Source organism: Pseudomonas sp. NPDC088322 (assembly GCF_044740745.1).
GTDB classification, from domain to species: domain Bacteria; phylum Pseudomonadota; class Gammaproteobacteria; order Pseudomonadales; family Pseudomonadaceae; genus Aquipseudomonas; species Aquipseudomonas shirazensis.
In genome coordinates this window covers 226,714-283,776 of the sequence record NZ_JBIURK010000003.1, presented here as the reverse complement: position 1 = coordinate 283,776, position 57,063 = coordinate 226,714, and the positions used below count along the sequence as shown (strand labels likewise).

The window sequence follows — 57,063 nt, the reverse complement described above, 5'->3', positions numbered from 1 at the left end:
CCTCGACCCTGGGCTTGTCCACCGCAGGCTCGTCGAGCGACAACAGTTCGTGGGCCTTGCCCAGCGAGGCGCGGTATTCGCGCAATGCGTTGTCCAGCACCTCCACCCTCTCCGCGGGTTCCAGGGCGGTGCCTTCGAGGCTGTCATGGCTGAGCATGGCCTGATGAAAGTCACTGCTGCGAAGACCCGCCTGCAGGCGCAGCACTGCTTCAAAACTCTCGGGCTCCAGACGCGTCCTGTCGATCACCAACTGGGCGAGATCGCTGAAGATCTGTCCACGCACCATGAGGGTCGAATAGGTGCGATACGCAACCGCCTTGCTCATCTTTTCCTGCTGGTTCTCGAACTGGATTCGGTGGTCGGCGTAGATCATGCGGATGTTGGCGTCGAGCCTTTCGCTGACGGTGAGCATACGCTGGTGGGTGGTGAGGGCCTCGGCGACAGTGCGGCGAAACGTGGTGGCTAATTCGATCTCTGCTGGCTCGACAGGAAGGCGTGCGAGCTCCCGTGATTGCTGACTGAGAGAGTCGTAATCGGTCAGCTCCAGTAACCGATGATAAAGGTACTGATCGTTGTTTATGGATTGCTCATACCATTGATTGAGGGCCCGACGGGCGCGAGCCTCAGGGTCCATGCGCTGGTACTGCGGTTCGCCGAGTTCAGTGAAAAGCGCAATATTGGACTCGATCAGCACGGACTGTTTCTCGAAAATGGAGGCCATTATTCCGAGGATGGGGCGGTGTTGCTTGCGCTGCCCATGCAGGTTTTCCAGACGGATACGCAGATCATCCGGGAGCGCTGCGCGCGCATCAGGCGGCAGTTTTTCCATGTCGCTTCGAAAAGCTGCGGCTTCTTGATCATAGGCGCTGAGCAACTGCGCATTGCGTTCTGCGAGCGGTGCCAGCTTGGTCAGCTCGCTGTCGTTGTTGCGGCGACGCTGCTGCAGCGCGTTGAAATGGTCCACTTTCTCTGCGACCGCCTGGCGCCTGCTTTTCGGCATCCCGCCGGCCAGCCTCAGGTCGAGCCGCCACTCGCCGTTCCAGCGGGTGATCCAGGGGCCCTGGGCACGTTCTCGATCAGGCAGGTAGTAACCGTCCGGCGCGCCGCCCCACTGTCCCGACCACTCACTCTGGTTCTGCTCGGGGCCGACGATGCGGACACCGGCAAAGGTCTCCTGGACTTCGTAGGGCTCGTGGTCGAGCACCACATAGTGACGTTCATTCACCTTGAACAGGCCGCGCAGGCGGCCGTGCGGCTGGGCGCTGTGCCCGGCGAGGGAGATCCTTGCGCGCAGGCCGGCCAGCGTCTCACGTTGCGCCGCGGTCAAATGGCCAAGGCCTTGCCGACCCTGCCAACCACTCACCCGCAAAGGTGCCGGACGGCCTTGTTCGACGGGTTCCTGCCAGGGCGCCGGAGAGGGTTCCTCACGGTTGAGCGTGGCGCCGGGTTCGTGCGGTCTGGGCCCTTCGAGACGTGGCTTGAGGGGTGTGGACAGTGTGTCCGGTTGCGCCCCGCTGGCATGACCGTGAACCAGCAGCATGGCCAGGTTGGTCAGCACGTCAGTGACAGCCAGGGCCTTCTCTTCAGGCGTACCCCGCTCCAGCGCGGCGAGGTCATCCTTGAGTGCCGCCAGGCTGATGATCAGCCAGGCCACTGACGCGGCTGGACCGCGTAGCACCGATGCGACCGTGTTGAAGGCCAGCCAGGCCAGTTGACTGATCAGTGCCCAGCGTTGTTGAGCGTTGGAGACGCTTTGCCTGGACGCCAGCACCAGCAGGGCCTTGCCGCGGGCCTGGAACATGTGCTGGTCAAGATCGCCCTGCCAGGCGCTGAAGCGCACCCTTGCCGGCTGGCGCAATCGACTCAGCAGTGCATCCAGCATGTCTGCAGGGGCCAGCAGGTGCGCCAGTTCAGACAGATTGCGGTGCAGGTGCGGTCGCTGGAAACCACCGTCTTCATAGATCGCGCGAGCGTCGTCGTCCATCCAGTCCAGCATGTCTTGCTGCAGGGGCTGATCGGCGAGAACGCTGTCCATCAGTTGCTCGAGGTCGTCGAATTCGCGTACGACCTGCTCGTTGCAAAGCGCCCGGTAAAGCACCCAGGGCCCGTTCGCCTGGAGCCGGATCAGGAACATGCCCTGGACCTCATTGGCCGCAGCCGCTTGCGGCGCACAGAGAAACGCCAGCGGGGCCATGGCGTGGACGCTGGAGCGATCCCCGGGCCGGTCACAGAAATCGGCCAACGCCTGCCAGCTGCGGTCCCGCAACTGGCCAGCGATCTTCGCCTGGAGGGCTCCGAGCAGCAGATGGCTGCGCCATTCGCGGGCGTGCAGCCGCACCCGGTGGGCCGTGTTGCGGGCATCCTGCAGCGCGGCATTGACGTACCCCGGGTAGCGCCCGCCGATGTCGACTGTCCGTATCAACCTGTCGACATACTCAGGAGTCAGCCATTGAGGCGGTTGCGAGCCGTCGGCCAGAAGAATGCCGGTCACCGCTTCATGCTCGCCGACCTGCAGGCGGGTAATGGCCAGCGCGGTGAGCGACTCGGTTCTGAGGTATTGAAGATCGAAGGTCAGCGAAGAGGTCTGCACCCTTTGGGCAATGCTCGCCAGCACCTGGTCTGGCTGTAACAGCCTCCCCTGGGGATGATCCGCGTGCATCTGTTCACGCAGGCAGCGTGAGGCGTATTGGTTGAGGTCTTCGATATCACCCCACGAGGTCTCGCCTTTGGCCAAGGCTTGGCTGGCGGCTAACTGGAGCATGGCCGTCTGGTACTGGAAACGATCGCCCGCGCTGGCCTGGGCCAGCCAGCCCGGTACTTCGATGTTGGGTTGGGCCGCTGGCGGCCACGGCTGATCGAGAAAGCCGGCCGCAGGGTCACTGAGCAGGCTCAGCGCCGCTTCAAGTTCACGCGGGGTAGCGATATCGGCCAGTCGCAGGCGGCCAATCTCATCGAGGATGCCATTGAGCAGCTGGCGGGCCTGATGTGCGAACGTATCCTCCTCCAGCGGCGCCTTCGCCCACACCATCGATTCGAAGTGATACCGCTGTGCCAATTCGTCGCGCAGGGCGCAGGCGAGGGCGGACAGGTCGTGGTAACCGTGCACGGTGCCGGTGGGCTTGCACCAGAGCAGCAAGTCACGATCGGCGTGGCGTGCACAGAGCAACGTGCTGCTGAGTGAGAGGCAGTGCTCGACCCCCGCGCTGTTCAGCCTGACCTGCAGGGCATGGCACACCAGGCCATCGCTGCGGCCCTCGAGCAAGCCGTACAGCACGCTCTTCTCGGCGTCGCCGAGGCCCTGGCGCTGGATGTTGGCCAGCAGGTTTGCTTTCAATAACTGTTGCATCCAGCGCAGAGCGGAGATTTCCGAATCGCCTTCGCGGGCGTTCCAGAAGCCGATCTGGGCTTGCTGGAAACTGTCGATCACGCAGGCCAGCAGGGCGTCGAAATCCTGGTTGAGGTCGGCCATGCGCAGATCGATCTCTGGCTGGCCTGGCCCGGCTTGCTGCGGGTGAAACACCTGTCCCGTTGCCAGGCTGAGCTGATCGGTCGGCGCCAACGCCATGCGCTTTCCGCTGAGCAGATGGGCGATCAGCGTGTCGACCAGCGGGCTTTGCCCAGGCCCTGCGCCGGGGGCTTGGGCGTGGATAATGCCGAAGCCTTCGAGCGATTCGAGCTGAGGGTAGCTGGTACGAATCCACGGATAGCGCCTGGCAAGCGTCTCCAGGCCTTCGTGGGCAATGACCTGGCGCAGGCTGGGGCGGTTGGCGAAGCGCGCCGCGACGAGGCGTTGGATCGAAGCGACGGGCGTTGGGGCGGCAAGCGGCATGGTACAGGTCTCCAGTGCGAAAGGAGCTTGTACGCTAGGTCAGCGGCCGTGGTGGCCTGCGGTAAATACATCAAACGTGGGCCTGGTCGTTGCGGTTGCGTCGCTTAGGGTGAGAATTCTAATTTTTCTGCATACCGTTGTGCTCAAGCCCGAAGTCCGTGGGCAGTTCCTCCATCCCCTATGAGCGAGAGGTGCAGAGCATGGCCAAGATCAATCTGAAGAAAAAAGACGACGCCCAAGGCACGCTGGACGAAGTGCGTAACTATGCGCGCAGAGTCTGGCTGGCAGGCCTGGGCGCCTATGCCCGAGTCGGCCAGGAGAGCACCGACTACTTCAAGGAGCTGGTCAAGGCTGGCGAAGGCGTCGAGAAGCGTGGCAAGAAAGTCATCGACAAAAAGCTCGATGCCGCCAACGAGCAGATCGATGAAGCCGGTGAAGAAGTCAGCCGCGTACGTGGCAAGGTTGAAGTTCAACTCGACAAAATTGAAAAAGCTTTTGATGCGCGTGTCGCGCGTGGCTTGAATCGCCTCGGCATTCCGTCTAAACATGACGTTGAGGCGTTGTCCATCAAGTTGGAACAACTCCACGAGTTGCTCGAGCGTGTCGCGCGCAAACCATAAGGAGAGCAGGATGGCTGGCAAGAAGAATATCGATAAAGAAGGCGGCTCCTGGATCGGCGGAATCGAGAAGTACTCCCGCAAGATCTGGTTGGCTGGCCTGGGTATCTACTCCAAGGTCGATCAGGACGGCCCCAAGCTGTTTGATTCGTTGGTCAAGGACGGCGAAAAAGCCGAGAAGCAGGCGAAGAAGACCGTTGATTCGGCGGCTGATGAAGCCAAGTCGGCAACCTCTTCGCGCGTTGCCGACGTCAAGGAGCGCGCGCTGGGCAAGTGGGGCGAGTTGGAAGAAGCCTTCGACAAGCGCCTCAACAGTGCTATCTCGCGCCTCGGTGTACCGAGCCGCAACGAGATCAAGGCGCTGCACCAGCAGGTCGACACGCTGACCAAGCAGATCGAGAAGCTGACTGGCGCGTCGGTGACGCCGGTGTCCAAGGCGGCCGCGAGCAAATCTGCTGCAAAACCGTTGGCCAAAGCAGCCGCCAAAACCGCCGGCGCCAAGCCTGCAGGCAAAACGGCAGCCGCCAAACCAGCGGCTAAAACCGCAGCGGCCAAGCCTGTAGCCAAGCCGGCGGCCAAGTCTGTAGCTGCCAAGCCTGCGGCGAAACCGGCAGCGGCCAAGGCAGCGGCAGCGAAGAAGCCTGCGCCGAAGAAAGCGCCGGCCAAACCGGCAGCCAGCGCCGCTCCGGCCGCTCCGGCCGCTACCGCAGCACCCGCATCTGCCGCGGCTCCGGGCAGCAGCACGCCGTCGGCACCAACGGGTACCGATACCCTGATCTGATAACGCGTCGTCTTCTTCGCGGGCGAGCCCGCTCCCACAGGTACAGCGCCGATCAGCAGCTCAGCGCAGGCTCCGTGGGAGCGGGCTTGCCCGCGAAGGCCCCAACGCCGGAACCTCAGGTCTACCCCTCCAGATACCGCACCGCCAACTGCTCCGCCGCGGCCCGCGCCTGTGCTTGCAGATGCGGCGCCACCAGCATCATCACCTGGTACACCACCACCCCGACGTCGGCCGCGCGGCCGATCACGCGCTGATAGTCCAGCGAGAACATCAGGGTCATGGTGATCTGCTCGACCAACTGCCCCAACGCCTGAGTATCGCTGGTGACCTGTCCGTGCGCCTTGAGGCTGGCCAGCAGCGCCGCCAGGGTGCGCTTGATCGCGTTGATCAGGCTGCGCATGCCGCGGGCCAGCTTGGGCAGGCGCCCGGTCAGGTTCGACAGGTCCTGAAACAGGAAACGGTACTGGGCCATGCGCTCGACGATCAGGTGCAGGAACAGCCAGTAGTCCTCGGCGTCCAGGCGCACGTCCAGCGGCGGATCGAGCAGCGGCATCAGGGCCTCTTCGAAGCGCTCGAACAGGCCGTTGACCAACGGCTCCTTGCCGTGGAAGTGGTAGTACAGGTTGCCCGGGCTTATGCCCAGCTCGTTGGCGATTTCCAGCGTCGACACATTCGGTTCGCCCTGCTGGTTGAACAACTGCAGGGCACATTCAAGGATACGGTCACGGGTCTTCATCGAGTCAGCGCACCAATACGTAAGTGCCAGGTGCCGGCGCCAGGGGTGGATAGGTGGTGTTGCCCAGGCTGCTGCGCGGAGCTTTCAGCGGCCCCGAGCGCTGGCCGATCCACTCCAGCCACAGTGGCCACCAACTGCCTTCGCTGCGCTTGGCATCATGGAACCAGGCGCGCGGGTCGCTGCTCAGGCGTGGGTTGTCGAGGTAGTAGGCCTTGGGGTTGCCGGGCGGGTTGATGATGCTCTGGATATGGCCGCTGTTGGCCAGCACGAAGCGTTGCTTGCCGCCGACCAGCAGCGCCGAGCGGTACACCGCATCCCAGGGCGTGATGTGATCGTTGCTGCCGGCGACATGAAAGCTGTCCAGCTCGACCTGCTTGAGATTGATCGGCGTGCCGCACACCTCCAGGCCATCGGCGTGGGCCAATGGGTTGAGCTTGAAAAAGTCCAGCAGGTCGCCATGCAGGGCTGCCGGCAGCCGCGTGCTGTCGGCGTTCCAGTAGAGGATGTCGAAGGCCGGCGGGGTCTTGCCGAGCAGGTAGTTGTTGACCCAGTAATTCCAGACCAGATCGTTGGGCCGCATCCAGGCAAAGATCCGCGCCACTTCAGCGCCGTCGAGCACGCCGCGCTGGTAGGAGCGGCGCTTGGCGGCTTCGACTGTCTGCTCGTCGGCAAACAGGCTGGCCGGGCTGTCGAACTGGCTGTCGAGCAGGCTCACCAGATAGGTCGCGCTGCGCACCTTGCGCAGTTGCTTCCTGGCCTGCAGATGGCCTTGCAAGGCCGCCATGGTCAGGCCGCCGGCGCAGGCGCCGAGCAGGTTCGGGTCGCGGTTGCCGGTAATGCTGCGGCAAGCATCGAGCGCTTCCTCCAGCGCCTGCACGTAGCTCGACAGGCCCCATTCGCGGTGACGCGGTTCCGGGTTACGCCAGCTGACCATGAACACCTGCAGGCCGTTCTTGAGCATGTACTGGACGAAGCTGTTGCCGGGGCTGAGGTCGAAAATGTAGTACTTGTTGATCTGCGGCGGCACGATCAGCAGCGGCCGCGCATGCTGTTGCTCGCTCATCGGCTGGTACTGGATCAGCTCCAGCAGCTCGTTGCGAAACACCACCGCGCCGGGCGTGTTGGCCACGTTGCCACCCACGGCGAAGGCGCTCTGGTCGACCTGGCGCGGCATGCCGTCGTTGTGGCGCAGGTCGTCAAGCAGGTGGCCAAGGCCGCGCAGCAGGCTCTGCCCGCCGGTGTTGAGCAGCTCTTTGACGGCCAGCGGGTTGAGCAGCGAGTTGCTCGGCGCCAGCGCGTCGTTGATCTGGTTGAGCAGAAACTGCGCGCGGGCGCGATCATCTGCCGACAGTGAACTGTGCTCGATCCACAGCCGCGATTGTTTCTGCCAGGCCAGATACGCCTGCAGGCCGCGTCGGTACAGCGGGTTGTCCTGCCAGGTCGGGTCAGCAAAGCGGGTGTCACGCGGGTGCGGCTGTAGCGGCGAATCGCCGAGCATCACCCGGCCCAGTTGGCTGCCCAGGGCGAGCAGGTGGCGGGCGGTGTGCAGCGGATCGCGCAGGCCCTGACGGCCAACCTGGCGCAGTGTCGAAATCAGGTCGCGACCGCGCAGGCCGGTGATGGCATTCTGCACATTCATCACCGTGACCGGGGCGGGTGAGTTGCCTTTGGCCGGCTTTTCTTGCATGACAACACTCCCTCGTTGTGATGGCGTCGGTTGCACCAGCGCGGTCGCGGCGTCACTGCCCGAACAGCGCCAGATGCACAGGTGTAGCTAGGTGCCGCTGGCGGGGCGCGGGTGCATCCGTGCGCGCTGCCGTTCCTGCTCGAGAAACTTCATGATGATCGGCGCCACCGCTTCGGCCCGGGTAATCAGGAACAAGTGACCGTCGTCGATGATGTGCAACTGGGCGTTGGGGATGCGCCAGGCCAGCAGGCGCATGTTGATCAGCGGAATCAACGGGTCATCATCACCGGCCAGCACCAGGGTCGGCTGGCTGATCTTGTGCAGCCAGTGAATGCTGGTCCAGCCAAGGCCGGCGAACAGTTGCCAGTAATAACCGAGCTTGCCGCCCGAGCGCACTTTTGCGGCATGCCGGGCAGCCAGTTCCGGGTCGCGGCGAAACGCGCCGCCGTAGATCAGCGGGGCGATACGTATCACATGGGATGGCTGCACATAACGCCGCGGGCTGGCCATCATCCACAGCACCTTGGGCTTGCCCGGCACCATCACCGCGCCGGCCGCCGTGGCCGCCAGCACCAGCTTCTTGCAGCGCTCGGGGTAATCATGGGCGAATTGCTGGGCGAGGGCGCCGCCCCAGGACACGCCGATGACGTTGACCTGGCCGTAGTCGAGGTAGTCGAGCATGCGCGCGGTCAGCTTGGCCAGGCCAGGAAAGCGATATGGCTGGCGCGGCGTCGATGAGCCGCCCACACCGGGCACGTCGAAGGCAATTACCTCGAGGTCCGGGTCAAGCGCCTCGATGAATGGAAACACCAGCTCAAGGTTGGCGCCGATGCCGTTGAAGATCAGCAACGGCGTCAGGTGCGGCTTGCCTGGGCGAACCGCCGTGCGGATGGACTGGTCGTCCAGCTCGACGGTGCGAAAAACATAGGGTTGCGGCATGCGCGAAACTCTGTGAGGAACGAAGCGCCACGGCGCTAGGCCGTGGCGGTCATGCTCAACGTTCGTGAACGTAGGTGCCCGGTGCAGCTTCGCCGGCGACATAGGCCCGATTGCCCAGCCGCGCTGGGGCTTTTTTCAGCTCGCCCGCACGCTCGCCGAGCCAGGCTTGCCAGTGCAGCCACCAGGAGTCGGCGTGCTTGATGGCGTTTTCCTGCCAGGCCAGCGGGCTGTCCGGGCGATCTTCACCGGTCATGAAGCGCGCCTTGGGATTGCCTGGCGGGTTGAGGATGCTCTGGATGTGGCCGCTGCTGGACAACACGAACTCGATCTTGCCACCGAACAGATGCGCCGAGCGGTAGCAGGCCTGCCACGGCGTGATGTGGTCGGCGGTGCCGGCCAGGCTGTAGATATCGCACTTGACCTGCTTGAGGTCGATGGCCGTGCCGCACACTTCCAACGCTTGGGGGCGGGTCAGCGGGTTGTTCTTGAACATCTCGATCAGGTCGCCGTGGAAGGCCGCCGGCAAGCGCGTGGTGTCATTGTTCCAGAACAGGATGTCGAACACCGGCGGCTCGTTGCCAAGCAGGTAGTTGTTGACCCAGTAGTTCCAGATCAGGTCATTGGGGCGCATCCAGGCAAACACCTTGGCCATGTCGCTGCCTTCGAGTACGCCGGCCTGGTAGGAGTGGCGCTTGGCTGACTCGAGGGTCTGCTCGTCGACAAACAGCGCGACCTGGTTGTCCATGGTGGTGTCGAGCACGCTGACCAGCAGGGTCAGAGCGTTGACCTTGTTCTCGCCGAGCGCGGCGTAGTGGCCGACCAGTGCGGTGCAGGTGATGCCGCCGGAACAGGCCCCAAGCATGTTCAAGTCCTTGCTGCCGGTGATCGCCAGCACCGCGTCGACCGCTTCCTTGAGCGCATCGATGTAGGTCGACAGGCCCCATTCGCGCTGGGCCTTGGTCGGGTTGCGCCAGCTGATGATGAAGGTCTGCTGGTGCGAGCGCAGGCAAAAGCGCGCCAGGCTCTTGTCCGGGCTCAGGTCGAAGACGTAGAACTTGTTGATCTGCGGCGGCACCACCAGCAACGGCCGGGCGTGCACTTGTTCGGTGATCGGCCGGTACTGGATCAGCTCGAGCACGTCGTTGCGAAACACCACTGCGCCTTCGCTGGTGCCGAGGTTCTTGCCCACTTCGAACGCGTCCTTGTTGACCTGGCTGGGCATGCCGCCATTGCTGACCATGTCCTTGGCCAGGTTGGACATGCCATCGAGCAGGCTCTTGCCGCCGGTTTCGAAGAAGCGTTTGACCGCTTGCGGGTTGGACAGGGTATTGGTCGGCGACATGGCCTCGGTCATCAGGCCGATGACGAACTGGCCGCGGCTGATGTCCTGTGGCGACAGGTCGCTGGTGCTGATCCAGTCGTTGAGCTCCTGGCGCCAGGCCAGGTAGGTCTGCAGGTAGCGTCGGTACAGCGGGTTTTGTTGCCAGGCTGGATCATTGAAGCGGCGGTCGTCGCCGGCCGGTTGCAGGCTGGACTTGCCCAGCAGCACGTTTTTCAGTTCCAGGCCAAAGTGGGCGACGTGCTTGGCGCTGTGCAGCGGCTGGCGGATGGCCTGGCGCAACACCGTACGCGCCGTGCTGAGCAGATCCTTGCGGCGAATGCCGATGATCGGGTTCAGGCCCAGGGTGTTTTCCGAGGCCTGGCGCTGCAAGTCATCGTTGTTCTTGTTACTCATCTACGACGCTCCGTTGTCCTGAGACGAGTACCGGCTGGCTGAGGCAGATACACAGCACATGCCGGTACAGATCGCTCGGGTGACCAGTGATAAGGAACAGCGCTGCGGCGAGCGGATGCGTAGTGGTGATGAGCTGCGGGGGATTCTGCGTGTGAAGACAGCCTGCTTTCGCTCGCGACCTCTACAACAACCGGCTCGGCCCTGCTTGGCTGAATGCAATGCAGGGAGCTTGCCAGCTCCATTGGTTACCCGACTTTCATGTATTGCGCAAGACAGCCCAAACCCTGGCTGGCATCAAGCCATTCAAGCAGAGCAAATTAGAAAATGCGCTCTAAACATGACAATCCTTGCGCTAGAGCATCAGCTTGACCACAGATTCGGCAGGATCGCGGGATTTGCCGGCCTTGCGCAGCTCGTCGAGATAGTCGGCCCACAGCTCGGCCTGACGCAGGCTGAGTTGTTCGAGGTATTCCCAGGTGAACAATCCGCTGTCATGGCCGTCGTCGAAGATCAATTTCAGTGCATATTGGCCGGCCGGTTCCACGCCGATGAGGCCGACGTTGATCTTGCCGAATTGCAGGATGGGTTTGCCGTGGCCCTGGACCTCGGCGGAAGGCGAGTGCACCCGCAGGAATTCGGCCGGCAGCTGGTAGACCTCGCCGGGGGCGTAGGTCAGGGCGAGGGTTTTCGAGGCTTTGTGCAGGTTGATCGCGGTTGGGAGGCGGGGCATGGGTCGGGATCTCTTTCGGAGCTGAGGGCCATGGGGGCCGCTCCGCGACCCTTTCGCGACACAAGGCCGCTCCTACAGGGGACCGCGATGTCTGTAGGAGCGGCCTTGTGTCGCGAAAGGGCTGCGTAGCAGCCCCCAGCAGTCTTACAGAATATACCGAGACAGATCTTCGTTCTGCGCCAGCTCACCCAGATGGCCGTTGACGTACTCGGCGTCGATCCGGATCGGCGCGTCGTCATGCGCGCTGGCCAGGTCGCCAGCACTGAACGAAACCTCTTCGAGCAGACGTTCAAGCAGGGTGTGCAAACGACGCGCACCGATATTTTCGGTCTTCTCGTTGACCTGATAGGCAATCTCGGCCAGACGCTTGATGCCGTCGGCCGCGAACTCGATGGTGAGGCCTTCGGTCTTGAGCAGCTCGCGGTACTGTTCGGTCAGCGACGCGTGCGGCTCCTGCAGGATGCGCTCGAAGTCTTCCGGGGTGAGCGCCTTGAGTTCGACGCGGATCGGCAGACGGCCTTGCAGCTCGGGTACCAGGTCGCTCGGCTTGCTCAGGTGGAATGCACCGGAGGCGATGAACAGGATGTGGTCGGTCTTGACCATGCCCAGCTTGGTGTTGACCGTGCAGCCTTCGATCAGCGGCAGCAGGTCGCGCTGTACGCCTTCACGGGAGACATCGGCGCCGCCGACATTGCCGCGCTTGGCCACCTTGTCGATCTCGTCGATGAACACGATGCCGTGCTGCTCGACCGCTTCGAGGGCCTTGGCCTTGAGCTCTTCTTCGTTGACCAGGCGGCCCGCTTCTTCTTCGCGGACCATCTTCAGCGCTTCCTTGACCTTGAGTTTGCGCGACTTGCGCTTGCCCTTGCCCATGTTGGCGAACAGGCTCTGCAGCTGGTTGGTCATCTCTTCCATGCCGGGCGGAGCGGCGATGTCGACGCCCATGCTCTCGGCTACTTCGATCTCGATTTCCTTGTCGTCCAGCTGGCCTTCGCGCAGGCGCTTGCGGAACAGCTGACGGGTGTTGGTATCGCTGCTCGACGGCGCGGCTTCTTCGGCAAAGCTGCTGGCGCTGCGGGCCTGTGGCAGCAGTGCATCGAGTATCCGGTCTTCGGCGGCATCTTCGGCGCGGTGGCGCACACGGATGATTTCCTGCTCACGGAACAGCTTCAACGCAGCGTCGGCGAGGTCGCGAATGATCGACTCGACGTCGCGGCCAACGTAGCCGACTTCGGTGAACTTGGTCGCTTCGACCTTGATGAACGGCGCGTTGGCCAGCTTGGCCAGGCGACGGGCGATCTCGGTCTTGCCGACGCCGGTCGGACCGATCATCAGGATGTTTTTCGGGGTGACTTCAGCGCGCAGCTCAGCCGGCAGCTGCATGCGCCGCCAGCGGTTGCGCAGGGCAATGGCTACGGCGCGTTTGGCGTCGTCCTGGCCGATGATATGGCGGTTGAGTTCGTGGACGATTTCGCGGGGGGTCATGGACATGATCTATTCGGTCCTCGGGCACAGTAATCAGTGTGGAAAAGTCCCGCGCTGAGCGGGACGCCAGAACAACTGATCACTCGGCCAGGTCCTGCTCCTCGATGGTCAGGTTGTGGTTGGTGAACACGCAGATGTCACCGGCGATGTGCAGCGCGGTTTCGGCGATTTCGCGAGCCGACAGCTCAGTCTTGTCCAGTAGTGCGCGGGCAGCGGCCTGGGCGAAGGCGCCGCCGGAACCCATGGCGATCAGGCCGTCTTCTGGCTCGACCACGTCACCGTTGCCGGTGATGATCAGCGAGGCGTCTTTGTTGGCCACGGCGAGCATGGCTTCGAGGCGGCTCAGGGAGCGGTCGGTGCGCCATTCCTTGGCCAGTTCGACGGCGGCGCGAACCAGGTGACCCTGGTGTTTTTCCAGCTGGCCTTCGAAGCGCTCGAACAGGGTGAAGGCATCGGCAGTGGCCCCGGCGAAGCCTGCAATGACCTGACCGTGGTACAGGCGGCGGACTTTTTTCGCGTTGCCTTTCATCACGGTGTTGCCGAGGGATACCTGGCCGTCGCCCGCCATGACGACTTTGCCGTGGCGGCGGACTGAAACGATGGTAGTCAAGGGAGAGTCTCCACGCAGCGGGGCGAAAATGCCTGATGCAGACTCATATGGGGGGAGGGGGGAAAGATTTCAACCTTGGCGGATGGATGGTTGGCTTCAGGGCCACGCGATGCCCGATGGGGTACGCGGTCGGCGTAGGAGCGGCCTTGTGTCGCGAAAGGGTCGCGGAGCGGCCCCATATTTTCAGCTTCGCCGCCGACATCGCCGGGCCCGCTGTGCGGGCCTTTCGCGACACAAGGCCGCTCCTACAGATCGCGGTGTTCGCGGTCGGTGCAGGAACGGCCGCGCCAAGCCTCAGGCTTCGTGGCAGATGTGGCCGTCCACCAGCGTATAACGCACCGCACTCGGCAGGCAGTGGCCGATGAACGGGCAGTTGTCGCCGCGCGACAGCCAATGCTCACCGGCCACGGTCGAGGCCTTTGGATCAAACAACACCAGATCCGCCGCGCCGCCAACCTTCAGCTCACCTGCCGGCAAGCGCAGTGCCTGGGCAGGCCCGCTGGTCAGTCGCGCAAGCAAGGTCGGCAGATCCAGCAGGCCATCCTCGACCAGCGTCATCGCCAACGGCAGCAACAGCTCGACACTGCTGATACCAGGCTCGGTAGCGCCAAACGGCGCCAGTTTGGCATCGCGCTCGTGCGGCTGGTGATGGCTGGAAATCGCCTGGATCACCCCCGACTTGACCGCTTCACGCAGGCCATCGCGATCCGCCGCGGTGCGCAGCGGTGGCTGCACGTGGTACAGGCTGGAGAAGTCGCGCAGCGCTTCGTCGGTGAGGATCAGCTGGTACAACGCTACGTCGGCCGTGACCGGCAGGCCCAGTGCCTGCGCCTGGGCAATCAGGCGGGCGCCGCGGGCGCTGGTGATCTGGGTGAAGTGCGCACGCACGCCACTTTGCTCGACCAGCAGCAGGTTGCGCGCCAGGGCGACGGTTTCGGCGCTTTCCGGGATGCCGGGCAAGCCGAGGAAGCTGGCCATCGCACCTTCGTGGGCCAGCCCGCCGAGGGCCAGGTCATGGTCCTGTGAGTGGAACACCACGGTCAGGTCGAAGGTGGCGGCGTACTCCAGCGCGCGCGCCAGGGTGCGGTTGTTGGGGATCTGCTTCAAACCGTTGCCAAATGCTACGCAGCCGGTATCACGCAGGGCCACCAGCTCGGCCAGTTGCTCGCCTTCAAGGCCCTTGGTCAGGGCGCCGATCGGGTAGACCTTGCTGTTGCCGGCTTCACGGGCACGGTCGAGCACCAGCTCGGCCACTGCCGAGGTGTCCAGCACCGGCTTGGTCTGCGGTGGGCAGCACAGGCTGGTGACGCCACCGGCGACGGCCGCGCGGGTTTCGCTGGCGATGTTGCCCTTGCGGCTGTAGCCCGGCTCGCGCAGGGCGACGTCGAGGTCGACCAGGCCCGGTGCGGCGACCAGGCCGTTGGCGTCGATACTGCGGCTGGCGCTGAAACCGGCCGGGGCGGCGCCGATGGCGACGATCTTGCCCGCTTCCAGGTGCAGGTCGCTGATGCTGTCCAGGCCGCTAATCGGATCGATGACCCGGGCGCCAAGAATACTGATGCTCACAGGGCGTGCTCCTGGTCCAGTTGTCGTTGCGTGTTCTGCCCGCTCATGGCCATCGACAGCACCGCCATGCGCACGGCGATGCCGTAGGTGACCTGGTTGAGGATTACCGAATGTTTACCGTCGGCGACTGCCGATTCGATCTCGACGCCGCGGTTGATCGGCCCCGGATGCATGACGATGGCATCCGGTTTGGCCCCGGCCAGGCGCGCCGTGGTCAGGCCGAACAGGCGGTAGAACTCGCCTTCGCTGGGCAGCAGGCCGCCGGCCATGCGCTCACGCTGCAGGCGCAGCATGATCACCACGTCGACGTCCTTGAGGCCTTCGGCGAGGTCGGTGTAGACCTTCACGCCGTACTGCTCGATGCCCACCGGGATCAGGGTTTTCGGGCCGATCACGCGGATGTCCGGGCAGCCCAGGGTCTTCAGCGCGAGCATGTCGGAGCGGGCCACCCGCGAGTGCAGGATATCGCCGACGATGGCTACCGAGAGGTTCTCGAAGCTGCCTTTGTGGCGGCGAATGGCGAGCATGTCGAGCATGCCCTGGGTCGGGTGCGCGTGGCGGCCGTCGCCACCGTTGATCACGGCAACGTCCGGGCACACGTGCTCGGCGATGAAGTGCGCCGCGCCCGAGTCGGAGTGGCGCACGACGAACATGTCGGCGGCCATGGCCTCAAGGTTGCGCAGGGTGTCGAACAGGGTCTCGCCCTTGCTGGTCGAGGAGGTCGACACGTTCAGGCTGATGACGTCGGCCGACAGCCGCTGGGCCGCCAGCTCGAAGGTGGTGCGGGTGCGGGTGGAGTTTTCGAAGAACACGTTGCACACGGTCTTGCCGCGCAGCAACGGGACTTTCTTCACTGCCCGGTCGCCGACTTCAAGAAACGAGTCGGCAGTGTCGAGAATCTCGGTGAGCAGTTCGCGGGGCAAACCATCAAGCGAGAGGAAGTGGCGCAGCTGGCCCTGATCATTGAGCTGCAGCGGGCGCTTGGCGTCGAGTGGCGTCATCGCGGGGGACTCTTAAAGGGCGGAAGCGGTAGCAAGGTCCTGGCGCTCGAGGGCGAGCGGGGCCGGGCCGGTCAATTTTACCCGCTCATGGGCTGCCAGTGACAGCGTGGCGCCGAGCACGTTGGGCCGGATCGGCAGTTCGCCGGCATCCAGGTCGAGCAGGCACACCAGGGTGACGCTGGCCGGGCGGCCATAATCGAACAGTTCGTTGAGGGCAGCGCGGATGGTGCGCCCGCTCATCAGCACGTCATCGACCAGCACCAGGTGCTGGCCTTCGACCTCGAACGGCAGCTCGGAGGGGCGCACTTGCGGGTGCAGGCCGTTCTGGCTGAAGTCGTCGCGATAGAACGACACATCCAGGGTGCCCAGCGGGCTGCTGTCGGCAAGCTCCTGCTGCAGCGCCTGAGCGACCCACACACCACCGGTGCGGATGCCGATGAAGCGCGGCTCGGCAATGTTGCGGCGGGCCAGGTGGGCGCGAAGGTCGATGGCCATCTGCCGGATCAACTCGGCGGGGTTGGGTAGGCTCATTGCGTGCTCCTCGGGGCGCCGGCAGACCCGGCGGCAAAGCGAAAGGTGGAATCAGTGACCGGTATTGGCCTCCAGCCAGCCCTGCAGGAGCAGCGCGGCGGCGATGGCGTCGACCGGGTTGTCGCGATAGGTGCCGCGCTGACCGCCACGGGCCATGCGCTCGCCCTTGGCTTCGAAGGTGGTCAGGCGCTCGTCGTGGGTGTGCACCGGCAGGTTATAGCGGCCGTGCAGGCGGTTGGCGAACTTCTGCGCGCGGGCGCTCATCTCGCTGGGGGTGCCGTCCATGTTCAGCGGCAGGCCAACGACGATGGCGTCGGGCTTCCATTCCTTGATCAGTTTTTCCACCTGGGCCCAATCCGGAATACCGTCCTGGGCACGTAGGGTGCACAGCTCGCGGGCCTGGCCGGTGATGACCTGGCCAACCGCCACGCCGATCTGTTTGGTGCCGTAGTCAAAGCCCAGCAGCAGGCGCACCTCGGCCATCAGGCGTGACCTGCCTGGCTGGTCAGCAGGCTGAGGTTGATGCCCAGCGACGCTGCTGCCGCACTCAGGCGCTGGTCGCTGGCCAGGCTGAAGATGATTTCAGGGTCGAATGGGCAGTTGAGCCAGGCGTTGTCGGCAAGTTCGGCCTCCAGCTGGCCGGCTTCCCAACCCGCGTAACCGAGGGTGATCAGGCTCTGCGCCGGGCCTTCGCCGTTGGCCAGGGCAAACAGCACATCCTGCGAGGTCGACAGCGACAGGCCTTCGAGCTCGATGGTGGCCTCATAGCTGCGCTCGCTGCTGTGCAGAACAAAGCCGCGGTCGGTCTGTACCGGCCCGCCGATGTAGATCGGTACTTGCAGGGTACTCAACGGCGGTTCTTCATCCGGGCGCAACTGCTCGAGGATGTCTGCCAGGTTGAGTTCCTGCGGCCGGTTGACCACCAGGCCCATGGCGCCATTGGCGTTGTGCTCAACGATATAGGTCAGGGTCTGGGCAAAGTTCGGATCGGCCATGTGCGGCATGGCGATCAGGAACTGATGCTTGAGGTAACTCGGAGTGAGGTTTTTCATGGGGGTAGTGTGGCGCCAGGCGACGCCAGCTTCAAGCTGCAAGCTGTGAGAAAAAACCACTGACGCGGTTTAGTTGCTCGACAGCCGGTCGCCGCGGGCAAAGCGCCAGGTACGAATGATCTCCAAACGGTCGAATTCGGCCAGATCACCGGTAAACGGCGCGAACGGCGCGGCAAGGCGAACGATGCGCTGCGCGGCCTGATCCAGCAGCGGTTGGCCGGACGACTCCAGCACCAGCACCTCGAACAACGAGCCATCGCGGTTGATCGAAACCATCATGCGCAGGTTGCCGTAGATCTGCTGGCGACGAGCTTCGTCGGGGTAGTTGAGGTTACCGACCCGCTCGACCTTCTTGCGCCATTCCTCTTTGTACCAGGCACCTTTGTCGCGCATGGTCGAAGCCGCGTTCAAACGATGGATCTTGGGCCGCTTGGCGTACAGCTGCTGCTCGTTGGACAGCTCGGCTTCAAGGCTGGCGATCTGGCTCGACAGCTGCGAGCTGTCAAATTCCGGGGTCGCCGCAGGAGGCTTGGGCTGGGCCTTGGTTTCCTTGGGCTTGGGTTCGACCTTCTGCGCCTTGGCTGCCGTGGTGGCGACTGCGGCCTTCTGCGGAGCAGGTGGCGTTTCGCGCTTGGCGGCCGGCGGAGGCGTGACCTTGTTGATCTTGCTGTCCTGAAACGGCGCCAGTTCAGTGGTCTTGGGCACCGCTTTCTTGTCCAGGGTACCGCTGCCTTGCTGGTTGTCCTGGGCCTGGAAGTCGGCCTTCTCAGGCGCTTTCTCGCTCTTGAAGGTTGCCAGGGTGATATCCATGGTGTGGCGGATTTCACTCGGCTTGACCACCGTGAAGCCGACCCCGAGGATCAGCGCCAGGTGCACCAGAGCAGCCAGAAACAAGGTAAAGCCAAGCCGGTCCACCGGGCGAACGCGGGGTGGCAGCAGGTCGGCAGGGATGTCAGCGGGCAGCGTCATCGGGTATCCAGCAGTCGCCAGGCGGGGCAGCAGGTCAAAGGACCGGCATCATACCGCACTGAGCGATTGCGCTTCGCGTCGGTGGTCAGCGCGCCTTCAGCTTGCGATCAATGGCGTCCATCAACTGCACGCCGATCTGGGTGCCGTAGGCGTTGTCGATTTCGCGGATGCAGGTCGGGCTGGTCACGTTGATTTCGGTCAGATGCTCGCCGATCACGTCCAGGCCGACGAACAGCAGGCCCTTTTCGCGCAGGGTTGGCCCGACCTGGGCGGCGATCCAGCGGTCGCGCTCGCTCAGTTCGCGCGCTTCACCACGGCCGCCAGCAGCCAGGTTGCCACGGGTTTCGCCGCTGGCCGGGATGCGTGCCAGGCAGGACGGCACCGGCTCGCCGTCGATCATCAGGATACGCTTGTCGCCGTCCTTGATTGCCGGCAGGTAGGCCTGCGCCATGATCTGCTGGGAGCCAAGCGCGGTCAGGGTTTCGAGGATCACCGACAGGTTCGGGTCACCGACCCGGTGGCGGAAGATCGAGGTGCCGCCCATGCCGTCCAGCGGCTTGAGGATCACATCGCCATGCTCGGCGGCAAACGCACGGATGATGTCCGGGCGGCGGCTGACCAGGGTCGGCGGGGTGCACTGCGGGAACAGCGTGGCGAACAGCTTTTCGTTGCAGTCGCGCAGGCTCTGCGGGCGATTGACCACCAGTACCCCGGCAGCTTCGGCCTGCTCCAGCAGGTAGGTGCTGTAGACGAACTCCATGTCGAACGGCGGATCCTTGCGCATCAGGATCACGTTGAGGTCGCTCAGCGGTGCGTCGATTTCAGCGTCCAGCTCGAACCACTTCTCGGGATTGGCGAATACCTGCAGCGGGCGCATCTTCGCCCGCGCCACGCCTGCGCTCTGGTACAGGTCCTGCTGCTCCATGTAGAACAGCGTCCAGCCGCGGGCCTGGGCTGCCAGTAGCATGGCCAGCGAACTGTCCTTTTTGTAGGAGATGGACGCGATAGGGTCCATGACAATCCCGAGGCGAACGCTCATGGGTGAATTCCTCTTGGCGGCAATTGGCCGCGATGGCAATAGATAAAGTGGCTCAGGGTGGCGCCGCGCGCGCCGTCGGTCAAGGGGGCGGCGATGGCAAAGGCTGTCAGGATGCGTGCAGCTTCAAGCTGCACGCTATAAGCTGCTGGTAAATGCGCACAGTCGCTGGCGCAGCGCTTTTTCCGGGCGCGTGAACCTTGTACTGTGCGGCGCAACGTCATTGTCGGTAGGCGATTATGGAACAACCCCTGAAGGTGATGGTGATCGACGATTCACGCACGATCCGCCGCACTGCGCAGCTGCTGCTGGGTGAGGTCGGCTGTGAAGTGATCACCGCCAGCGACGGCTTTGACGCGCTGGCCAAGATTGTCGACCATAGACCGCGGATCATCTTCGTCGACGTGCTGATGCCGCGCCTGGACGGTTACCAGACCTGCGCCGTGATCAAGCACAACAGCGCCTTCAAGGACACCCCGGTGATCCTGCTGTCGTCGCGTGATGGCCTGTTCGACAAGGCCCGCGGCCGCGTCGTTGGCTCTGATCAATTTTTGACCAAACCATTCAGCAAAGAAGAATTGCTTGAGGCGATCCGGGCCCATGTGCCGGAGTTTGCCGCCCAGGCGCAACCTGCATCCTGACCGCGCCTGGCATGGCGGCGGCACTTTCCTTCAATGGGGAACAGCATGGCCCGAGTTCTGATTGTCGATGATTCGCCGACAGAGTTGCACAAACTCACCGCGATCCTGGAAAAGCATGGCCATGAGGTGCTCAAGGCCGACAACGGCGCCAACGGCGTGGCGCTGGCCCGCCAGGAAAAGCCCGATGTGGTCCTGATGGACATCGTCATGCCCATCCTCAACGGCTTTCAGGCAACTCGCCAGCTGAGCAAGGACGCCGCTACCAGCGGCATCCCGGTAATCGTCATCACCGCCAAGGACCAGGAAACCGATCGGGTCTGGGCGGCGCGCCAGGGCGCGCGTGATTTTCTCATCAAACCGGTCGATGAAGACTCGCTGCTGGCCAAGCTGAAAGCGGTGCTCGACATTTGACCACCCGCCGCGCCTCGCTGACTGCGTTCGAGCTGCTGCTTGACATCGATCGCCGCTGCCGTCTGCTGGAGGCCGATCAGCCGTCGCAGGACAGCCGGCTGCAACAGTGGAGCGGGATTGGCTTTCGCGTTGCCGAACAGTGGTTCGTGGCGCCCATGGTCGAAGTCGCCGAAGTCTTGCGCGAGCCGCGCAGCAGCCGCGTCCCCGGCGTGCAGCCGTGGGTCTGCGGGGTGGCCAACCTGCGTGGGCGGCTGTTGCCGGTGATGGACCTGAGCAGTTTTTTTGGCCTTGGGCCACTGCCGCCAGGCAAGCAACGGCGGGTGCTGGTGCTGGATCACGAGGCACTGTTTGCCGGCTTGCTGGTCGATGAGGTGCTGGGGTTGCAGCACTTCAGCCTGAGCAGCCTTGACCTGTCGCCACCGCAGCCGTTGCTGGCGGCGGCGACGCCGTTTGTGCAGGGCCATTTTGCCCGCGAGCACAACTGGGCCATCTTCAGCCCGCTGGCCCTGGCCCAGGCGCCGGGTTTTCTTGATGTAGCGTTGTAGAGGATCGATCGTGAACAAGCCTGTCAGCCCCGTCACTCCACCGGCCGTGACCCCGCGCGTGCGCAGCAGTGCGCAGATCACCGTGCTGTTCGTGGTGCTGATCCTGTCGATCATCCTGCTGTTCGCCAACTTCGCCTACCTCAACACCCAGTCCAATTACGACAAGCAGTACATCGGCCACGCCGGTGAGTTGCGCGTGCTGTCCCAACGTATCGCCAAGAACGCTACCGAGGCTGCTGCCGGCAAGGCCCTGGCGTTTCGCCTGCTGTCGGATGCGCGCAACGACTTCGAGCGGCGCTGGGGCTACCTGCGTGAAGGTGACAAGGCCACCGCGCTGCCGGCAGCGCCAGCCAAGGTCCGCGATGAAATGGAAGCGGTGCGCCAGGACTGGGAGACGCTGCGCAAGAACACCGACGTGATCCTCGCCAGCGAACAGACCGTGTTGTCGCTGCACCAGGTCGCGGCCACCCTGGCCGAGACCGTGCCGCAGTTGCAGGTCGAATACGAGAAGGTGGTCGAGATCCTCCTGCAAAGCGGTGCCCCCGCCGCGCAAGTGGCGGTAGCCCAGCGCCAGTTGTTGCTGGCTGAGCGGATTCTGGGTTCGGTCAACACCGTGCTGGCCGGCGATGACTCGGCAGCGCAGGCGGCCGATGCCTTTGGCCGCGATGCCAGCCGCTTTGGTCAGGTGCTTGAAGGCATGCTCGGCGGCAACCCGGCGATCCAGGTCACCCGGGTCGAGGACGCCGATGCCCGCGCGCGACTGGCGGAGATTGCCGAGCTGTTCCAGTTTGTCTCCGGCAGTGTCGATGAAATCCTCGAAACCTCCCCCGAACTGTTCCGCGTGCGCGAAGCAGCGAGCAATATCTTCAGCCTGTCGCAAACCCTGCTCGATGAAGCCTCGCACCTGGCCAACAGCTTCGAGAACCTGGCCAACGGGCGCACCCTCGATACCGTTGGCGGCTACGTGCTCGGCTTGCTGGCGCTGGCCTCGATCATCCTCATCGGCTCGGTGATGGTCCGCGCGACCAATCGCCAGCTGCGTGAAACCGGGGAAAAGAACGAGCGCAACCAGCAGGCAATCATGCGCCTGCTCGACGAAATCGAGGAGCTGGCCGACGGCGACCTGACAGTGACGGTGTCGGTCACCGAAGACTTCACCGGGGCCATCGCCGACTCGATCAACTACTCGGTGGACCAGCTGCGTGACCTGGTCACCACCATCAACCACAGCGCCCTGCAGGTTGCCGCCGCCGTGCAGGACACGCAGAACACCGCACGCCAGCTGGCCAAGGCCTCTGAGCAGCAGGCCGAGCAGATCAGCGAGGCCTCGGTGGCGGTGGGCGACATGGTCGAGTCGATCGACCGGGTGTCGGCCCACGCCTATGAGTCGGCCAAGGTCGCCGAGCGTTCGGTGGCCATCGCCAACAAAGGCAACGAGGTGGTGCACAACACCATCCACGGCATGGACAACATTCGCGAGCAGATCCAGGACACCGCCAAACGGATCAAGCGCCTGGGTGAGTCGTCTCAGGAGATCGGCGACATCGTCAGCCTGATCGACGACATTGCCGAACAGACCAACATTCTCGCCCTCAACGCAGCGATTCAGGCCTCGCTGGCCGGTGAAGCCGGCCGCGGTTTTGCCGTGGTTGCCGACGAAGTCCAGCGTCTGGCCGAACGCTCGTCGTCGGCCACCCGGCAGATCGAGGCGTTGGTGCGGACCATCCAGACCGACACCAACGAGGCGGTCATCTCCATGGAGCAGACCACCGCCGAAGTAGTCCGCGGAGCGCGTCTGGCGCAGGATGCCGGGGTGGCTCTGGCGGAAATCGAAGGCGTCTCGCAGACCCTCGCCGAGCTGATTCACAGTATTTCCGATGCCGCCCAACTGCAGACCTCTTCAGCCGGGCAGATTTCCCACACCATGGCTGTGATCCAGCAGATTACCGCCCAGACCTCGAGCGGCTCCGGCGCCACCGCCGACAGCATTCGCCACCTGGCGCGGATGGCCAGCGAGATGCGCCGCTCGGTCTCCGGTTTCACCCTGCCGGCCCCGGCCGAACCCCGCTGAGGAGTAACCCATGGCCTCGGCAGCAGTAAGCCCCGAACGTCACGACACGGTCGCCCTGGCCTGGACCAAGGCGCCCATTCTCGATTGCCTGGCCCAGGCCCGGCAGGCGCTTGAGCGGTTTGCCGGCGACCCTACGGAGCTGGCCACGCTGGCGCTGTATGTGGATAACCTGCACCTGGTCCACGGTTGCCTGCGCATGCTTGAACTGCGCGGGGCGACGCGCCTGGCCGAAGAACTCGAGCTGCTCGGGCGGGCCATGGCCGACGGCCAGATCAGCCCGCGCGGCGACTGCCTCGGCGCGATGTTCCGTGGCCTTGAACAGCTACCGCCTTACCTTGAGCGCCTGCGCGGCGCCCGCCACGACCTGCCGCTGGTGATGCTGCCGTTGCTCAATCGCCTGCGTGAGTGCCGTGGTGTCGAGCCATTGGCCCAGGGCAGCCTGATGGGTGAAGCGGCGCAGCGCCTGGCCGGTGCTGCCGACCTGGCTGACCTGGACCTGTCGCTGGGCAACTGGCGCGAGCAACTACAGGCTGGCCAGGGCCGCGACGCCCTGCGTTCGGTGGTGGCGGCGCTGTGCGATGACCTGATGCGGATCAAGGACTGCCTCGATCAGTTTGTCCGAGGCGAGCAATCGCGCGAGCAACTGGACGCCCTGGTCGCGCCCTTGCGTCAGGTCGCAGACACCCTGGCAGTGTTGAATTTCCAGCAACCGCGACGGGTCATCATCGATCAGGTGCTGGCGTTGCAGGCTCTGGCACAGGATCAGCAGAGCGTCGACGATGCGCTGTTGATGGACGTTGCCGGGGCCCTGCTGTACGTCGAGGCAACCCTCAATGGTATGGTCGGCCCGCTGGAAGAAAGCGGCCAGGGCAGCATGCCCGGCTCGGACATGGCGCACATCCGCCACGTGGTCCTCAGCGAAGCGGTGTCGGTGCTGCAACAGGCCAAGGACCTGATTGGCGACTGCCTCGAATCGGGCTGGCCACGTCAGCGCCTGCAAGCCTTGCCGGGGTTGTTGCAGCAAGTGCGCGGTGCACTGGCGATGCTCATGCTGCCTGCTGCCGCCGAGCTGTTTGCCGGTGCCGCAGGCTATGTGCAGGGCTGGCTGGCGCATCTGGATGAAGAGCCACAGCTGGATGAACTGACCCACCTGGCCGATGCGTTGTGTGCCGGCGAATGCTATTTGCAGTGGCGCGTGGCTGATCCGCTGGCCGACGCCCAGCCGTTCATCGACATGGCCAGGTCCAGCCTGACGGCGCTTGGCGTGAACTGTGGGCATGGCGCACTGGCCGATGAAGGCGAGGAAATCGACGCCGAGTTGCGCGAGGTATTCCTTGAAGAAGCCAACGAGCTGCTGCCCGAGATCGAACGCCACTGGCTGCGCTGGCGTGCCGACAACAGCCTGCGTGAGGCGCTGATCGAAGTGCGCCGGGCTTTGCACACGCTCAAGGGCAGCGGCCGCATGGTCCGCGCCGAAGCTCTGGCGGAGCTGGCCTGGGGCGCCGAGCGGCTGATCAACCGGGTGCTCGAAGGCCGGGTCGGCCTGGCCGGGCAAGGCCTGGTCGCCTTGCAGCAGGCTTTCGTGCGCCTGCCGGACCTGCTCGCCGACTTCGCCGTGGGCCATTTGCCGCCGCTGGCCGAGGTCGAGCATCTGGTCAGCCAGTTGCACGCGCTGGCCGTCAACGAAGCCCCTGTCGCGGCGGGGCTGGATGGGCTTGATCCGCAGTTGCTGGAGATCTTCCGTAACGAGGCGCAAGGCCATCTGGCCAGCCTCGAGGCGTTTCTGCTCGCTGCCGACAGCCATGGCACGCCGGTCAGCGACAGCTTGCAGCGCGCGCTGCACACGCTCAAGGGCAGCGCCGCCATGGCCGGGGTGATGCCGATCGCCGAGCTGGCCACGGCCTTCGATCGGCTCGCGCGGGAATACCGCAGCCATGAGTTGCGCCTGCAACAGACCGAACTCGACTGGCTGGAAGCCGCCCACGCGCTGTTCCATCTGGGCCTGGCGCAGCTGCACAGCACACCGCTGGCGCCCATCGCCGGCGCCGCCGAGTTGATCGAACAGGTTGGTCAGGGCGTCGATGCTCAGTTAGCGGCATTGCACGACGAATCCTCGGCCAATCGCCGTAGTCGGCGTGACCCGCAGCTGATCGCCAGCTTTCTGGCCGAGAGCATGGACATTCTGCTCGATGCCGAGTCGCTGCTGGCGCGCTGGCAGCAGCAACCGCAGCAGCGTCAGGAGCTGGAAACCCTGCTCGACGAACTGACCAATCTCAGCCACGGCGCGAACCTGGCCGACCTCTGGCAAGTGGACGAGGTCTGCGAGGCGCTGCTCGATCTATACGGTGCGGTGGAAGAGGGCAGCCTGGTCGCCGACACGCGCTTTTTCAACCAGGCCCGCCAGGCCCACGACGTGCTGATCGACATGCTCGACGAGATTGCCGCCGGGCAGGAAGTCAGCTCGCGCAGCGAGTGCGTCGACGGTTTGCGCGCACTGCTCGATCAAGCGCTGGCGCCCGATGGCACCGGCTTGATCGGCCGTGATGGGATCACGCCGCTGCCGCCCCTCGAATATGCGCAAGTAGTGCAGCCAGCGCTGCTCGAAGCACCACCCGAGCCAAGTCAGGCTCCGGCTACTGTTGAACCCGCCGAAGCGGCGGACAGCCCAGGTGATCAGGAGCTACTCGAGGTGTTCCTCGAAGAAAGCTCGGACATCGTCGAAAGCTCTGCGGCAGCGCTGGCCCGCTGGCAGGCCGACCCGCGCAGCAGTGTCGAGGTCGAGACCCTGCTGCGCGACCTGCATACGCTCAAGGGCGGCGCGCGCATGGTCGAAATCGCCGCGATCGGCGACCTCGCCCATGAGCTGGAATTTCTCTACGAGCTGCTTGCCGCTGGCCGCCTGCCGCCGACCGCAGCGCTGTTTGCCCTGCTGCAGAACTGCCACGACCGCCTGGCGCACATGCTCGATGCGGTGCGCCTGGGCGAGCCGCTGCATGCGGCCACGGCGCTGATCGACTACATCCGCAACTTCAGCAGCGCGGCGTTGACCGACAGCGCCGCCGCGCCGGCCATCGCCAGCGAAGCGGCAGTGCCCGCTGAACCGGCAGCGGTTGCCCCGGAGCGGGCGCCGGGCGATATGGTCAAGGTCGATGCCGAGCTGCTCGATGATCTTGGCAACCTGGCCGGCGAGCACGCGCTGATCCGCGGCCGTATCGAGCAGCAGGTCAGCGACGCCCAGTTCGCCCTCAGCGAGATGGAAACCACCCTTGAGCGCATGCGTGATCAGTTGCTGCGCCTGGAGATAGAAACTCAGGCCAGCAGCGCCAGCCGTTATCAGGCTGAAAGCGACAGCTATGACGATTTCGATCCGCTGGAAATGGACCGCCATTCACAGTTGCAGCAACTGTCGCGGGCGCTGTTCGAATCCGCCTCGGACCTGCTCGACCTGAAGGAAACCCTGGCTCAGGGGGCGCAGGAAGCCCACGGCCTGCTGCAGCAGCAGGCGCGGGTCAACAGCCAGTTGCAGGAGGGCCTTACCGCTACCCTGATGGTGCCGTTCGAGCGCCTGGTGCCGCGTTTGCAACGTGTCGTGCGGCAGGTCTCCAGCGAACTCGGCAAGCAGGTCGAGTTGGTGGTCGGCAATGCCGAGAGCGAGCTTGACCGCAGCGTGCTGGAGCGCATGGTGGCGCCGCTTGAACACATGCTGCGCAACGCCGTCGACCATGGCCTGGAGTCGCGCGAGGCGCGCCTGGCTGCCGGTAAACCTGAGCAAGGTACGATCCATCTGAATCTGCTCCACGAAGGCGCCGACATCGTTATCGAGATGAGTGACGACGGTGCCGGGGTGCCGCTCGCGGCGGTACGCGACAAAGCCATCAAGCGCGGCCTGCTCGATCCGCGCGCGCGCCTGAGCGACCACGAAATCCTCCAGTTCATCCTCCGCCCCGGTTTCTCGACGGCAGAAAAGATCACTCAGATTTCCGGCCGCGGGCTGGGCATGGATGTTGTTCATGAAGAGGTCAAGCAGCTCGGCGGCGCCATGAGCATCGCTTCCAGCCCCGGCAAGGGCGCGCGCTTCCAGATCCGCCTGCCATTCACGGTGTCGATCAACCGCGCCTTGATGGTCCACCTGGGTGAGGAGCAATACGCCATTCCGCTCAACACCATCGAAGGCATCGTCCGCGTGCCGCCCAGCGAACTGGCTGCCTGCTACCAGCTGGATACGCCGAGCTACGTGTACGGCGGCCACGCCTACCAGCTGCGCTACCTGGGCGAGTTGCTGCAAAGCGGTGTTGCCCGGCCTGGCCTGCTTGGCCAGAGCGTGCCGCTGCCGGTGATCCTGGTGCATTCGCAGGAAGCGTCGTTCGCGATCCAGGTCGACAGCCTGTCACCCAGCCGCGAGATCGTGGTCAAGAGCCTCGGCCCGCAGTTTGCTGCAGTGCCGGGGCTGTCCGGGGCAACCTTGCTCGGTGACGGTCGGGTGGTGCTGATTCTCGATCTGCTCGGCCAGCTCCGCGGCCAGCAACGGCGCCTGGCCCGGCTGCCCAGTGGCGATGTGCATCAGCAGCGGCAGTTCGAGGCCGCGCCTCGGCAACGGTTGGTGATGGTGGTCGACGATTCGGTAACGGTGCGCAAGGTCACCAGCCGCTTGCTCGAGCGCCACGGCATGAGCGTGCTGACCGCCAAGGACGGCGTTGATGCCATGGCCCTGCTGGCAGAGCATCGGCCTGACGTACTGCTGCTGGACATCGAAATGCCCCGTATGGATGGCTTTGAAGTGGCCACGCGGATTCGTCAGGACCAGCGCCTGAAGGACCTGCCGATCATCATGATTACCTCGCGCAGCGGCCATAAGCACCGCGACCGAGCCATGGCCATCGGCGTCAACGAATACCTGGGCAAGCCGTATCAGGAGTCGCTGCTGCTGCAAAGCATTGCCCACTGGAGCCAAACCCATGCTTGAACATATCGCCGGCCAGCGCAGCAGCCTGACCGGCCTGCTGCTGCCCCTGGGTGATCGGACCCTGGTTCTGCCGAATGTGGCTGTGGCAGAGTTGATCGGCCAGCGTGCGTTGTCTTGTCAGATCGGTGAGCCAAACTGGCACCTGGGCTGGCTCGACTGGCGCCAGCAACGCCTGCCGCTGATTGGTTTCGAGGCGGCCTGTGGCGGCCAGACGGTGTGCGGCGAGCGCGCGCGGATTGTCGTGCTCAATGCGTTGGGTGATACCGGCCTGCGCTACCTGGCGTTGCTGCTGCAGGGCATCCCGCGGGCGTGCAAGCTGGACAGCCAGCTCAATTATGTCGACGTGCCGTTGAACGCGCTGGAGCTGGCGGCGGTCCAGGTAGGCGAGCAAGTAGCGCGGGTGCCGGACCTGGTCGCGCTGGAGCGGATGGTGCGCGAGGCGGCGCTGCGCTGAAACCCGGAACTAGCGAGGAGGTCTTTGACTGCATGTATTACGGTGAACGCTTCAATGCCTGGACGCACCTGGTCGGTGCCATCTTGGCTTTCATCGGTGCCAGCTGGCTGATCATCACCGCCGGCCTGCAAGGCGACCCATGGAAGATCATCAGCTTCTCGATCTACGGCGGCACCCTGGTGCTGCTATACAGCACCTCGACCCTGTACCACAGCACCCGCGGCCAGGCCAAAGTGATCATGCGCAAGCTCGATCACCTGTCGATCTACCTGCTGATTGCCGGCAGCTACACCCCGTTCTGCCTGATCAGCCTGCGCGGCCCGTGGGGCTGGAGCCTGTTCGGGGTGGTCTGGGGGTTGGCGGTGATCGGCATGCTGCAAGAGATCAAGCCGCGCTCGGAAGCGCGGATTCTGTCGATCATCATCTATGCGCTGATGGGCTGGATCGTGCTGGTAGCGGTCAAGCCGCTGCTGCAGACTTTGGGCACTGCCGGTTTTGCCTGGCTGGCGGCCGGTGGTGCGTGCTACACCATCGGCATCATCTTCTTCGCCTATGACAGCCGCTTTCGCCACTGGCACGGCATCTGGCACCTGTTCGTGATTGCCGGCAGCCTGCTGCACTTCATCGCCATCAGCTTCTACGTGCGCTGAGCAGCAGTTAAAAATCGCCCCACAGCTGCTGCGCTACTGCGAGCGCCACTACCGGCGCGGTTTCGGTACGCAGCACGCGTGGGCCGAGGCGCGCGGCATGGTAGCTGGCGGCCTTGGCCTGCTCGACCTCGGCGTCGGTCAAACCGCCTTCAGGGCCGATCAGAAACGCCAGCCGCTCAGGCCGCTGGTGACTGGTCAGCGGCTCGGCGACCGGGTGCAGCACCAGCTTCAGGTCAGCCTCGGTTGCCTTCAGCCACTCGGCCAGGGTCAATGGCGGATTGATCAGCGGCAGGGTCGAGCGGCCGCATTGTTCGCAGGCGCTGATCGCCACCTGGCGCCAGTGCGCCAGACGCTTGTCGGCGCGTTCGTCCTTGAGCCGCACTTCGCAACGTTCGCTGACGATCGGGGTAATCTGGTTGACGCCCAGTTCGGTGGCTTTCTGGATGGCCCAGTCCATCCGCTCGCCGCGCGACAGGCCTTGGCCGAGGTGCACGTGCAGGCTTGAGTCGGCCTGGCCGGGCAGAGCCTGGTCGAGGCTGACGCGCACGCTCTTCTTGCCCACTTCAAGCAGCTGGCCGAGATACTCCTGGCCGCTGCCATCGAACAGCTGCACGGCATCGCCGGCGGCCATGCGCAGCACGCGGCCGATGTAATGGGCCTGGGCTTCGGGGAGGTCGTGTTCGCCGATGGACAGCGGGGCGTCGATAAAGAAGCGGGACAGTCTCATGGTTCTGCTCTGGAATTAGGGAAGACACATACACATCGGCGGCGGGAGAGCCCGCCGCCGAGGCCTGCTGCACGGGCTGTGCTCAGCCCGGATCGCGAAAGTCGGGGTGGAAGTTCTGCGGCACGGCCACGCTGATGCTGTCGCGGGTGGCGATATCGATGCCCTCGGTGGCCACCTCGGCAAGGAAGTCGATCTGCTCGGGGGTGATCACATACGGCGGCAGGAAGTACACCACGCTGCCCAGCGGGCGCAGCAGGGCGCCGCGGGTCAGGGCATGTTCGAATACCTTGAGGCCGCGCCGTTGCTGCCATGGATAAGCGGTTTTGCTGGCTTTGTCCTCGACCATTTCGATGGCCAGGGCCATGCCGGTCTGGCGCACTTCGGCCACATGCGGGTGATCGACCAGGTGTGCAGTGGCGCTGGCCATCCGCGCTGACAGGGCCTTGTTGGCCTCGATGACGTTGTCCTGCTCGAAGATATCCAGGGTTGCCAACGCGGCAGCGCAGGCCAGCGGGTTGCCGGTGTAGCTGTGCGAGTGGAGGAATGCGCGCAGAGTCGGATAGTCGTCGTAAAAAGCCTGATAGACATCATCGGTGGTCAGGCAGGCCGCCAGCGGCAGGTAACCGCCGGTGAGGGCCTTGGACAGGCAGAGGAAGTCCGGGCGGATGCCGGCCTGCTCGCAGGCGAACATCGTCCCGGTGCGGCCAAAGCCCACGGCAATCTCGTCGTGGATCAGGTGCACGCCATAACGGTCGCAGGCTTCGCGCAGCAGCTTGAGGTACACCGGGTGGTACATGCGCATACCGCCGGCGCCCTGGATCAGCGGCTCGACGATGACTGCCGCGACAGTGGCGTGATGCTCGGCGAGGGTCTGCTCCATGGCCAGGAACATCGTCCGCGAGTGCTCCTCCCAGCTGACCCCTTCAGGGCGCAGGTAGCAGTCCGGGCTGGGCACCTTGATGGTGTCGAGCAACAGCGTCTTGTAGGTCTCGGTGAACAGCGGCACATCGCCCACCGACATCGCTGCGATGGTTTCACCATGGTAGCTGTTGGTCAGGGTGACGAAGCGCTTCTTGCCGCTCTGGCCCTTGTTCAGCCAGTAATGGAAGCTCATCTTCAGCGCGACTTCGATGCACGACGAGCCGTTGTCGGCGTAGAACACTCGGTCCAGCCCGGCTGGAGTCATGGCTACCAGGCGCTCGGACAGCTCGATCACCGGCTGATGGCTGAAGCCAGCCAGGATCACGTGTTCGAGCTGGTCGACCTGGTCCTTGATGCGCTGGTTGATGCGCGGATTGGCATGGCCGAACACGTTGACCCACCACGAACTGACGGCGTCTAGGTAGCGCTTGCCTTCGAAGTCCTCGAGCCACACGCCGTCGCCGCGCTTGATCGGGATCAGCGGCAGCTTTTCGTGGTCTTTCATCTGGGTGCAGGGGTGCCACAGGACCTTGAGGTCACGTTGCATCCACTGATCATTGAGGCCCATCGGCACTTCTCCTGGCGGCACGGCTTGGTTTGACCGCACAAGCCTAAGCAAAGGTGCCGGCCACCACAACCGTGATCAGGCTCAATGGCGCACAACGGGCTGCCAGCTCAGGGCCGGGATGTGCACGGTGCCGGCGTGGGTGGTGGAGATGGTCAGGGTGCGAAATGGCCCCAGCAGCAACTGGCGGGTGGGCGAACTGGCGTAGTGACCAGGCACGCTTTCGGTGCCGGCCAGGCCTGACAAGGTCAGCCAGAAAGTATTGGTGCTGTTGCATGGCTGAAAGTCCCGCTGCGGTCGTCGACGCCACTGTCCGACGAGAGCGGCGCTGCTGGCTACTGACAAAAATGCCAGTTGCGTAAGCGGCTTGGCATCGCCCTGCTGGCAGGGTGCCCACGGGTGACGTATTCTTAGCGCAATTTTCTCGGGGCTTCTTTCCCGTTTTCATCGACCTGTTTTCAACCGGAGTTTGCCGACATGGCTGCTGCTTGGGTGCGCCTGTGCGCGTTGGTATTGATCGGATTTTCCAGCACCTCGGCGCTGGCGCAGGACAAGACACCCACGGCAATCGTCGTCGGTGGCGGCCTGGCCGGCTTGACGGCTGCCTACGAGCTGCAGAACAAAGGCTGGCAGGTCACGCTGCTGGAAGCCAAGGCGGGCATGGGCGGGCGCTCTGGCCTGGCCACCAGCGAATGGATCGGCAACGGCAAAGCCCAGCCGGTACTCAACCAGTACCTGGATCGCTTCAAGCTCGATACCTTGCCGGCCCCTGAGTTCGTGCGCACGCCGGGCTACCTGATCGATGGCGAATACTTCAGCGCAGCTGACCTAGCCGTCAAGCAGCCGGCAACTGCCGAAGCGCTCAAGCGCTACGAGAAAACCCTCGACGATCTGGCCCGCTCGATCGACGACCCGCTCAACCCGCAGGCCAACAGCACGCTATTCGCCCTCGACCAGATCAACGTCGCCAACTGGCTCGACCGTTTGCAACTGCCCGCCACTGCGCGGCAATTGATCAACCAGCAGATTCGCAGCCGTTATGACGAGCCTTCGCGCCTGTCGCTGCTCTATTTCGCCCAGCAGACCCGCGTCTATCGTGGCGTCAGCGACCGTGACCTGCGTGCTGCGCGCCTGCCTGGCGGTAGCCCGGTGCTGGCTCAGGCCTTCGTCAAACAGCTGAAAACCATCAAGACCAACGCACCGGTTACCGCGATCGTCCAGGACAAGGACGGCGTTACCGTCAAGGTGGGCGCTGTCGGCTATCGCGCCGACTACCTGGTGATGGCGGTGCCGCTGCGGGCACTGGCCAAGATCCAGATGACCCCAGGCCTGGACAACCAGCATATGGCTGCGATCAAAGGCACCAACTATGGCTGGCGTGACCAGATACTGCTCAAGTTCAAGCAGCCTGTGTGGGAAAGCCGGGCGCGGATGTCGGGTGAGATCTTCAGCAACACCGGCCTGGGCATGCTCTGGATCGAGCCGGCGCTGAAAGGTGGTGCCAACGTGGTGATCAACCTGTCGGGCGACAACGCCCGTCTGTTGCAGGCCTTTGGCGACAAGCAGATGGCCGACCAGGTGCTGATCCGCCTGCATGCGTTCTACCCGAAGGCGCGCGGCGCATTCACTGGCTATGAAGTGAAGCGCTACAGCGCCGATCCTGGTACTGGTGGTGCCTATCTGGCATATGGCCCGGGGCAGATCAGCAAATACTGGCGCCTGTGGGAGCGCCCTCTGCAGCGCATCAGCTTTGCTGGTGAGCATACCGACGCGCTCTACCCAGGCACGCTCGAAGGCGCCCTGCGCAGCGGCCAGCGTGCTGCCGGCCAGGTGCAGGACCTGCTGGCAGGCAAGTCGTTTGATCCGGTCAAGGCCGTGCCTGTGGCGGCAGCGGCCGCAACCGGCGCCGCAGCGGCCAAGGGCGGCTTCTTCTCCAATCTGTTTGGCGGCGGCGACAAGGCGGCCAAGGCGGACAACGTGCCAGCCAAGGACGAGCCGGCCAAGGCCAAGGACGCCGAGCCAGCCAAGCCTGGCTTCTTCTCGCGCCTGTTTGGTGGCGCAGAAGAGCCTGCAGCCAAGCCGGCTCCTGTGGCCAAGGCTGCGGAAGTTGCACCAGTAGCACCGGCGCCTGAACCAGCGCCAGTGGTTGCGCCGGTACCGGAGCCTGCGGCCAAGCCTGCACCGGTCAAGCCTGCGGCAAGCAAGGCAGCACCAGCCAAGCATGCGCCTGCGCATAAGCCAGCTGCCAAATCGGATGCCGCGAAGAAGGCCGCAACCAAGCCTGCGCAAGCGAAAAAGGCTCCCGCCAAGGCCGAGCCGGTGAAGAAACCGGCGACCAGCAGCCAAGGCTGATTGATCCAACACCCCCAAGGGCCGCATCGCGGCCCTTTCTTATTCTGCGAGCGTACCGGGCTGGTCTAGGGTTAATGTTTCCTTAATAACCGGTCGAGAGAATAAGCATCGATTAATTCGATCTACCAAAGCAGTTTTTTCCGCTTTTATTCGATACGTTTCGCGCTAGTCTGTACGCAGCTTCAAGGGAGAGCGCCGCCAACATGCAAGTACGCAATTCATCAACTCGCTACGGCTTGGTCAGCATGGTCATGCACTGGGGTGTAGCGCTGGCAGTCTTCGGGCTGTTTGCCCTGGGTCTGTGGATGGTCGATCTTGACTACTACGACCCGTGGCGCAAGGCCGGCCCGGATCTGCATAAAAGTATTGGCCTGGTGTTGCTGGCGGTAATGCTGCTGCGGGTGCTGTGGCGTTTCATCAGTCCGCCGCCGGCAGTGCTGGCCAGTCATGACCGCTTCACCCGAGTTGCAGCCAAACTGGGCCACCTGGCTTTATATGCAGGGCTGTTTGCGGTCATGATCGCCGGGTACCTGATCTCTACCGCCGATGGCGCGGGGATCTCGGTGTTTGGCCTGTTCGATGTGCCGGCATTGCTCAGCAATCTGCCCGACCAGGCTGACACCGCTGGCGTGATCCATTTTTACCTGGCCTGGGGGCTGGTGATTTTCGCCGTCCTGCATGGCCTGGCAGCACTGAAACACCACTTTATCGACCGTGACGCGACCCTGACTCGTATGCTGGGCCGCAAAGCTTGACCCTCAACCTCAATTGCAAGGAATCGAAAGGATGTTGAAAAAGACTTTTGCCGCTCTGGCGCTCGGTACCGCTCTGTTCGCCGCTGGTCAGGCCATGGCTGCTGACTACAAGATCGACAAGGAAGGCCAGCACGCGTTCGTTGACTGGAAGATCAGCCATTTGGGCTACAGCTTCATCCACGGTACTTTCAAAGACTTCGACGGTAGCTTTACCTGGGATTCGGCCAAGCCTGAAGCCAGCAAGATCAACGTCGAGCTGAAGACCGCCAGCCTGTGGTCGAACCATGCCGAACGTGACAAGCACATCGCGAGCAAGGACTTCCTGGACGTCAGCAAGTATCCAGAGGCCAAGTTCGTCTCCACCGCAGTCAAATCGACCGGTGACAAGACCGCTGATGTGACCGGCGACCTGACCCTGCACGGTGTGACCAAGCCGGTAACCTTCAAGGCTACCTTCAACGGTGAAGGCAAGGATCCATGGGGCGGCGAGCGCGCTGGCTTCAACGCCACCACTACCCTGAACCTGAACGACTTCGGCATCAAGGGCCCAGGCCCAACCTCGCAGACACTGGATCTGGATATCAGTGTTGAAGGCGTGAAGCAGAAGTAATCAGCCGCAAACGAAAAAGCCGCCCATCAGGGCGGCTTTTTCATGTCTGCAAAACCGTAATCAGCGATTACGGGTCAGCAGGGCCGGGCGCTCGCCACGCGGGCGGCTCGGCAAGTCTTCCAGCTGCTCAGGCGTTGGGTAACGCTCGAGCTTGGATTCCTTGCGGATGATCACTGGCTGGCTTTGCGATTCACGCGGGTTGCGTACTGCTGGCTCTTGACGAGCGCTGTCGTCACGGGCTGGGCGGTTACGGCCCGGGTTGCCGTCGCGACGGCCACCACCAGCGTTGCTGCCGTTGTTGCTGCGTGGGCGCTTGTCGCCAGCACCCTGACGTGGCTGGCCGCTGCCGCCGTTGTTGCTGCGGCCTTTTGCTGGCGCACCGGCACCGCGAGTGCCGCTGCCTTGGGTTTGGCCGGCACCAGCTGCAGCGCCTGGGCGACGGTTGCGGCCTTGGTTCTTGCCATTCTGGTAAGGGCTGACGTAGTCGGCCTTGTTACCGAAGTTATCCACGTCGTCGTCGAGGAACGCTTCCGGGTCACGGTTGCCGTTGCCATTACCGTTGGCTGGCGCCGATGCTTCGCGGCGCTCGCCCTGTGGCTGGCGCGGCTTGTTCTCACGTGGCTTGCGCGGCTGCTGCTGGCGCTCACCTGCAGGCTTGTCGGCCGGCTTTTCAGCGGCGCTGCTCTGCTTGGCGCGGCCTTTGTCTTTGCCCTTGTCCTTGCGTCCGCCGTTGCTGTCTTTGCCGGCGTCGCTACGCGGCTGATTACGACCACCGCGGCCGTTGGCCTGCGGGCGCTCACGGACTTCAGGCTTCTCGACTTCGACGGTGCTGGCGTCAAAGCCCATCAGATCGCCGTCCTGGATCTTCTGGCGAGTGACGCGCTCGATGCTCTTGAGCAGTTTCTCTTCGTCCGGGGCAACCAGCGAGATGGCTTCACCTGAGCGACCGGCACGGCCAGTACGGCCGATGCGGTGCACGTAGTCTTCCTCGACATTCGGCAGCTCGAAGTTGACCACGTGCGGCAGCTGGTCGATGTCCAGGCCACGCGCGGCAATGTCGGTTGCGACGAGGATGCGCACTTCGTTGGCCTTGAAGTCGGCCAGGGCCTTGGTGCGTGCGTTCTGGCTCTTGTTGCCGTGGATCGCTGCAGCCGGCAGGCCGTGCTTCTCAAGGTACTCGGCCAGGCGGTTGGCGCCATGCTTGGTGCGGGTGAAGACCAGCACCTGTTCCCACGCACCGAGGGTGATCAAGTGCGCCAGCAGGGCACGCTTGTGGCTCGCCGGCAGGCGGTAGACGCGCTGTTCGATACGCTCGACCGTGGTGTTCGGCGGCGTGACTTCGATGCGCTCGGGGTTGTGCAGGAGCTTGTCGGCGAGGTCGGTGATGTCTTTGGAGAAGGTCGCCGAGAACAGCAGGTTCTGGCGCTTCGCCGGCAAACGGGCGAGGACCTTCTTGACGTCATGGATGAAGCCCATGTCGAGCATGCGGTCGGCTTCATCGAGGACCAGGATTTCGACGCGGGACAGGTCAACCTTGCCTTGGCCGGCCAGGTCGAGCAGGCGGCCAGGGCAGGCCACCAGTACGTCGACGCCTTTGGCCATGGCCTGAACCTGTGGGTTCATGCCGACACCGCCGAAGATGCAGGTGCTCACCAGGCTGAGGTCGCGTGCATACACTTTGAAGCTGTCGTGCACCTGAGCCGCCAGTTCGCGGGTCGGGGTCAGCACCAGTACCCGCGGTTGACGCGGGCCGTGGCGCTGGGATTTGTCTGGGTGGCCGCCCGGGAACAGACGCTCCAGGATCGGCAGGGCGAAACCGCCGGTTTTGCCAGTACCTGTCTGTGCGGCGACCATCAGGTCGCGACCTTGCAACACGGCGGGGATGGCCCGCTGTTGCACTGGGGTAGGCTCGGTGTAGCCCGCTGCTTCGATAGCGCGGACAAGTGCCTCGGAGAGACCGAGGGAAGCAAAGGACATGGGCAATCCTGTTCTGGTGGGGGCTAGGCCCTATAGGGTGATCTGCCTGGCGCGACGGGCATCTGAGGGATGCGATCGCGTCCGGTCCAGCTTGGTGTCCACTGCGCATCAGAGAAACATCGGGCCTGCGCTGTAGAGCGCGTTGGCGATGATCGAGATGCCTGGATGAAGACCGAGCGTCCGGGCGTGAGCCTGGCGGGAAGGCCCGAGTATAACAGAGCTAGCGAAGTGTGCTGCTTTCCTGCTGCTCAACGGCGCCAGGCAGCACTCCAAGGTCGTCTTCGAAGCGAGCGATCATCTGCACGTAGGCGGGTTCTTGCTTGAAACGGCGCAGTTCGTCGGCAAACGAGCGAGCCAGTTGTTCGCGCCCGGGCTTGCGCGCCAGACCCAGATACTGGTTTTGCCGATCGATCAGCAGCGGCAATTGTTCGATTTGCTGCTGCAGCCCCATCTGCCGGCGCAGATAGCGCCCGACGCGACTGTCGGTGACCAGCAGATCGATGCGGCCGAGCATCAGTTTGCCGAAATTGGCCTCGTGAGTGGGCGCCGGCTCACGTTTGAACAATGTCGACTGATTGAATGCCGCGCCATAGTCGTAGCCCGGCGAGGTGCCGAGGGTCAGCCCGGCGAGGTCCTCCAGTCGCTTGACGGCGCGGTGCTGGCCGTGTCTGCCGAGCAGAACGAACTCGACTGCGGACAGGGGTTCGTCCGGGAACACCATGAACACCTTGCGCGCATCGTTCTGGAAAATCCCCAGCACGCCATCGGCCTGGCCCTGCTCGACCATCGCCAGGCATCGCTTCCACGGCATGAACTCCCAGTCGACCTGCACACCGAGGCGCTTGAACACCTCGCTGGCAACCTCGTACTCGATACCCTGCGGCTGGCCGTTGTGTTCGTAGACATAAGGCGCCCAGTCATCGCTGACCACGCGCAGGCGTTCGGCCTGAGCCGAACAGCTCAGGCAGACAAGCAACAGGCAGAGTAGGCGGGGCAGAGGCGACATGGCGTGAGAGTACGCCGTCCATCGGGCGATGAACAGTGAACGGGGCTTGTACAAACGCTGATAGTTGTAAACACCTGGGTGCCGTTCACAAACGCCTGTAGGAGCGGCCTTGTGTCGCGAAAGGGCCGCGCAGCGGCCCCAGATTTTCAGCTTCGCCGCCAATATCGCCGGGCCAGCTACGCTGGCCTTTCCGACCGGTCCGGCGCCCCGGCAAGGCCGCTCCTACACAAAGCAGATCGCGTTAGCGTGGCAGCTTGAGGTTGTTCCAGATCGCCAGGCTCGGTTCGGCCTGGTTCAGGGTATAGAAGTGCAACCCAGGTGCGCCGCCTTGCAGCAGTTGCTCGCACATGTTGCTGATCACTTCTTCGCCAAAGGCCTGGATGCTCGCGCTGTCGTCGCCATAGGCTTCCAGTTGCTTGCGGATCCAGCGCGGCAGTTCAGCACCACAGGCGTCGGAGAAGCGCGCCAGCTTGCTGTAGTTGGTGATCGGCATGATGCCGGGCACTACCGGGATATCCACGCCCATTTTCTGCACGCGTTCGACGAAGTAGAAATAGCTGTCGGCGTTGAAGAAGTACTGGGTAATGGCGCTGTCGGCACCGGCCTTGACCTTGCGCACGAAGTTGCTCAGGTCGGCTTCGAAGTTCTGCGCCTGTGGGTGCATCTCGGGGTAGGCGGCAACTTCCAGGTGGAAGTGATCGCCGCTTTCCTGGCGGATGAACTCGACCAGGTCACTGGCGTAGCGCAGTTCGCCCGAAGCCATGCCCATGCCCGACGGCAAATCACCGCGCAGGGCGACGATCCGTTTGATGCCGGCAGCCTGGTATTCGCTGAGCAAGCCGCGCAGATCGGCCTTGGAATCACCGACGCAGGACAGGTGCGGTGCGGCGGCGACTTTGACTTCATGTTCCAGCTGCAGCACAGTGTTAAGCGTGCGGTCGCGGGTCGAACCGCCAGCGCCGTAGGTGCAGGAGAAAAAATCAGGATTGTAGCCAGCCAGCTGGCGAGCAACGGCCATCAGCTTTTCGTGACCGGCTTCGGTCTTGGTCGGGAAAAACTCGAAACTGTAACGGCGTTCTTCGGACATCGTTCGTTCCTCATGCAGCCAACGCCAGTAGCGCGCCTTCAGCTGCAATCTGCAAGTAAAAGCCAGAGCGGTGAAGGCCGGTCTGGCTTGGCGTCATTCAATTGCATGGACTGCCCGCGGCAAGCATGTCTGCCGCGGGCCACTCGCTTAGTAGCGGTAGGCGTCCGGCTTGAACGGGCCTTCGACGGTGACGCCGATGTATTCGGCCTGCTGCGAGGTCAGCTGGGTGACCACGCCGCCGAAGCCACGGACCATTTCCAGAGCGACTTCTTCGTCGAGTTTCTTCGGCAGCACTTCAACGGTCAGACGCTCGGCTTTCTTCTCGGCCGAGAGGTCAGCGAACTTCTGCCCGAACAGGAAGATCTGTGCCAGCACCTGGTTGGCGAACGAGCCGTCCATGATCCGGCTTGGGTGGCCAGTGGCGTTGCCCAGGTTGACCAGACGGCCTTCGGCCAGCAGGATCAGGTAGTCGTCGTTCTGCGGATCGAAGTCGCCAGCGCCGGTGCGGTGAATCTTGTGCACCTGCGGCTTGACCTCTTCCCATGCCCAGTTCTTGCGCATGAAAGCGGTGTCGATTTCGTTGTCGAAGTGGCCGATGTTGCACACTACAGCGCGCTTTTTCAGCGCCTTGAGCATGTTCGCATCGCAGACGTTGACGTTACCGGTGGTGGTCACGATCAGGTCGATCTTGCCCAGCAGAGCTTTGTCGATGCAGGCTTCGCTGCCGGTGTTGAGGCCGTCGATGAACGGCGAAACCAGCTCGAAGCCGTCCATGCAGGCTTGCATGGCGCAGATCGGGTCAACTTCGGAAACCTTGACGATCATGCCTTCCTGACGCAGCGACTGGGCCGAGCCCTTGCCGACGTCACCGTAGCCGATGACCAGCGCCTGCTTGCCCGACAGCAGGTGGTCGGTGCCGCGCTTGATAGCGTCGTTGAGGCTGTGACGGCAGCCGTACTTGTTGTCGTTCTTGCTCTTGGTGACCGAGTCGTTGACGTTGATCGCCGGGACTTTCAGCTCGCCCTTGGCCAGCATGTCGAGCAGACGGTGAACACCGGTGGTGGTCTCTTCGGTAACGCCGTGGACGCGATCCAGAACCTGTGGGTACTTGTCGTGCAGCAGCTGGGTCAGGTCGCCGCCGTCGTCGAGGATCATGTTGGCATCCCATGGCTGGCCATCCTTGAGGATGGTCTGCTCCAGGCACCACTCGTACTCTTGCTCGGTCTCGCCTTTCCAGGCGAATACCGGGATACCAGCAGCGGCGATGGACGCAGCGGCCTGGTCTTGCGTGGAGAAGATGTTGCAGGACGACCAGCGCACTTCGGCACCCAGGGCAACCAGGGTTTCGATCAGCACGGCAGTCTGAATGGTCATGTGGATGCAGCCGAGGATTTTCGCACCCTTGAGCGGTTGCTCTTCGAGGTACTTGCGGCGCAGGCCCATCAGTGCCGGCATTTCCGATTCGGCGATGATGGTTTCGCGACGGCCCCAGGCGGCCAGGGAGATGTCAGCGACCTTGAAATCGGTAAAACCAGCAGGCGTGTTTACAGCGCTCATGAAGAGCCTCCATTCGTAGTGTGCGAATGGGCGCCGTTGTGCGTTGAGCGTCCACTTGAGCGGACAACGCCCCATCCGAGCCTGACAGGTCGAACCTGCTGCAGCGCCCCTCGGACAGGTGGCGGGCATGGCACCGCGGCGGGTGGCCATGTTAAACGGCGCTGATTATAGCCGGGCAGGGCGATCAGGCCCAAGGTTTTCTGTCGATTAATCGCGACGATAGTCGATGACCAATGGAGCCCTGCGGCAGGCTCTGCCATCATGACTGCACGTTAGCCAAAGCTGGTAGGAGCAATGATGAACTTCCACACCCGCAAATGGGTAAAACCCGAAGACCTCAACCCCAATGGCACTCTGTTCGGCGGCAGCCTGCTGCGCTGGATCGACGAGGAAGCGGCGATCTACGCCATCGTCCAGCTGGGTAATCAGCGAGTGGTGACCAAGTACATCTCGGAGATCAACTTCGTCAGCGCCTCGCGCCAGGGCGACATCATCGAGCTGGGCATTACTGCCACCGAGTTTGGCCGCACCTCGATCACCCTCAAGTGCGAAGTGCGCAACAAGATCACCCGCAAGAGCATCCTCACCGTCGACAAGATGGTCTTCGTCAACCTGGGTGACGATGGCTTGCCGGCTGCGCATGGGCGCACCGAGATCAAGTACGTGCAGGATCAGTTTCCCGACTCTGCCGTAGAGTGATTTTTCGGGGCCGCCAAGCGGCCCCGACATTCTCAAGGCTGAACGCTAACCTTGCTCACCACACGACCAATGCTCAGACCCTGAATCAGGATCGACGACAGCACCACGATGTAGGTGATCGACAGCAGCAAATCACGCTCTTCACCCAGCGGCAACGACAACGCCAGCGCCACCGACACGCCCCCACGCAAACCACCCCAGGTCAGCACGCGAATGGTGCCCTGCGGCACGCTGCGCCAGCGGCGCAGCAGCAGAATTGCCGGCGCCACCGTGAGCAGGCGCGACATCAGCACGGCTAGGGCCAGCACCGAACCGGCGGCCAGGTGCATCCAGTTGAACGGCAGCAGCAACAGCTCCAGGCCGATCAAGGCAAACAACAAGGCATTGAGCATGTCATCGATCAGTTCCCAGAAACCGTCCATGTAGCGCCGGGTCATGTCGTTCATGGCCAGGTTGCGGCCCATGTTGCCGATGATCAGGCCGGCCACCACCATCGCGATCGGTGCCGAGACATGCAGCTCGTAGCACATTGCCGAGCCGCCGATGACCAGCGCCAGGGTCAGCATGACCTGGACCTGGTATTGGTCGATGCTCTTGATCATGCGATAGGTCGCATAGCCGATCAGGCCGCCGAAGGCGATCCCGCCGATGGCTTCGCGGGCGAACAGCAGGGCGGTCTCGGAGATACTTGGCGTCTCGCCCAGCTGGACGATGCCGAGCAGTACCGTGAACACCACCACCGCCGTGCCGTCGTTGAACAGCGACTCGCCAACGATGGTGGTCTTCAGCGGCTTGGAGGCGTTGGCCGTACGCAGCGCGCCGAGCACGGCAATCGGGTCGGTCGGCGATATCAATGCGCCGAACAGCAGGCAGTAGATCAGGCTGACGTGCCAGCCGAACATGGCGAACACCCAGTGCGCGAGAAAACCGATGACCACGGTGGCGATAAGCACGCCGATGGTCGCCAGCAGGCCGATCGGCCAACGGTAGCTGCGCAGATCGCTGAGGTTGACGTGCAGGGCGCCGGCAAACAGCAGGAATGCCAGCATCCAGTGCATCAGCAGGTCATTGAAGTCGATCTGGTTCATCAAACCTTCGACGCGTTCTTCCAGGCCCGGAAAGCCGATCAGGCTCAGACCCTGCAGAATCAACGAGAACAGCAGCGCCGTGACCATGACACCGATGGCCGGCGGCAGGCCGATGAAGCGATAGTTGACATAGGTGAGGAGGGTGGTCAGGCAGATAAAAGCGGCAACAAGTTCAAGCATCCCGAATCCTGTAAAAAGTGGCTTCCAAGTCGGACCCGAATCGCTCGGGTCACGGGTTTGATGGTGCAGCAGGGGGGGTGGGACACACTCTATGACCAGAAATGTCCGAATCGTTCAAAATATGTACAAGGGCGCCCCGGCCCTGTCCGCTGCGTAACCCGCTATATTGTGCCGACCTCTGAGTCTGAGCCCTCCAAGGAAACCTCGCGTGCTGGCAACCGTTCTTGTTCTTGTCGCAGCCCTGTTGCATGCCATCTGGAACACCCTGGTCAAGTTCAGTGGCGAGCGGCTGCTGGTGATTGCCAGCATGGACTCGGTAGCGTTGCTGTTCGCTGTGGTGGCTGTGTGGTTCGTCGATTTCCCGCCTGGCGAAATCTGGCCCTGGCTGCTGGTTTCGGCGCTGGCCCAGCAGATCTACCGGGTCTTGCTGATCAAGGCCTATCGGGTCGGCGACCTTGGTCTGGTTTACCCACTGATGCGCGGTTTGTCACCGCTGGTGGTGCTGGGTCTTACTCTGGCGTTTGCCGGCGAGACCCTCAGCGGCCAGCAGATCATCGGCATCTTGCTGATCCCCTGTGGCATGGCCTGCCTGCTCTGGCAGGGCGGTGGCGGTGCGCGTTTGCCATGGTCGATGTTGCCGGTAGTGGGGCTGATCGGGATGTGTATCGGCTGCTACACCTGGTTCGACGGCCAGGGCGTGCGTGCGTGGGGCAAGCCTTGGGATTATCTGGTGTGGCTCACCTTGCTCAGTACCTGGCCGTTTCCGCTGCTGGCCGGCGTTGCCCGGCGTGCACCGTTCGTGCAGTTCTGGCGTAATCAATGGCGGCTGGGCCTGGCGGTCGGTGTTTGCGTGCTGGCCAGCTACGCTCTGGTGCTGTGGGCGATGCACCTGGGGTCGGTGGCCGAGGCGGCGGCGTTGCGCGAGATCAGCGTGATTCTGGTGGTGCTGCTGGGCATGCGCTACCTCAAAGAACCTTTCGGCGGGCCGAGGCTCTTAGCTTGCGGGCTGGTGCTGGCAGGCATGCTGGTGATGAAGCTCTGAATCCAACTCTTTTGAACAAGGAATTCTGTCCATGACCGTTGCCCTGTGGTGCATTTTGATCGCCATGATCCTGCCGCCGCTGTGTGCGCTGATCGCCAAACTCAGCAGCGGCCGTTTCGGCATGCAACACAACCATGACCCGCGGGCGTTTCTGGACACGCTGTCAGGCCTGCCACGCCGCGCCCATGCTGCCCAGCAGAACAGCTATGAAGCCTTCCCGGCCTTTGCGGCGGCGGTGCTGGTGGCGGATATCGTCGGCAACGCCGAACAAGTGACCCAGGATGTGTTGGGGGTGATGTACATCACCAGCCGGTTGCTGTTCATCATCTGCTACCTGGCCGATTGGGCGATATTGCGCTCGATAGTGTGGTTTGCCGGTTTGGCATTGATCGTGGCGTTTTTTGTAGTCTCGGTTTGACCGAGCGACTTACGCCGACCGTGTAGGAGTGGCCTTGCCGGGGCGCCGGACCGGTCGGAAAGGCCAGCAGAGCTGGCCCGGCGATAAACGCGGCGAAGCATAAATCGTAGGGCCGCTGCGCAGCCCTTTCCGACCGGTCCGGCGCCCCGGCAAGGCCGCTCCTACAGGGGGAGGCGATGGTGTCAGGGGACTTTGGGTAGCTCAGGCAATGGCTGGCCTTTGGGCCAGAGCATCCAGATCTGCCCTTGCTGCTTCATGTTGCCGGCCAACTCACCGGCTTGCGGCCCGGTACCCCAGAACAGGTCGGCACGTACTTCGCCGGTGATCGCCCCGCCGGTATCCTGCGCGCCGACCGGGCGCACCACGGGTGAACCATCCGGGCGGGTGGTCGACAGCCACAGCAGGCTGCCCAGTGGGATCACCTTGCGATCGATGGCGACGCTGTACCCTGCGGTCAGCGGCACGTTCAACGAACCGCGCGGGCCTTCGTTGCTGTCCGGCCGGGTGCTGAAGAACACGTAACTGGGGTTGCTCGCCAGCAACTCCGGTACCCGCTGCGGGTTGGCCTGGGCCCAGGCGTGAATCGCGCCCATGCTGACATCTTCTTTCTTCAACTGGCCTTGTTCGATCAGCCAGCGGCCGATCGGCCGATACGGGTGGCCGTTCTGGTCGGCATAACCCAGGCGTAACTGGCGCCCGTCTTCCAACTGAACCCTGCCAGAGCCCTGAATCTGCAGGAATTGCAGGTCCATCGGGTCCGTCAGCCAGGCCTGCACAGGTGCGTTGACGCCATCACGGTAGATGGTTTCCGAGGTGTCATAGGGCTTGAGCACGCGGCCTTCCAGGCGCCCGCGCAGGCGCTTGCCCTTGAGCTCAGGGTAGATACTCGCCAGATCGACCACGATCATGTCCTGCGGCACGCCGTACACCGGCACCTGGGCCGCCGCAGTGCGGGTCAGGCTGCCAGGGTAGACCGGCTCGTAATAACCGGTGATCAGCCCGGTGGCGTTGTTCTCGGCCGAGCGCAGGCCGTACACCTGCAGGTTCTGCTGGAGAAACGCGCGGGCCTGGGCGGCATCGTCAGGAATGCGCAGCGCCGCCTCGCAGGTCGCTGCCCAGACCGCATCGCGCTTGAGCTTCTCGCAGCCGACGCGCCACGCCTGAAAGCCCGCCAACAGATCAGCATCACTGACGCTGGGCAGATCTTTCCAGGTGGCGGGAGCATAGGTGGCAATGGCGTGCGGTTCAGGCTTGGTGCTGTCACCGCCGTTGCAGCCGGCCAGCAGGGCCAGGGCTGGCAGCGCCCAGGCGAGCTGGCGCAGAGCAGATTTCATGGTTGAATCCTTGAGCGGGTAGCGGCGTGGCTGCCCCTGTTTTCTGTAAGGGTATTGGTCTTTGTCGAGCAGGCGAGGATACTGTCGGCCCTCTTCCGATGCCAATGTGACCGTGATGTTCAAATGTTTCACCGTGCTGCTGGTAGCTAGCCTGGCCCTGCTGGGCTGCGACCGTGTCGATCCTAACTCACCGCTCGGGCAGCGCAAGGCGATCTTCAAGCAGATGCTCAACACCAGCGAAGACCTTGGCGGCATGCTGCGCGGACGCTTGCCGTTCGATGGCGACAAGTTCGCTGCCGGCGCCATCAAGCTCGATGGGCTGGCGCACGCCCCTTGGAAGCATTTTCCGCAGGCTCAGGATGGTGGCGACAGCAGTGCGCGGGCCGAGGTCTGGCAGCGCCAGGCGCGCTTCGAGGAGCTGGCCCGGCAACTGGAAGGCGTGACCGGTGAACTGGTTGCCGCGAGCAGCAACAAACCGCTGAACGCAGCGCAGTTGCAAGCGCCTACGGACAAGGTCGAAGCGGCCTGCAAGGCCTGCCACACCGAATTTCGTAACCACTAGGCCGCGCTGACGCCGGCAGCGCGCTCACGGTTCAGCGTGGCGTCGGAGTGGTTACTTTTCCAGATCGTCGAGCGCCTCCTGCAGCTCCTTTTTCGATTCGGCAAGCTTGTCTTTACGCTTGTTGATCTTCTCGGAGTCGCCGCGCTTCATGGCTTTGTCCAGATCCTTGGTGCGCTTGTTCACCTCGTGACGCGCATCCAGCACCTTCTGCTCGCGCTCTTTGCGCAGGCTGCTGTCGGTGCAGTTGGCAGTCACTTCGCTCAGGGCTTTTTCCAGACCAGCCTGCTGGTTGCTGTTGCCGTGGGCACGTGCCTGCTCGATCTGTTCGCTGATCGCTTGCTTCTTGGCGGCGCAACCTTTGAGCTCGGTCTGCTCGGCAGCCAGCGCGCCGTGGGCAGTGAGGCCAAGCAAGGCGGACAGGGCGAGGGTAGAGAACAGTTTCATCGGGGGCTCCATTCGGGTGCAGGGCAGCGAAAAGGGAAATGCTGCCCTGATCCGGCAAAATTAGAAACCCTTGATTGTGTGATGGCGTAACTGCCCGGCCAGTAATTGCACTGCGTCGTCATTGAAAAATGCCTGCAACTGCTCGGCACGGCCGTTGCCGATGCCGGGTTCCTGCAGCCATTCTCGTGCGGTTCTGCTCGCCATGGTCTGCCAGTCAGGGCCTGGCGCAAGGCGGCGCGGCGCAGGCATACCCAGGCCGTGTAGCCAGCGCTGGAAGGGTTGCTGGCGGGCTTGGGTGAACACCTCGAGCAGCTGTTCGGCGCGCGTTTCAGCGATGCCCGCAACACCCAGCAACTGCTCCCGGTCCAGGTTCAGCCAATCGTCCAGCGTACTGACCAGGCCGCTGTCGACCAGCTGAGTCCAGGTTGCCGAGCCCATTCCTTGCATGTTCAGGCCTTGCTTGCCGCCCAGCCAGTGCAGGCGGGCGACAAACTGCTGGCGACAGGCGGGGCTGTCCTGCCAGCAACTGAGCGAATGGTAGCGGCCCGGTTCCGGGACCTTTACCGGCGCACGCTGGCTGCTGCGCTGCACCACGGACTCCAACCGCGGAATGGTCAAGCCGGCCAGGCTTATTGCCACCTGATCGCCTGCACGGATGTCCAGCGCTTGCCAGCGTGCCAGCGACCCGAGGCTGACCTGACTGACCTGGCGATCATCCAGCTGCAGCGGTTTCAGCTGTAACAGAGGCGTGATGCGCCCGGTGCGGCCAACCTTGAACTGCACCTCGCGCACTTCGGCCAGTGCCTGGCGCAGCGGATACTTCCAGGCTGCAATCCAGTACGGCGCATTGGCCTGCCAACGCTCTGCGGCGGGGCGCTGATCCTGGCGCAGGATCACTCCGTCAGTAGCGAACGGCAGGGCTGATCGATACCAGTGCTGGCGCCAGTGAGCGGCCTGCTCGAAGGTATCGATGGCGACGCTGTACTGCTGGCTGTCGCTGAAGCCTAGTGCAGTCAGTGCACTGAGCCGTTCTGCCTGTGTAGCTGGGCCCTCGGGCCAATCCCAGACGAACAGGCCGATATCCGCGCCCAATTGCGCGCTGAGCTGCTTGCGCGCCATCAGGCCGGCGACACTCCCGCGGGCGCCGCGCCCACCGGCGGCTGCCTGCACGTGGTTGTCCAGGCGCAGGTACAGCTCGCCCTGCAGCGCCAGATCAAGGGCGCGTGGCAGTTCGCGCTGGATGCCCGAAAGGTACGGCAGGTGCCGGCTCCAGTCATGCCCATGGACGCCGTCACCGCGGCTCAGCAACTGCACCAACCGACCTTGTCGGTAAACCAGCGAGACCGCCACACCATCGACCTTGGGCTGAATCCACACGGCCTGTTTACCGCGCAGCCATTGTGCGGCGGCCTGCTCATCACGCAGCTTGGCGACGCCGGTATGAACAGTCGGGTGCGCCAGCGGGCCGCGCGCGCTGGCCAGCGGGTCGTCACTGGCATTGATGGCAAAGCACTGTTGCAGGTCCAGCAGGCGCTGCCGGCTTTGGTCGTAGAGTTCATCATCGACCAGCGCGATACCTTGGCGATGGTAGTGGTCATCCCACGTTGCCAGTGACTGGCGCAACTGTTCGACCTCTTGTTGCGCCCGCTCGCCAGGCCAGGCGGGGCAAGCGGCGGCCTGAGCACCCGAGAGGTACAACAGCGACAGCAAACACAGCAGCAGTTTAAGCATCATGGCCAGCATCCTTGCCAGGCGATTCGGAACCCTCAGCCTAAGCGCGCAAGCGGATCAACGCTGGGCCATTTTGTCAGGCGATATGTCACAAAAAAGCCCCTGTCGATTACTCGGCAGGGGCTTTCGTCTGTGGTTGTAAGAAAGCTTACAGGCCAGCAGCGTCCTTCAGCGACTGGGCGCGGTCGGTGCGTTCCCAGGTGAAGGTGGTGAAGGTGTCGTCACCCACGGTTTTCTGCTCAGGGGTACGGCCGAAGTGACCGTAGGCCGCAGTTTCCTGATACATCGGGTGCAGCAGGTCGAGCATGGTGGTGATTGCGTAAGGACGCAGGTCGAAGCACTCACGCACCAGCTGGACGATCTTGGCATCGGAAATCTTGCCGGTACCAAAGGTATTCAGCGAGATCGAGGTCGGCTGAGCGACACCGATGGCGTAGGACACCTGAATCTCGCAACGCTCGGCGAGGCCGGCAGCCACGATGTTCTTGGCGACGTAACGACCGGCGTAGGCCGCCGAACGGTCAACCTTGGATGGATCCTTGCCGGAGAATGCGCCGCCGCCGTGACGGGCCATGCCGCCGTAGGAGTCGACGATGATCTTGCGCCCGGTCAGGCCGCAGTCGCCCACTGGGCCGCCAATGATGAACTGGCCAGTCGGGTTGATGTGGAACTGGGTGTCCTTGTGCAGCAGTTCGGCAGGCAGGGTGTGCTTGACGATCAGCTCCATGACGGCTTCTTTGAGGTCTTTTTGCGAGACTTCAGGGTTGTGCTGGGTCGACAGCACCACGGCGTCGATACCAACAACCTTGCCGCCTTCGTAACGGCAGGTGACCTGCGACTTGGCATCCGGGCGCAGCCACGGCAGCAGGCCGGACTTGCGCGCTTCGGCCTGGCGCTCGACCAGACGGTGCGAGAAGCAGATCGGTGCTGGCATCAGCACGTCGGTTTCGTTGCTGGCGTAGCCGAACATCAGGCCCTGGTCGCCGGCGCCTTGATCTTCAGGCTTGGAGCGGTCAACGCCCTGGGCGATATCGACCGACTGCTTGCCGATGATGTTCATCACCGCGCAGGTCGCGCCATCGAAGCCGACGTCGGAGCTGTTGTAGCCGATGTCGACGATGACGTCGCGCACGATCTGCTCGAGGTCGACCCAGGCCGAGGTGGTGACTTCGCCGGCAATAATGGCAACACCGGTCTTGACCAAGGTTTCGCAGGCCACACGGGCGAACTTGTCCTGGGTGATGATGGCGTCCAGGACCGCGTCCGAAATCTGGTCGGCGATCTTGTCCGGATGTCCTTCAGACACGGACTCGGAGGTGAAAAGGGAATATTCGCTCATCTCGACGGGTTCCTAAAATTTACCGATGGTGATGTCGCCAGCCGTCCGCTGAAAATGGCGGACCTGGATCTGGAAACCGTTACGCAAGCCCACATACAGGCTGTCTCCGAGAGCCAGCCCTGCTGCCCGGGCCCAACGGGCCAGGTCATCCTGCTCAAAGCCCAGCCAGAGATCGCCGCAGGCCTCGCGGGCCCAATGCTGATCATGGCTGCACAGTTCGGTGACCAGCAGGCTGCCGCCTGCCTTTACCCGTTTGGCCAGCAGGCGCAGGGCCTGGGCCGGATCGCTGAAATGGTGCAAGACCATGTTCAGCACTACGCAGTCGGCTGTCACATCCGTTGCACCCAATGCATCGGCCAACTGCAGGTTTACATTACTCAAGCTTTCTCGTTCACAGACCTGGCGCGCCAGCTCGAGCATGGTCGGGCTGTTGTCCATCGCCGTGACGCTGGCAAAGCGCCGCGCCAGGTCGGGCAGAAAACCACCGTCACCCGGGCCGACTTCAAGGGCACTGGCGTCAGCGCCGAAGCTGAGTTTGTCGAGCAGTGCCAGCAGGCTCTCGCGGTACTGCGGCAAGCCGGCAATCAAGTCCTGCTGGGCACGAAACTTTTCTTCCACACGCAGGAAGAAGTCCTGACTGGTAGCGGCCCGGCGCTGTTGCACCTGGGCAATGCGCGCCTGCACTGCGGCCGGCAACGCGAGGTCGTCGACCTCTTCAAGCAGTGCCGTATGCAGCCGGCCACCGGGGCGCAGGCTGTCGGGCAGGGCGCGCCGGTAGAAGATGGCGTTGCCTTCGCGGCGCGTGGCCACCAGTTCGGCCTGGGCCAGCACCTTGAGGTGATGACTCATGCCGGACTGGCCGACGTCGAAGATCTGCGCCAGCTCGAGCACGCCGAACGAGTCACTGGCCAGCGCGCGCAATACATGCAGGCGCAGCTCGTCGCCGCTGGCTTTGCATAAAGCTGCCAGGTCGTCGCTGCGTTGCAGGGCCAATGGTTGCGCGGGAAGATTCATAGCGCGGCAGTCTAGACAGGCAAGGTTGCCCTCGCAAGGGCAATATCAAAAAGTTTTGATATTGGACGATGGATGGCCCGAGTCAGTCCGAACCACCGTCTATTCTCGCGAATCGCTCATCAATCACAGGAAAAACACCCAACTGCGACCATCCGTCATTGCCCCGGAGCCGACTGTGGGGGAAAATGGTCGTCTTTTTTGCGCTTCATTACTTATTCAAGCCCCCAGGAGACTTAGCGATGCCCAGCCGTCGTGATCGTGCCAACGCCATTCGTGCCCTCAGCATGGATGCCGTGCAAAAGGCCAACAGCGGCCATCCCGGTGCCCCAATGGGCATGGCGGATATCGCCGAAGTGCTTTGGCGCGACTACCTGAAGCACAACCCGAGCAACCCGAGCTTCGCCGACCGTGACCGCTTCGTGCTGTCCAACGGCCACGGCTCGATGCTGATCTATTCGCTGCTGCACCTGACCGGCTACGACCTGTCGATCGAAGACCTCAAAGGTTTCCGTCAGCTGCACAGCCGCACCCCGGGCCACCCGGAGTTCGGCTACACCCCAGGCGTCGAAACCACCACCGGCCCACTCGGCCAGGGCCTGGCCAACGCGGTCGGCTTCGCCCTCGCCGAAAAAGTCATGGCGGCGCAGTTCAACCGTGACAGCCACAACATCGTCGACCACAACACCTACGTGTTCCTCGGCGATGGCTGCCTGATGGAAGGCATCTCCCATGAAGTCGCCTCGCTGGCCGGCACTCTGGGCCTGAACAAGCTGGTCGCGTTCTACGACGACAACGGCATCTCCATCGATGGCGAAGTCCACGGCTGGTTCACCGACAACACCCCGGCACGCTTCGAAGCCTACAACTGGCAAGTGATCCGCAACGTCGACGGCCACGATGCCGAAGAAATCAAGATGGCCATCGAGACGGCGCGCAAGAGCGATCGTCCGACCCTGATCTGCTGCAAGACCATCATCGGTTTCGGTTCGCCGAACAAGCAGGGCAAGGAAGACTGCCACGGCGCACCGCTGGGCAATGACGAAATCGCCCTGGCCCGCAAAGAGCTGAACTGGAACTACGGCCCGTTCGAAATCCCGGCCGACATCTATGCCGAGTGGGACGCCAAGGCCGCCGGTGCCAAGGCCGAAGCCGAGTGGAACCAGCGCTTTGAAGCTTACGCCGCTGCTCACCCAGAGCTGGCTGCCGAGTTCAAGCGTCGGATGGCCGGTGACTTGCCTGCCGACTTCTCGGCCAAGGCTCAGGCCTACGTCAACGAAGTTGCTGCCAAGGGTGAAACCATTGCCAGCCGCAAGGCCAGCCAAAACGCCCTGAACGCCTTCGGCCCGCTGCTGCCCGAGTTCCTCGGCGGTTCGGCTGACCTGGCCGGTTCCAACCTGACCTTGTGGAAAGGCTGCAAAGGCGTCGACGCCGTTGATGCCAGCGGCAACTACGTGTTCTACGGCGTGCGCGAATTCGGCATGACCGCGATCATGAACGGCGTCGCCCTGCACGGCGGCCTGGTGCCTTACGGCGCGACCTTCCTGATGTTCATGGAATACGCCCGCAACGCCGTGCGCATGTCGGCTCTGATGAAGCAGCGCGTCATCCACGTCTACACCCACGACTCGATCGGCCTGGGCGAAGACGGCCCGACTCACCAGCCAATCGAGCAGCTGACCAGCCTGCGCAGCACGCCGAACCTGGACACCTGGCGCCCGGCCGATGCGGTCGAGTCGGCGGTTTCCTGGAAGCAGGCACTGCAGCGCAAGGACGGCCCGTCGGCGCTGATCTTCTCGCGTCAGAACCTGCAGCATCAGCAGCGCGATGCGCAGCAGATCGCCGACATCGAGCGCGGCGGTTATGTGCTCAAGGACTGCGCTGGCGAGCCTGAGCTGATCCTCATCGCTACCGGTTCCGAAGTCGGTCTGGCCGTGCAGGCGTTCGACCAACTGAGCGAGCAAGGCCGCAAGGTCCGCGTCGTCTCGATGCCATGCACCAGCGTGTTCGATGCCCAGGACGCCAGCTACAAGCAGGCTGTGCTGCCGCTTGAAGTCGGTGCGCGGATCGCCATCGAGGCTGCCCATGCCGACTTCTGGTACAAGTACGTTGGCCTTGAAGGTCGCGTCATCGGCATGACCACTTACGGCGAATCGGCTCCGGCCTCGGCGCTGTTCGAGGAATTCGGCTTTACCCTGGAGAACATCCTCGGTACCGCTGAAGAGCTGCTGGAAGACTGATTCATCCTGAGCGAGGCGAGGGCGTTGCCCTCGTTTTCGCGACTCAAGGCCGCGCCTACAAGTTATTGCCTGTGCAGTATCTTGTAGGCGCGGCCTTGTGCCGCGACGGTCAATGATCATCCTGTGTTAGCGAGTCCTGCATGTCTCAAGGTCGCCCTTACAAAGTTGCACTCAACGGTTACGGCCGCATTGGCCGCTGTGTCCTGCGCGCGCTGGTTGAGCGGGGGGCTGCTGCGAGCTTCGAGATCGTTGCCTTGAATGACCTGGCCGATCAGGCCAGCCTGGAATACCTGACACGCTTCGACTCCACCCATGGCCGCTTCCCCGGCGAGGTCAAGGTCGATGGCGATTGTCTGCATATCAACGGCGACTGCGTGCAGGTGTTGCGCAGTGCCACCCCGGAAGGCATCGACTGGGCCGCGCTGGAGGTTGACCTGGTGCTCGAATGCACTGGTGCCTACAACACCCGCGCCGATGGCCAGCGCTTTCTCGACGCCGGTGCGCCACGGGTACTGTTCTCGCAGCCGATGGCCAGCGAGGCCGACGTCGACGCCACCATCGTCTATGGCATCAACCAGGCTTGCCTTAGCGGTGCCGAGCAGTTGGTGTCGAATGCCTCCTGCACCACCAACTGCGGCGTGCCGCTGCTGCGCGTGCTGGATCAGGCGTTCGGCATCGAGTACGTGCAGATCACCACCATTCACTCGGCGATGAACGACCAGCCGGTGATCGACGCCTATCACCATGAAGACCTGCGCCGCACCCGCTCGGCGTTTCAGTCGGTGATCCCTGTGTCCACTGGTCTGGCGCGTGGCATCGAACGGCTGCTGCCGGAACTTGCCGGGCGAATTCAGGCCAAAGCGGTGCGTGTGCCCACTGTCAACGTGTCGTGCCTGGACATCACCCTGCAGACCGCCCGTGACACCACCGCTGCCGAGGTCAACCAGGTGCTGCGTGATGCAGCCCTGAGCGGCCCGCTGCGAGGGCTGCTGGCCTACACCGAGCTGCCGCACGCCAGCTGTGATTTCAACCATGACCCGCATTCGGCCATCGTCGATGCCAGCCAGACCCGCGTTTCCGGCCCCCGCCTGGTGAACCTGCTGGCCTGGTTCGACAACGAATGGGGGTTTGCCAACCGTATGCTCGACGTTGCTGATCATTTCCTGCACGTCGTCCACCAAACCCGCAGCAAACAGCCCTGAAGGACTGCATTCATGACCGTGTTGAAGATGACTGACCTCGACCTGCAAGGTAAGCGCGTACTGATTCGCGAAGACCTCAACGTGCCTGTCAAAGACGGTGCGGTTGCCAGCGATGCGCGTATCCTGGCGGCGCTGCCGACCATCAAGCTGGCCCTGGAAAAAGGCGCCGCGGTAATGGTCTGCTCGCACCTCGGTCGGCCAACCGAAGGCGAGTTTTCTGCCGAAAACAGCCTCAAGCCGGTGGCTGAGTACCTGAGCAAGGCACTCGGCCGTGAAGTACCGCTGGTGGCCGATTATCTCGACGGCGTTGAAGTTGCCGCCGGTGAGCTGGTGCTGTTCGAGAACGTGCGCTTCAACAAGGGCGAGAAGAAAAACGCCGACGAGCTGGCGCAGCAGTACGCTGCCCTGTGCGACGTATTCGTGATGGATGCGTTCGGCACCGCCCACCGCGCCGAAGGCTCGACCCACGGCGTGGCCAAGTTCGCCAAGGTTGCCGCTGCCGGCCCGCTGCTGGCTGCTGAGCTGGACGCATTGGGCAAGGCCCTGAAAGCGCCTGCCAAGCCAATGGCTGCCATCGTTGCCGGCTCCAAGGTGTCGACCAAGCTCGATGTACTGAACAGCCTCAGCAGCGTCTGCGACCTGCTCATCGTCGGTGGCGGCATTGCCAACACCTTCCTCGCCGCCGCTGGCCACAAAGTCGGCAAGTCGCTGTACGAGCCTGACCTGGTCGACACCGCCAAGGCCATCGCCGCCAAGGTCAACGTGCCGCTGCCGGTCGACGTGGTAGTGGCCAAGGAGTTCGCCGAGAGCGCCGTGGCTACCGTCAAGCTGATCAGCGAGGTTGCCGACGACGACATGATCCTCGACATCGGCCCGCAAACTGCCGAGCAGTTCGCTGAGTTGCTGAAGTCGTCGAAGACCGTGCTGTGGAACGGCCCGGTCGGCGTGTTCGAGTTCGATCAGTTCGGTAACGGCACCAAAGTACTGGCCCAGGCCATTGCCAGCAGCGACGCGTTTTCCATCGCGGGCGGTGGTGACACCCTGGCGGCCATCGATAAATATGGCGTTGGCAGCGATATCTCCTACATTTCTACCGGTGGCGGCGCGTTCCTCGAGTTCGTCGAGGGCAAGGTTCTGCCTGCTGTGGAAATCCTGGAACAACGAGCCAAGGCCTGAGCATGAAGGCGCCTGGCGCAGGGAGCGAGCGGATGCTCAAGCAATTGCCGGTGATGATCGTGGCCTGTCTGTTGGGCGCCTGCTCCAGCGGGCCGGCTGCCGATGACGAGCCGTCGCAGGCGGTGCCGGGCGGCTGTTACCAGTCGCAGTGGCAGGCCGAGACGGTGCCGGTGATCAACAAGCGGCTGGGTCCGGACGGGCTGGAAAAGTACGACGACGAGCACCAACGCAAGGCGCCCGGTTGCCCGTGATGGGTTGGCGGGCAACCTAAACTGGGTTTTGTGGTCTTGGATTAGGGGCCGCTTCACGGCCTTCGCGGGTAAACCCGCTCCCACAGACGTGCACCGAACCTGTGGGAGCGGGTTTACCCGCGAAGGGCCGCATAGCGGACCCATAACGAGGGTTTCGGATGAAAGCGCTATTGGCCCTGATGGCCCTGGCGACACTGGCAGGCTGCTCACTGCTGCAGCCGGCACCGGCTGCGCCGACAGACACCTGGACGCGCTGGGTCTGTGATACACAGACCGAAGTATCCTGGCGTTTCGCCGATGCCAGCCAGGACTCGGTCGATGTCCGCCTTGGCGGTAATGACCAGGTCTACCGGCTCAAGTCCGAGCCGGGCGCCTCTGGCGCGCTGTACAGCGATGGCGTTCTGGCCCTGCATCTGCGCGGCGAAGAAGGCCTGGTGTACTGGGTAGCAACCAACGATCTGATAGGGCGGGGCTGCAAGGCACCGTGATGGCCGGGTCGCTTCGGCGGCCCACATAACATGAACAGCAACCGCCCTATGGCAGGTTTGCACGAAACAACGACGCTTGTCGGGAGAGAGATACACAATGGCACTCATTAGCATGCGCCAGATGCTGGACCACGCCGCCGAGTTCGGCTACGGCGTTCCAGCTTTCAACGTAAACAACCTCGAGCAGATGCGCGCCATCATGGAAGCCGCCGACAAGACCGACTCTCCGGTCATCGTGCAGGCCTCGGCCGGTGCTCGCAAATACGCCGGTGCACCCTTCCTGCGCCACCTGATCCTGGCGGCAATCGAAGAGTTCCCACACATCCCGGTGTGCATGCACCAGGACCACGGTACCAGCCCTGACGTTTGCCAGCGCTCGATCCAGCTGGGCTTCAGCTCGGTGATGATGGACGGCTCGCTGGGCGAAGACGGCAAGACCCCAACCGACTACGACTACAACGTCCGCGTCACCCAGCAGACCGTCGCCATGGCCCACGCCTGCGGTGTTTCGGTAGAGGGCGAGCTGGGCTGCCTGGGTTCGCTGGAAACCGGCATGGCCGGTGAAGAAGACGGTATCGGCGCCGAAGGCGTGCTCGATCACAGCCAGATGCTGACCGATCCGGAAGAAGCCGCCGACTTCGTCAAGAAGACTCAAGTCGACGCCCTGGCCATCGCCATCGGCACCAGCCACGGCGCCTACAAATTCACCAAGCCGCCTACCGGCGACGTGCTGGCAATCGACCGCATCAAGGAAATCCACAAGCGCATCCCCAATACCCACCTGGTGATGCACGGTTCTTCCTCGGTACCGCAAGAGTGGCTGGCGATCATCAACCAGTACGGCGGCGACATCAAAGAGACCTACGGCGTACCGGTTGAAGAAATCGTCGAAGGCATCAAGTACGGCGTGCGCAAGGTCAACATCGACACCGACCTGCGCCTGGCCTCGACCGGTGCCATGCGTCGTCTGATGGCGACCAACCCGAGCGAGTTCGACCCACGCAAGTTCTTCGGCGAAACCGTCAAGGCCATGCGTGACGTGTGCATCGCCCGTTACGAAGCCTTCGGCACCGCCGGCAATGCCTCGAAGATCAAACCGATCTCCCTCGAAGGCATGTACCAGCGTTACCTGAAAGGTGAGCTGGCTGCCAAGGTCAACTGATCAGGGCTATATGCTTGAAAAAACCCGCAGCGATGCGGGTTTTTTTATGTCTGCGAGATGACCGTTAGTCGGCATGGGAAACTAAATTCGGTGATAGCGT

General features: G+C 63.4%; 50 protein-coding genes and 1 riboswitch (1 of these 51 only partly in view). Of the genes, 22 read left to right on the top strand and 28 right to left on the bottom strand.

Annotated features, from left to right (window positions below):
* Window positions 1–3,829 carry the 5' portion of a hypothetical protein gene (locus tag ACIOAU_RS08875; protein ID WP_401181417.1) on the bottom strand. It extends 902 nt beyond the left edge of the window, so 3,829 of the gene's 4,731 nt are visible here — the first part of the coding sequence; its start codon is at window positions 3,827–3,829; its stop codon lies beyond the left edge, outside the window.
* Between the two features lie 200 nt (window positions 3,830–4,029).
* On the opposite strand from ACIOAU_RS08875, the gene ACIOAU_RS08870 reads away from it, so the two are divergent.
* Together ACIOAU_RS08870 and ACIOAU_RS08865 are read left to right on the top strand one after the other, a co-directional pair.
* Entirely contained in the window at window positions 4,030–4,449 is a 420-nt protein-coding gene (locus ACIOAU_RS08870; RefSeq protein ID WP_101322926.1) for a phasin family protein, read from the top strand.
* A gap of 10 nt (window positions 4,450–4,459) precedes the next feature.
* Complete coding sequence (locus ACIOAU_RS08865) at window positions 4,460–5,227, top strand: phasin family protein (protein WP_401181414.1); 768 nt, start codon at window positions 4,460–4,462, stop codon at window positions 5,225–5,227.
* 121 nt (window positions 5,228–5,348) lie between these two features.
* Here ACIOAU_RS08865 and ACIOAU_RS08860 read toward each other — a convergent pair whose 3' ends face one another.
* From ACIOAU_RS08860 to gshB, 14 genes are all read right to left on the bottom strand, one after another.
* Entirely contained in the window at window positions 5,349–5,963 is a 615-nt protein-coding gene (locus ACIOAU_RS08860; RefSeq protein WP_101315700.1) for a TetR/AcrR family transcriptional regulator, read from the bottom strand.
* Window positions 5,964–5,967: 4 nt separating this feature from the next.
* Complete coding sequence (gene phaC, locus ACIOAU_RS08855) at window positions 5,968–7,650, bottom strand: class II poly(R)-hydroxyalkanoic acid synthase (RefSeq protein ID WP_150571197.1); 1,683 nt, start codon at window positions 7,648–7,650, stop codon at window positions 5,968–5,970.
* Between the two features lie 87 nt (window positions 7,651–7,737).
* Complete coding sequence (gene phaZ / locus ACIOAU_RS08850; RefSeq protein ID WP_101315704.1) at window positions 7,738–8,589, bottom strand: poly(3-hydroxyalkanoate) depolymerase; 852 nt, start codon at window positions 8,587–8,589, stop codon at window positions 7,738–7,740.
* Window positions 8,590–8,644: 55 nt separating this feature from the next.
* Window positions 8,645–10,324: a class II poly(R)-hydroxyalkanoic acid synthase gene (gene phaC, locus ACIOAU_RS08845; protein WP_101315706.1), complete on the bottom strand. Its 1,680-nt coding sequence runs from the start codon at window positions 10,322–10,324 to the stop codon at window positions 8,645–8,647.
* 352 nt (window positions 10,325–10,676) lie between these two features.
* On the bottom strand, window positions 10,677–11,054 hold the full coding sequence (locus ACIOAU_RS08840) for a gamma-butyrobetaine hydroxylase-like domain-containing protein (RefSeq protein WP_101315708.1): 378 nt from the start codon (window positions 11,052–11,054) through the stop codon (window positions 10,677–10,679).
* 144 nt (window positions 11,055–11,198) lie between these two features.
* Window positions 11,199–12,545: an ATP-dependent protease ATPase subunit HslU gene (gene hslU, locus ACIOAU_RS08835; protein WP_259074516.1), complete on the bottom strand. Its 1,347-nt coding sequence runs from the start codon at window positions 12,543–12,545 to the stop codon at window positions 11,199–11,201.
* 73 nt (window positions 12,546–12,618) lie between these two features.
* A complete protein-coding gene (gene hslV, locus ACIOAU_RS08830) occupies window positions 12,619–13,149 on the bottom strand; it encodes an ATP-dependent protease subunit HslV (protein WP_188035187.1) in 531 nt (176 codons plus the stop codon).
* A 294-nt stretch (window positions 13,150–13,443) separates the two neighbouring features.
* Complete coding sequence (locus tag ACIOAU_RS08825; RefSeq protein WP_101315716.1) at window positions 13,444–14,715, bottom strand: dihydroorotase; 1,272 nt, start codon at window positions 14,713–14,715, stop codon at window positions 13,444–13,446.
* Window positions 14,712–15,716, bottom strand: a complete 1,005-nt coding sequence (locus ACIOAU_RS08820) for an aspartate carbamoyltransferase catalytic subunit (RefSeq protein WP_101315718.1) — start codon at window positions 15,714–15,716, stop codon at window positions 14,712–14,714. The genes ACIOAU_RS08825 and ACIOAU_RS08820 overlap by 4 nt, the downstream gene beginning before the upstream one ends.
* 12 nt (window positions 15,717–15,728) lie before the next feature.
* On the bottom strand, window positions 15,729–16,247 hold the full coding sequence (pyrR, locus tag ACIOAU_RS08815) for a bifunctional pyr operon transcriptional regulator/uracil phosphoribosyltransferase PyrR (RefSeq protein WP_401181405.1): 519 nt from the start codon (window positions 16,245–16,247) through the stop codon (window positions 15,729–15,731).
* 51 nt (window positions 16,248–16,298) lie between these two features.
* Window positions 16,299–16,730: a Holliday junction resolvase RuvX gene (ruvX, locus tag ACIOAU_RS08810; protein ID WP_101315722.1), complete on the bottom strand. Its 432-nt coding sequence runs from the start codon at window positions 16,728–16,730 to the stop codon at window positions 16,299–16,301.
* Window positions 16,730–17,299: a YqgE/AlgH family protein gene (locus ACIOAU_RS08805; protein ID WP_101315724.1), complete on the bottom strand. Its 570-nt coding sequence runs from the start codon at window positions 17,297–17,299 to the stop codon at window positions 16,730–16,732. The genes ruvX and ACIOAU_RS08805 overlap by 1 nt, the downstream gene beginning before the upstream one ends.
* 69 nt (window positions 17,300–17,368) lie before the next feature.
* Window positions 17,369–18,268 (bottom strand): energy transducer TonB, encoded by a 900-nt coding sequence (locus ACIOAU_RS08800; protein WP_101315726.1) that lies wholly within the window; start codon window positions 18,266–18,268, stop codon window positions 17,369–17,371.
* A gap of 85 nt (window positions 18,269–18,353) precedes the next feature.
* Window positions 18,354–19,307, bottom strand: a complete 954-nt coding sequence (gene gshB, locus ACIOAU_RS08795) for a glutathione synthase (protein WP_401181400.1) — start codon at window positions 19,305–19,307, stop codon at window positions 18,354–18,356.
* Window positions 19,308–19,543: 236 nt separating this feature from the next.
* On the opposite strand from gshB, the gene ACIOAU_RS08790 reads away from it, so the two are divergent.
* From ACIOAU_RS08790 to ACIOAU_RS08760, 7 genes are read left to right on the top strand one after another with little or no spacing between them, the layout of a single operon-like run.
* The gene (locus tag ACIOAU_RS08790; protein ID WP_101315730.1) at window positions 19,544–19,945 is read left to right on the top strand and encodes a PleD family two-component system response regulator; all 402 of its coding nucleotides are present in this window, start codon (window positions 19,544–19,546) and stop codon (window positions 19,943–19,945) included.
* Between the two features lie 45 nt (window positions 19,946–19,990).
* Window positions 19,991–20,356, top strand: coding sequence for a twitching motility response regulator PilH (gene pilH / locus ACIOAU_RS08785; RefSeq protein WP_101322927.1), 366 nt, complete (start codon window positions 19,991–19,993; stop codon window positions 20,354–20,356).
* Window positions 20,353–20,901 (top strand): chemotaxis protein CheW, encoded by a 549-nt coding sequence (locus ACIOAU_RS08780; protein ID WP_103435776.1) that lies wholly within the window; start codon window positions 20,353–20,355, stop codon window positions 20,899–20,901. Before pilH ends, ACIOAU_RS08780 begins: the two co-directional genes overlap by 4 nt.
* A 10-nt stretch (window positions 20,902–20,911) precedes the next feature.
* Window positions 20,912–22,972: a methyl-accepting chemotaxis protein gene (locus ACIOAU_RS08775; RefSeq protein WP_401181395.1), complete on the top strand. Its 2,061-nt coding sequence runs from the start codon at window positions 20,912–20,914 to the stop codon at window positions 22,970–22,972.
* A 10-nt stretch (window positions 22,973–22,982) separates the two neighbouring features.
* Window positions 22,983–27,935 (top strand): Hpt domain-containing protein, encoded by a 4,953-nt coding sequence (locus tag ACIOAU_RS08770; protein ID WP_401181392.1) that lies wholly within the window; start codon window positions 22,983–22,985, stop codon window positions 27,933–27,935.
* Window positions 27,928–28,389 carry a chemotaxis protein CheW gene (locus ACIOAU_RS08765; RefSeq protein ID WP_103435779.1) on the top strand — a complete coding sequence of 154 codons (462 nt, stop codon included), beginning with the start codon at window positions 27,928–27,930 and terminating at the stop codon, window positions 28,387–28,389. The genes ACIOAU_RS08770 and ACIOAU_RS08765 overlap by 8 nt, the downstream gene beginning before the upstream one ends.
* A gap of 32 nt (window positions 28,390–28,421) precedes the next feature.
* The gene (locus ACIOAU_RS08760; protein ID WP_101315740.1) at window positions 28,422–29,039 is read left to right on the top strand and encodes a hemolysin III family protein; all 618 of its coding nucleotides are present in this window, start codon (window positions 28,422–28,424) and stop codon (window positions 29,037–29,039) included.
* 7 nt (window positions 29,040–29,046) lie between these two features.
* On the opposite strand, the gene ACIOAU_RS08755 is transcribed toward ACIOAU_RS08760, so the two are convergent.
* From ACIOAU_RS08755 to ACIOAU_RS08745, 3 genes are all read right to left on the bottom strand, one after another.
* Entirely contained in the window at window positions 29,047–29,766 is a 720-nt protein-coding gene (locus ACIOAU_RS08755; protein ID WP_101315742.1) for a 16S rRNA (uracil(1498)-N(3))-methyltransferase, read from the bottom strand.
* Between the two features lie 82 nt (window positions 29,767–29,848).
* A complete protein-coding gene (locus tag ACIOAU_RS08750) occupies window positions 29,849–31,255 on the bottom strand; it encodes an adenosylmethionine--8-amino-7-oxononanoate transaminase (RefSeq protein WP_101315744.1) in 1,407 nt (468 codons plus the stop codon).
* A gap of 81 nt (window positions 31,256–31,336) precedes the next feature.
* The gene (locus tag ACIOAU_RS08745) at window positions 31,337–31,498 is read right to left on the bottom strand and encodes a hypothetical protein (RefSeq protein ID WP_220632947.1); all 162 of its coding nucleotides are present in this window, start codon (window positions 31,496–31,498) and stop codon (window positions 31,337–31,339) included.
* 231 nt (window positions 31,499–31,729) lie between these two features.
* On the opposite strand from ACIOAU_RS08745, the gene ACIOAU_RS08740 reads away from it, so the two are divergent.
* The 3 genes from ACIOAU_RS08740 to ACIOAU_RS08730 all read left to right on the top strand — a co-directional run bounded on the left by ACIOAU_RS08740 (window position 31,730) and on the right by ACIOAU_RS08730 (window position 34,969).
* Window positions 31,730–33,604, top strand: a complete 1,875-nt coding sequence (locus ACIOAU_RS08740) for an FAD-dependent oxidoreductase (RefSeq protein ID WP_401181386.1) — start codon at window positions 31,730–31,732, stop codon at window positions 33,602–33,604.
* Between the two features lie 203 nt (window positions 33,605–33,807).
* Window positions 33,808–34,359 (top strand): cytochrome b, encoded by a 552-nt coding sequence (locus tag ACIOAU_RS08735; RefSeq protein ID WP_101315750.1) that lies wholly within the window; start codon window positions 33,808–33,810, stop codon window positions 34,357–34,359.
* A gap of 31 nt (window positions 34,360–34,390) precedes the next feature.
* Window positions 34,391–34,969, top strand: coding sequence for a YceI family protein (locus ACIOAU_RS08730; RefSeq protein ID WP_401181382.1), 579 nt, complete (start codon window positions 34,391–34,393; stop codon window positions 34,967–34,969).
* 60 nt (window positions 34,970–35,029) lie between these two features.
* Here the strand turns inward: ACIOAU_RS08730 and ACIOAU_RS08725 are convergent, their stop codons facing one another.
* From ACIOAU_RS08725 to ahcY, 4 genes are all read right to left on the bottom strand, one after another.
* Window positions 35,030–36,946, bottom strand: a complete 1,917-nt coding sequence (locus tag ACIOAU_RS08725) for a DEAD/DEAH box helicase (protein ID WP_220632949.1) — start codon at window positions 36,944–36,946, stop codon at window positions 35,030–35,032.
* Between the two features lie 220 nt (window positions 36,947–37,166).
* Window positions 37,167–37,952, bottom strand: coding sequence for a substrate-binding periplasmic protein (locus tag ACIOAU_RS08720; protein WP_401181379.1), 786 nt, complete (start codon window positions 37,950–37,952; stop codon window positions 37,167–37,169).
* A 241-nt stretch (window positions 37,953–38,193) separates the two neighbouring features.
* Complete coding sequence (gene metF, locus ACIOAU_RS08715) at window positions 38,194–39,039, bottom strand: methylenetetrahydrofolate reductase [NAD(P)H] (RefSeq protein WP_101315758.1); 846 nt, start codon at window positions 39,037–39,039, stop codon at window positions 38,194–38,196.
* Between the two features lie 147 nt (window positions 39,040–39,186).
* Window positions 39,187–40,596, bottom strand: a complete 1,410-nt coding sequence (ahcY, locus tag ACIOAU_RS08710; protein ID WP_101315760.1) for an adenosylhomocysteinase — start codon at window positions 40,594–40,596, stop codon at window positions 39,187–39,189.
* A gap of 21 nt (window positions 40,597–40,617) precedes the next feature.
* Window positions 40,618–40,714: riboswitch (S-adenosyl-L-homocysteine riboswitch) on the bottom strand.
* A gap of 179 nt (window positions 40,715–40,893) precedes the next feature.
* On the opposite strand from ahcY, the gene ACIOAU_RS08705 reads away from it, so the two are divergent.
* Window positions 40,894–41,295 carry an acyl-CoA thioesterase gene (locus tag ACIOAU_RS08705; RefSeq protein WP_016489524.1) on the top strand — a complete coding sequence of 134 codons (402 nt, stop codon included), beginning with the start codon at window positions 40,894–40,896 and terminating at the stop codon, window positions 41,293–41,295.
* 32 nt (window positions 41,296–41,327) lie between these two features.
* Here ACIOAU_RS08705 and ACIOAU_RS08700 read toward each other — a convergent pair whose 3' ends face one another.
* Window positions 41,328–42,563: a sodium:proton antiporter gene (locus ACIOAU_RS08700; protein WP_101315762.1), complete on the bottom strand. Its 1,236-nt coding sequence runs from the start codon at window positions 42,561–42,563 to the stop codon at window positions 41,328–41,330.
* 208 nt (window positions 42,564–42,771) lie between these two features.
* Between ACIOAU_RS08700 and ACIOAU_RS08695 the strand changes: the two genes are divergently transcribed.
* Both ACIOAU_RS08695 and ACIOAU_RS08690 read left to right on the top strand, forming a co-directional pair.
* Entirely contained in the window at window positions 42,772–43,605 is an 834-nt protein-coding gene (locus ACIOAU_RS08695) for a DMT family transporter (RefSeq protein ID WP_101315764.1), read from the top strand.
* A 31-nt stretch (window positions 43,606–43,636) separates the two neighbouring features.
* Entirely contained in the window at window positions 43,637–44,023 is a 387-nt protein-coding gene (locus tag ACIOAU_RS08690) for an MAPEG family protein (protein WP_101315766.1), read from the top strand.
* A 182-nt stretch (window positions 44,024–44,205) separates the two neighbouring features.
* On the opposite strand, the gene ACIOAU_RS08685 is transcribed toward ACIOAU_RS08690, so the two are convergent.
* Window positions 44,206–45,357 carry a murein transglycosylase A gene (locus tag ACIOAU_RS08685; protein WP_101315768.1) on the bottom strand — a complete coding sequence of 384 codons (1,152 nt, stop codon included), beginning with the start codon at window positions 45,355–45,357 and terminating at the stop codon, window positions 44,206–44,208.
* Between the two features lie 115 nt (window positions 45,358–45,472).
* Between ACIOAU_RS08685 and ACIOAU_RS08680 the strand changes: the two genes are divergently transcribed.
* A complete protein-coding gene (locus ACIOAU_RS08680) occupies window positions 45,473–45,919 on the top strand; it encodes a cytochrome c (protein ID WP_220632952.1) in 447 nt (148 codons plus the stop codon).
* A gap of 51 nt (window positions 45,920–45,970) precedes the next feature.
* On the opposite strand, the gene ACIOAU_RS08675 is transcribed toward ACIOAU_RS08680, so the two are convergent.
* The 4 genes from ACIOAU_RS08675 to ACIOAU_RS08660 form a co-directional block, all read right to left on the bottom strand.
* On the bottom strand, window positions 45,971–46,363 hold the full coding sequence (locus ACIOAU_RS08675) for a DUF1090 domain-containing protein (RefSeq protein ID WP_101315772.1): 393 nt from the start codon (window positions 46,361–46,363) through the stop codon (window positions 45,971–45,973).
* Between the two features lie 60 nt (window positions 46,364–46,423).
* A complete protein-coding gene (gene ligB, locus ACIOAU_RS08670; RefSeq protein WP_401181371.1) occupies window positions 46,424–48,097 on the bottom strand; it encodes an NAD-dependent DNA ligase LigB in 1,674 nt (557 codons plus the stop codon).
* Window positions 48,098–48,242: 145 nt separating this feature from the next.
* Window positions 48,243–49,433 (bottom strand): methionine adenosyltransferase, encoded by a 1,191-nt coding sequence (gene metK / locus ACIOAU_RS08665; protein WP_103435795.1) that lies wholly within the window; start codon window positions 49,431–49,433, stop codon window positions 48,243–48,245.
* Window positions 49,434–49,445: 12 nt separating this feature from the next.
* The gene (locus ACIOAU_RS08660) at window positions 49,446–50,447 is read right to left on the bottom strand and encodes a metalloregulator ArsR/SmtB family transcription factor (protein ID WP_181089555.1); all 1,002 of its coding nucleotides are present in this window, start codon (window positions 50,445–50,447) and stop codon (window positions 49,446–49,448) included.
* Between the two features lie 239 nt (window positions 50,448–50,686).
* On the opposite strand from ACIOAU_RS08660, the gene tkt reads away from it, so the two are divergent.
* From tkt to fba, 6 genes are all read left to right on the top strand, one after another.
* Window positions 50,687–52,684 carry a transketolase gene (gene tkt / locus ACIOAU_RS08655; RefSeq protein WP_150573376.1) on the top strand — a complete coding sequence of 666 codons (1,998 nt, stop codon included), beginning with the start codon at window positions 50,687–50,689 and terminating at the stop codon, window positions 52,682–52,684.
* 140 nt (window positions 52,685–52,824) lie between these two features.
* Window positions 52,825–53,886, top strand: a complete 1,062-nt coding sequence (epd, locus tag ACIOAU_RS08650) for an erythrose-4-phosphate dehydrogenase (RefSeq protein ID WP_101315782.1) — start codon at window positions 52,825–52,827, stop codon at window positions 53,884–53,886.
* 12 nt (window positions 53,887–53,898) lie between these two features.
* Window positions 53,899–55,062, top strand: a complete 1,164-nt coding sequence (locus tag ACIOAU_RS08645; protein WP_401181360.1) for a phosphoglycerate kinase — start codon at window positions 53,899–53,901, stop codon at window positions 55,060–55,062.
* Between the two features lie 32 nt (window positions 55,063–55,094).
* Window positions 55,095–55,313, top strand: coding sequence for a hypothetical protein (locus ACIOAU_RS08640; protein ID WP_101315786.1), 219 nt, complete (start codon window positions 55,095–55,097; stop codon window positions 55,311–55,313).
* Between the two features lie 158 nt (window positions 55,314–55,471).
* Window positions 55,472–55,801, top strand: a complete 330-nt coding sequence (locus tag ACIOAU_RS08635; RefSeq protein ID WP_101315788.1) for an MliC family protein — start codon at window positions 55,472–55,474, stop codon at window positions 55,799–55,801.
* 97 nt (window positions 55,802–55,898) lie between these two features.
* A complete protein-coding gene (gene fba / locus ACIOAU_RS08630; protein ID WP_101315791.1) occupies window positions 55,899–56,963 on the top strand; it encodes a class II fructose-bisphosphate aldolase in 1,065 nt (354 codons plus the stop codon).
* The last annotated feature ends 100 nt before the right edge of the window (window positions 56,964–57,063 follow it).

Coding starts and splice junctions, on each gene's coding strand:
- ACIOAU_RS08800 (WP_101315726.1), bottom strand. CDS start 18,268: ATGACGCTGCCCGCTGACATCCCTGCCGACCTGCTGCCACCCCGCGTT.
- ACIOAU_RS08735 (WP_101315750.1), top strand. CDS start 33,808: ATGCAAGTACGCAATTCATCAACTCGCTACGGCTTGGTCAGCATGGTC.
- ACIOAU_RS08805 (WP_101315724.1), bottom strand. CDS start 17,299: ATGAAAAACCTCACTCCGAGTTACCTCAAGCATCAGTTCCTGATCGCC.
- ACIOAU_RS08760 (WP_101315740.1), top strand. CDS start 28,422: ATGTATTACGGTGAACGCTTCAATGCCTGGACGCACCTGGTCGGTGCC.
- epd (WP_101315782.1), top strand. CDS start 52,825: ATGTCTCAAGGTCGCCCTTACAAAGTTGCACTCAACGGTTACGGCCGC.
- ACIOAU_RS08740 (WP_401181386.1), top strand. CDS start 31,730: ATGGCTGCTGCTTGGGTGCGCCTGTGCGCGTTGGTATTGATCGGATTT.
- pilH (WP_101322927.1), top strand. CDS start 19,991: ATGGCCCGAGTTCTGATTGTCGATGATTCGCCGACAGAGTTGCACAAA.
- ACIOAU_RS08750 (WP_101315744.1), bottom strand. CDS start 31,255: ATGGGCCTCAATGATCAGTGGATGCAACGTGACCTCAAGGTCCTGTGG.
- ACIOAU_RS08865 (WP_401181414.1), top strand. CDS start 4,460: ATGGCTGGCAAGAAGAATATCGATAAAGAAGGCGGCTCCTGGATCGGC.
- ACIOAU_RS08645 (WP_401181360.1), top strand. CDS start 53,899: ATGACCGTGTTGAAGATGACTGACCTCGACCTGCAAGGTAAGCGCGTA.
- ACIOAU_RS08755 (WP_101315742.1), bottom strand. CDS start 29,766: ATGAGACTGTCCCGCTTCTTTATCGACGCCCCGCTGTCCATCGGCGAA.
- phaC (WP_101315706.1), bottom strand. CDS start 10,324: ATGAGTAACAAGAACAACGATGACTTGCAGCGCCAGGCCTCGGAAAAC.
- ACIOAU_RS08705 (WP_016489524.1), top strand. CDS start 40,894: ATGAACTTCCACACCCGCAAATGGGTAAAACCCGAAGACCTCAACCCC.
- ACIOAU_RS08790 (WP_101315730.1), top strand. CDS start 19,544: ATGGAACAACCCCTGAAGGTGATGGTGATCGACGATTCACGCACGATC.
- metK (WP_103435795.1), bottom strand. CDS start 49,433: ATGAGCGAATATTCCCTTTTCACCTCCGAGTCCGTGTCTGAAGGACAT.
- ACIOAU_RS08660 (WP_181089555.1), bottom strand. CDS start 50,447: ATGAATCTTCCCGCGCAACCATTGGCCCTGCAACGCAGCGACGACCTG.
- ACIOAU_RS08860 (WP_101315700.1), bottom strand. CDS start 5,963: ATGAAGACCCGTGACCGTATCCTTGAATGTGCCCTGCAGTTGTTCAAC.
- ACIOAU_RS08685 (WP_101315768.1), bottom strand. CDS start 45,357: ATGAAATCTGCTCTGCGCCAGCTCGCCTGGGCGCTGCCAGCCCTGGCC.
- metF (WP_101315758.1), bottom strand. CDS start 39,039: ATGTCCGAAGAACGCCGTTACAGTTTCGAGTTTTTCCCGACCAAGACC.
- fba (WP_101315791.1), top strand. CDS start 55,899: ATGGCACTCATTAGCATGCGCCAGATGCTGGACCACGCCGCCGAGTTC.
- ACIOAU_RS08635 (WP_101315788.1), top strand. CDS start 55,472: ATGAAAGCGCTATTGGCCCTGATGGCCCTGGCGACACTGGCAGGCTGC.
- ACIOAU_RS08690 (WP_101315766.1), top strand. CDS start 43,637: ATGACCGTTGCCCTGTGGTGCATTTTGATCGCCATGATCCTGCCGCCG.
- phaC (WP_150571197.1), bottom strand. CDS start 7,650: ATGCAAGAAAAGCCGGCCAAAGGCAACTCACCCGCCCCGGTCACGGTG.
- ahcY (WP_101315760.1), bottom strand. CDS start 40,596: ATGAGCGCTGTAAACACGCCTGCTGGTTTTACCGATTTCAAGGTCGCT.
- ligB (WP_401181371.1), bottom strand. CDS start 48,097: ATGATGCTTAAACTGCTGCTGTGTTTGCTGTCGCTGTTGTACCTCTCG.
- ACIOAU_RS08730 (WP_401181382.1), top strand. CDS start 34,391: ATGTTGAAAAAGACTTTTGCCGCTCTGGCGCTCGGTACCGCTCTGTTC.
- ACIOAU_RS08725 (WP_220632949.1), bottom strand. CDS start 36,946: ATGTCCTTTGCTTCCCTCGGTCTCTCCGAGGCACTTGTCCGCGCTATC.
- gshB (WP_401181400.1), bottom strand. CDS start 19,307: ATGAGCGTTCGCCTCGGGATTGTCATGGACCCTATCGCGTCCATCTCC.
- ACIOAU_RS08840 (WP_101315708.1), bottom strand. CDS start 11,054: ATGCCCCGCCTCCCAACCGCGATCAACCTGCACAAAGCCTCGAAAACC.
- ruvX (WP_101315722.1), bottom strand. CDS start 16,730: ATGGCCGAGGTGCGCCTGCTGCTGGGCTTTGACTACGGCACCAAACAG.
- pyrR (WP_401181405.1), bottom strand. CDS start 16,247: ATGAGCCTACCCAACCCCGCCGAGTTGATCCGGCAGATGGCCATCGAC.
- ACIOAU_RS08870 (WP_101322926.1), top strand. CDS start 4,030: ATGGCCAAGATCAATCTGAAGAAAAAAGACGACGCCCAAGGCACGCTG.
- ACIOAU_RS08700 (WP_101315762.1), bottom strand. CDS start 42,563: ATGCTTGAACTTGTTGCCGCTTTTATCTGCCTGACCACCCTCCTCACC.
- ACIOAU_RS08770 (WP_401181392.1), top strand. CDS start 22,983: ATGGCCTCGGCAGCAGTAAGCCCCGAACGTCACGACACGGTCGCCCTG.
- ACIOAU_RS08675 (WP_101315772.1), bottom strand. CDS start 46,363: ATGAAACTGTTCTCTACCCTCGCCCTGTCCGCCTTGCTTGGCCTCACT.
- ACIOAU_RS08820 (WP_101315718.1), bottom strand. CDS start 15,716: ATGACGCCACTCGACGCCAAGCGCCCGCTGCAGCTCAATGATCAGGGC.
- ACIOAU_RS08720 (WP_401181379.1), bottom strand. CDS start 37,952: ATGTCGCCTCTGCCCCGCCTACTCTGCCTGTTGCTTGTCTGCCTGAGC.
- ACIOAU_RS08765 (WP_103435779.1), top strand. CDS start 27,928: ATGCTTGAACATATCGCCGGCCAGCGCAGCAGCCTGACCGGCCTGCTG.
- phaZ (WP_101315704.1), bottom strand. CDS start 8,589: ATGCCGCAACCCTATGTTTTTCGCACCGTCGAGCTGGACGACCAGTCC.
- hslU (WP_259074516.1), bottom strand. CDS start 12,545: ATGTCCATGACCCCCCGCGAAATCGTCCACGAACTCAACCGCCATATC.
- tkt (WP_150573376.1), top strand. CDS start 50,687: ATGCCCAGCCGTCGTGATCGTGCCAACGCCATTCGTGCCCTCAGCATG.
- ACIOAU_RS08680 (WP_220632952.1), top strand. CDS start 45,473: ATGTTCAAATGTTTCACCGTGCTGCTGGTAGCTAGCCTGGCCCTGCTG.
- ACIOAU_RS08640 (WP_101315786.1), top strand. CDS start 55,095: ATGCTCAAGCAATTGCCGGTGATGATCGTGGCCTGTCTGTTGGGCGCC.